This window comes from Dyella ginsengisoli LA-4 (assembly GCF_000334915.1).
In the GTDB taxonomy this organism is placed as follows: Bacteria; Pseudomonadota; Gammaproteobacteria; order Xanthomonadales; family Rhodanobacteraceae; genus Dyella_A; species Dyella_A ginsengisoli_A.
Map to the genome: position 1 here is coordinate 1 of NZ_AMSF01000040.1, position 52,953 is coordinate 52,953.

The 52,953-nt window shown below is 68.9% G+C and carries 51 protein-coding genes and 1 pseudogene; 27 read left to right on the forward strand and 25 right to left on the reverse strand.

Annotated features, from left to right (window positions below; genetic code table 11):
- The first annotated feature begins 236 nt into the window (after positions 1 to 236).
- From C693_RS0111380 to C693_RS0111395, 4 genes are all read left to right on the forward strand, one after another.
- Positions 237 to 1,187 carry an alpha/beta hydrolase gene (locus C693_RS0111380; protein WP_017462401.1) on the forward strand — a complete coding sequence of 317 codons (951 nt, stop codon included), beginning with the start codon at positions 237 to 239 and terminating at the stop codon, positions 1,185 to 1,187.
- A gap of 174 nt (positions 1,188 to 1,361) precedes the next feature.
- Positions 1,362 to 1,742: a carboxypeptidase-like regulatory domain-containing protein gene (locus C693_RS0111385; protein ID WP_017462402.1), complete on the forward strand. Its 381-nt coding sequence runs from the start codon at positions 1,362 to 1,364 to the stop codon at positions 1,740 to 1,742.
- A gap of 115 nt (positions 1,743 to 1,857) precedes the next feature.
- Positions 1,858 to 2,370, forward strand: coding sequence for a peptide-methionine (S)-S-oxide reductase MsrA (msrA, locus tag C693_RS0111390; RefSeq protein WP_017462403.1), 513 nt, complete (start codon positions 1,858 to 1,860; stop codon positions 2,368 to 2,370).
- 106 nt (positions 2,371 to 2,476) lie between these two features.
- A complete protein-coding gene (locus C693_RS0111395; RefSeq protein WP_017462404.1) occupies positions 2,477 to 2,929 on the forward strand; it encodes a hypothetical protein in 453 nt (150 codons plus the stop codon).
- A 20-nt stretch (positions 2,930 to 2,949) separates the two neighbouring features.
- Here the strand turns inward: C693_RS0111395 and C693_RS0111400 are convergent, their stop codons facing one another.
- Complete coding sequence (locus tag C693_RS0111400; protein ID WP_017462405.1) at positions 2,950 to 3,426, reverse strand: YybH family protein; 477 nt, start codon at positions 3,424 to 3,426, stop codon at positions 2,950 to 2,952.
- 64 nt (positions 3,427 to 3,490) lie between these two features.
- Positions 3,491 to 3,859, reverse strand: coding sequence for an ArsR/SmtB family transcription factor (locus C693_RS0111405; protein WP_017462406.1), 369 nt, complete (start codon positions 3,857 to 3,859; stop codon positions 3,491 to 3,493).
- 103 nt (positions 3,860 to 3,962) lie between these two features.
- Between C693_RS0111405 and C693_RS21615 the strand changes: the two are divergent.
- Positions 3,963 to 4,709: pseudogene (locus C693_RS21615) on the forward strand (glucose 1-dehydrogenase).
- Between the two features lie 86 nt (positions 4,710 to 4,795).
- Here C693_RS21615 and C693_RS0111415 read toward each other — a convergent pair.
- Complete coding sequence (locus C693_RS0111415; RefSeq protein WP_026107358.1) at positions 4,796 to 5,680, reverse strand: aldo/keto reductase family oxidoreductase; 885 nt, start codon at positions 5,678 to 5,680, stop codon at positions 4,796 to 4,798.
- Between the two features lie 135 nt (positions 5,681 to 5,815).
- Between C693_RS0111415 and C693_RS0111420 the strand changes: the two genes are divergently transcribed.
- From C693_RS0111420 to C693_RS22660, 3 genes are all read left to right on the forward strand, one after another.
- Positions 5,816 to 6,727 (forward strand): LysR family transcriptional regulator, encoded by a 912-nt coding sequence (locus C693_RS0111420; protein WP_198506867.1) that lies wholly within the window; start codon positions 5,816 to 5,818, stop codon positions 6,725 to 6,727.
- Between the two features lie 114 nt (positions 6,728 to 6,841).
- Positions 6,842 to 7,717 (forward strand): substrate-binding periplasmic protein, encoded by an 876-nt coding sequence (locus C693_RS0111425; RefSeq protein WP_017462411.1) that lies wholly within the window; start codon positions 6,842 to 6,844, stop codon positions 7,715 to 7,717.
- 56 nt (positions 7,718 to 7,773) lie between these two features.
- Positions 7,774 to 9,036 carry a sensor domain-containing diguanylate cyclase gene (locus C693_RS22660; RefSeq protein WP_198506864.1) on the forward strand — a complete coding sequence of 421 codons (1,263 nt, stop codon included), beginning with the start codon at positions 7,774 to 7,776 and terminating at the stop codon, positions 9,034 to 9,036.
- 45 nt (positions 9,037 to 9,081) lie between these two features.
- Here the strand turns inward: C693_RS22660 and C693_RS0111435 are convergent, their stop codons facing one another.
- Together C693_RS0111435 and C693_RS0111440 are read right to left on the reverse strand one after the other, a co-directional pair.
- Entirely contained in the window at positions 9,082 to 10,155 is a 1,074-nt protein-coding gene (locus tag C693_RS0111435) for a threonine aldolase family protein (RefSeq protein WP_017462413.1), read from the reverse strand.
- A gap of 86 nt (positions 10,156 to 10,241) precedes the next feature.
- On the reverse strand, positions 10,242 to 11,369 hold the full coding sequence (locus tag C693_RS0111440) for a hypothetical protein (RefSeq protein ID WP_026107360.1): 1,128 nt from the start codon (positions 11,367 to 11,369) through the stop codon (positions 10,242 to 10,244).
- A gap of 132 nt (positions 11,370 to 11,501) precedes the next feature.
- Here C693_RS0111440 and C693_RS0111445 point away from each other — a divergent pair, with 132 nt between their 5' ends.
- Together C693_RS0111445 and C693_RS0111450 are read left to right on the forward strand one after the other, a co-directional pair.
- Complete coding sequence (locus C693_RS0111445) at positions 11,502 to 12,083, forward strand: TetR/AcrR family transcriptional regulator (RefSeq protein WP_017462415.1); 582 nt, start codon at positions 11,502 to 11,504, stop codon at positions 12,081 to 12,083.
- On the forward strand, positions 12,067 to 13,488 hold the full coding sequence (locus C693_RS0111450) for a nitrilase-related carbon-nitrogen hydrolase (RefSeq protein ID WP_017462416.1): 1,422 nt from the start codon (positions 12,067 to 12,069) through the stop codon (positions 13,486 to 13,488). The genes C693_RS0111445 and C693_RS0111450 overlap by 17 nt, the downstream gene beginning before the upstream one ends.
- Position 13,489: 1 nt before the next feature.
- Here the strand turns inward: C693_RS0111450 and C693_RS0111455 are convergent, their stop codons facing one another.
- The 3 genes from C693_RS0111455 to C693_RS21630 form a co-directional block, all read right to left on the reverse strand.
- Positions 13,490 to 14,080, reverse strand: coding sequence for a type II secretion system protein GspG (locus tag C693_RS0111455; RefSeq protein WP_157798605.1), 591 nt, complete (start codon positions 14,078 to 14,080; stop codon positions 13,490 to 13,492).
- 45 nt (positions 14,081 to 14,125) lie between these two features.
- A complete protein-coding gene (locus C693_RS21625) occupies positions 14,126 to 16,771 on the reverse strand; it encodes a DUF3857 domain-containing protein (RefSeq protein WP_157798606.1) in 2,646 nt (881 codons plus the stop codon).
- A 77-nt stretch (positions 16,772 to 16,848) separates the two neighbouring features.
- A complete protein-coding gene (locus C693_RS21630; protein WP_017462419.1) occupies positions 16,849 to 18,423 on the reverse strand; it encodes an ankyrin repeat domain-containing protein in 1,575 nt (524 codons plus the stop codon).
- A 245-nt stretch (positions 18,424 to 18,668) separates the two neighbouring features.
- Between C693_RS21630 and C693_RS0111470 the strand changes: the two genes are divergently transcribed.
- The 3 genes from C693_RS0111470 (at position 18,669) to C693_RS0111480 (ending at position 21,651) form a co-directional block, all read left to right on the forward strand.
- A complete protein-coding gene (locus tag C693_RS0111470; RefSeq protein WP_017462420.1) occupies positions 18,669 to 19,460 on the forward strand; it encodes a YiiX/YebB-like N1pC/P60 family cysteine hydrolase in 792 nt (263 codons plus the stop codon).
- Positions 19,461 to 19,605: 145 nt separating this feature from the next.
- The gene (gene kch / locus C693_RS0111475; protein ID WP_017462421.1) at positions 19,606 to 20,808 is read left to right on the forward strand and encodes a voltage-gated potassium channel protein; all 1,203 of its coding nucleotides are present in this window, start codon (positions 19,606 to 19,608) and stop codon (positions 20,806 to 20,808) included.
- 102 nt (positions 20,809 to 20,910) lie between these two features.
- Positions 20,911 to 21,651: a glutathione S-transferase family protein gene (locus tag C693_RS0111480; RefSeq protein WP_017462422.1), complete on the forward strand. Its 741-nt coding sequence runs from the start codon at positions 20,911 to 20,913 to the stop codon at positions 21,649 to 21,651.
- Between the two features lie 91 nt (positions 21,652 to 21,742).
- On the opposite strand, the gene C693_RS0111485 is transcribed toward C693_RS0111480, so the two are convergent.
- On the reverse strand, positions 21,743 to 22,117 hold the full coding sequence (locus C693_RS0111485; protein WP_017462423.1) for a carboxypeptidase-like regulatory domain-containing protein: 375 nt from the start codon (positions 22,115 to 22,117) through the stop codon (positions 21,743 to 21,745).
- 200 nt (positions 22,118 to 22,317) lie between these two features.
- A complete protein-coding gene (locus C693_RS0111490) occupies positions 22,318 to 22,815 on the reverse strand; it encodes a hypothetical protein (RefSeq protein ID WP_083868288.1) in 498 nt (165 codons plus the stop codon).
- Between the two features lie 16 nt (positions 22,816 to 22,831).
- Between C693_RS0111490 and C693_RS0111495 the strand changes: the two genes are divergently transcribed.
- From C693_RS0111495 to C693_RS23040, 4 genes are all read left to right on the forward strand, one after another.
- Positions 22,832 to 23,257, forward strand: a complete 426-nt coding sequence (locus C693_RS0111495; RefSeq protein WP_198506865.1) for a hypothetical protein — start codon at positions 22,832 to 22,834, stop codon at positions 23,255 to 23,257.
- Positions 23,258 to 23,358: 101 nt separating this feature from the next.
- Positions 23,359 to 25,038, forward strand: a complete 1,680-nt coding sequence (locus C693_RS21635) for a GspE/PulE family protein (RefSeq protein ID WP_017462426.1) — start codon at positions 23,359 to 23,361, stop codon at positions 25,036 to 25,038.
- 93 nt (positions 25,039 to 25,131) lie between these two features.
- Positions 25,132 to 25,491 carry a DUF1428 domain-containing protein gene (locus tag C693_RS0111505; RefSeq protein WP_017462427.1) on the forward strand — a complete coding sequence of 120 codons (360 nt, stop codon included), beginning with the start codon at positions 25,132 to 25,134 and terminating at the stop codon, positions 25,489 to 25,491.
- Between the two features lie 118 nt (positions 25,492 to 25,609).
- Entirely contained in the window at positions 25,610 to 26,539 is a 930-nt protein-coding gene (locus tag C693_RS23040; RefSeq protein WP_017462428.1) for a diguanylate cyclase, read from the forward strand.
- A gap of 75 nt (positions 26,540 to 26,614) precedes the next feature.
- Here C693_RS23040 and C693_RS0111515 read toward each other — a convergent pair whose 3' ends face one another.
- Positions 26,615 to 26,962: a hypothetical protein gene (locus tag C693_RS0111515; protein ID WP_157798609.1), complete on the reverse strand. Its 348-nt coding sequence runs from the start codon at positions 26,960 to 26,962 to the stop codon at positions 26,615 to 26,617.
- 32 nt (positions 26,963 to 26,994) lie between these two features.
- A complete protein-coding gene (locus C693_RS0111520) occupies positions 26,995 to 28,275 on the reverse strand; it encodes a glutamate carboxypeptidase (protein WP_017462430.1) in 1,281 nt (426 codons plus the stop codon).
- A gap of 491 nt (positions 28,276 to 28,766) precedes the next feature.
- Between C693_RS0111520 and C693_RS0111525 the strand changes: the two genes are divergently transcribed.
- Entirely contained in the window at positions 28,767 to 28,976 is a 210-nt protein-coding gene (locus tag C693_RS0111525; protein ID WP_017462431.1) for a cold-shock protein, read from the forward strand.
- Positions 28,977 to 29,077: 101 nt separating this feature from the next.
- Positions 29,078 to 30,457, forward strand: coding sequence for an ATP-dependent RNA helicase DbpA (gene dbpA, locus C693_RS0111530; protein ID WP_017462432.1), 1,380 nt, complete (start codon positions 29,078 to 29,080; stop codon positions 30,455 to 30,457).
- Positions 30,458 to 30,551: 94 nt separating this feature from the next.
- Here the strand turns inward: dbpA and C693_RS0111535 are convergent, their stop codons facing one another.
- The 5 genes from C693_RS0111535 to C693_RS0111555 form a co-directional block, all read right to left on the reverse strand.
- Positions 30,552 to 30,773 carry a hypothetical protein gene (locus C693_RS0111535; protein ID WP_017462433.1) on the reverse strand — a complete coding sequence of 74 codons (222 nt, stop codon included), beginning with the start codon at positions 30,771 to 30,773 and terminating at the stop codon, positions 30,552 to 30,554.
- 255 nt (positions 30,774 to 31,028) lie between these two features.
- Positions 31,029 to 32,138, reverse strand: a complete 1,110-nt coding sequence (locus C693_RS21645; RefSeq protein WP_017462434.1) for a hypothetical protein — start codon at positions 32,136 to 32,138, stop codon at positions 31,029 to 31,031.
- A 109-nt stretch (positions 32,139 to 32,247) separates the two neighbouring features.
- A complete protein-coding gene (locus C693_RS0111545; protein WP_026107364.1) occupies positions 32,248 to 34,464 on the reverse strand; it encodes an MGH1-like glycoside hydrolase domain-containing protein in 2,217 nt (738 codons plus the stop codon).
- 117 nt (positions 34,465 to 34,581) lie between these two features.
- A complete protein-coding gene (locus C693_RS0111550; protein ID WP_198506866.1) occupies positions 34,582 to 36,045 on the reverse strand; it encodes a hypothetical protein in 1,464 nt (487 codons plus the stop codon).
- Complete coding sequence (locus C693_RS0111555) at positions 36,042 to 37,217, reverse strand: prohibitin family protein (protein ID WP_017462436.1); 1,176 nt, start codon at positions 37,215 to 37,217, stop codon at positions 36,042 to 36,044. The genes C693_RS0111550 and C693_RS0111555 overlap by 4 nt, the downstream gene beginning before the upstream one ends.
- 328 nt (positions 37,218 to 37,545) lie before the next feature.
- On the opposite strand from C693_RS0111555, the gene C693_RS0111560 reads away from it, so the two are divergent.
- Complete coding sequence (locus tag C693_RS0111560; RefSeq protein ID WP_017462437.1) at positions 37,546 to 38,025, forward strand: VOC family protein; 480 nt, start codon at positions 37,546 to 37,548, stop codon at positions 38,023 to 38,025.
- A 156-nt stretch (positions 38,026 to 38,181) separates the two neighbouring features.
- On the opposite strand, the gene C693_RS0111565 is transcribed toward C693_RS0111560, so the two are convergent.
- On the reverse strand, positions 38,182 to 38,619 hold the full coding sequence (locus tag C693_RS0111565; protein WP_017462438.1) for a DUF2846 domain-containing protein: 438 nt from the start codon (positions 38,617 to 38,619) through the stop codon (positions 38,182 to 38,184).
- A gap of 333 nt (positions 38,620 to 38,952) precedes the next feature.
- Here C693_RS0111565 and C693_RS21650 point away from each other — a divergent pair, with 333 nt between their 5' ends.
- Positions 38,953 to 39,846 carry a hypothetical protein gene (locus C693_RS21650; protein WP_017462439.1) on the forward strand — a complete coding sequence of 298 codons (894 nt, stop codon included), beginning with the start codon at positions 38,953 to 38,955 and terminating at the stop codon, positions 39,844 to 39,846.
- Here the strand turns inward: C693_RS21650 and C693_RS0111575 are convergent.
- The 6 genes from C693_RS0111575 to C693_RS0111600 all read right to left on the reverse strand — a co-directional run bounded on the left by C693_RS0111575 (position 39,825) and on the right by C693_RS0111600 (position 44,873).
- Complete coding sequence (locus tag C693_RS0111575; RefSeq protein WP_017462440.1) at positions 39,825 to 41,585, reverse strand: hypothetical protein; 1,761 nt, start codon at positions 41,583 to 41,585, stop codon at positions 39,825 to 39,827. The genes C693_RS21650 and C693_RS0111575 overlap by 22 nt on opposite strands.
- Before the next feature lie 333 nt (positions 41,586 to 41,918).
- Positions 41,919 to 42,062, reverse strand: coding sequence for a hypothetical protein (locus C693_RS24020; protein WP_020379886.1), 144 nt, complete (start codon positions 42,060 to 42,062; stop codon positions 41,919 to 41,921).
- An 82-nt stretch (positions 42,063 to 42,144) separates the two neighbouring features.
- Complete coding sequence (locus C693_RS0111585) at positions 42,145 to 42,795, reverse strand: class I SAM-dependent methyltransferase (protein ID WP_017462442.1); 651 nt, start codon at positions 42,793 to 42,795, stop codon at positions 42,145 to 42,147.
- Between the two features lie 340 nt (positions 42,796 to 43,135).
- Positions 43,136 to 43,339 carry a hypothetical protein gene (locus C693_RS0111590; RefSeq protein ID WP_017462443.1) on the reverse strand — a complete coding sequence of 68 codons (204 nt, stop codon included), beginning with the start codon at positions 43,337 to 43,339 and terminating at the stop codon, positions 43,136 to 43,138.
- 87 nt (positions 43,340 to 43,426) lie between these two features.
- Complete coding sequence (locus C693_RS0111595; RefSeq protein WP_017462444.1) at positions 43,427 to 43,732, reverse strand: hypothetical protein; 306 nt, start codon at positions 43,730 to 43,732, stop codon at positions 43,427 to 43,429.
- 253 nt (positions 43,733 to 43,985) lie between these two features.
- Positions 43,986 to 44,873 (reverse strand): LysR substrate-binding domain-containing protein, encoded by an 888-nt coding sequence (locus C693_RS0111600; protein ID WP_017462445.1) that lies wholly within the window; start codon positions 44,871 to 44,873, stop codon positions 43,986 to 43,988.
- 108 nt (positions 44,874 to 44,981) lie between these two features.
- Between C693_RS0111600 and C693_RS0111605 the strand changes: the two genes are divergently transcribed.
- The 4 genes from C693_RS0111605 (at position 44,982) to C693_RS0111620 (ending at position 48,085) form a co-directional block, all read left to right on the forward strand.
- The gene (locus tag C693_RS0111605; RefSeq protein WP_017462446.1) at positions 44,982 to 45,302 is read left to right on the forward strand and encodes a carboxymuconolactone decarboxylase family protein; all 321 of its coding nucleotides are present in this window, start codon (positions 44,982 to 44,984) and stop codon (positions 45,300 to 45,302) included.
- 10 nt (positions 45,303 to 45,312) lie between these two features.
- Entirely contained in the window at positions 45,313 to 45,885 is a 573-nt protein-coding gene (locus C693_RS0111610) for a DUF4865 family protein (protein ID WP_017462447.1), read from the forward strand.
- A 23-nt stretch (positions 45,886 to 45,908) separates the two neighbouring features.
- Positions 45,909 to 46,289 carry a tautomerase family protein gene (locus tag C693_RS0111615; RefSeq protein ID WP_017462448.1) on the forward strand — a complete coding sequence of 127 codons (381 nt, stop codon included), beginning with the start codon at positions 45,909 to 45,911 and terminating at the stop codon, positions 46,287 to 46,289.
- Positions 46,290 to 46,528: 239 nt separating this feature from the next.
- Positions 46,529 to 48,085, forward strand: a complete 1,557-nt coding sequence (locus C693_RS0111620) for a hypothetical protein (RefSeq protein WP_017462449.1) — start codon at positions 46,529 to 46,531, stop codon at positions 48,083 to 48,085.
- Positions 48,086 to 48,521: 436 nt separating this feature from the next.
- On the opposite strand, the gene C693_RS21655 is transcribed toward C693_RS0111620, so the two are convergent.
- Positions 48,522 to 50,051, reverse strand: a complete 1,530-nt coding sequence (locus C693_RS21655; protein WP_241762664.1) for a PLP-dependent aminotransferase family protein — start codon at positions 50,049 to 50,051, stop codon at positions 48,522 to 48,524.
- A gap of 278 nt (positions 50,052 to 50,329) precedes the next feature.
- On the opposite strand from C693_RS21655, the gene C693_RS0111630 reads away from it, so the two are divergent.
- Positions 50,330 to 51,979, forward strand: coding sequence for an alpha/beta fold hydrolase (locus C693_RS0111630; protein WP_100243700.1), 1,650 nt, complete (start codon positions 50,330 to 50,332; stop codon positions 51,977 to 51,979).
- Between the two features lie 178 nt (positions 51,980 to 52,157).
- Positions 52,158 to 52,700: a DUF2058 domain-containing protein gene (locus C693_RS0111635; protein WP_017462452.1), complete on the forward strand. Its 543-nt coding sequence runs from the start codon at positions 52,158 to 52,160 to the stop codon at positions 52,698 to 52,700.
- Positions 52,701 to 52,953 lie beyond the last annotated feature (253 nt).

Sequence of the window (52,953 nt, forward strand, 5' to 3'; positions counted from 1 at the left end):
GCCCGGGCGGCGGCCCGCCTCGCCGTGGTGGCGACAGGCACATGCAGACAAGGCTGCCGTCACCGGCGCGACACCCTCGCCACCGGTCGACGATGGCCATGACGCCGGGCTGCCCTGGCCGCTGGACTGAGCGCGACACCCGGCCGGCTGCAAACGTATGCAGCCGGCCAGGCGCTTCCGGCGGTGCCGGCTTGCTGCTATCCGTGGCGCTTCGTACCTCGCCCGCCACCCGCCCGATGCCTACGTCGCCCGCCCGCCTGATCGCCCGCCTCGCCCTGCTGTTCGCCGTCGTCGCCGTGCCGGCGATGGCCGCCGGGGCGTCGCTGCCGCTGCCGCACGTGGCCAGCGGCCGTGTCGTGCGGATGCAGGAAAAGTCGCGCTTCGTGCCGCCGCACACGGTGGACGTGTGGCTGCCGCCGGGCTATCCGGCGCAGGCGCCGTACGCGGTGCTCTACATGTTCGACGGCCAGATGCTGTTCGACGCCACGCAGACCTGGAACCACCAGTCCTGGCGCGCCGCCGACACCGCCACCAAGCTGATCCGCGAGGGCCGCACGCGACCGTTCATCATCGTCGGCATCTGGAACGCCGGCGACCGGCGCGAGAGCGAGTACTACCCGCAGAAGGTCTGGCGCTCGCTCGCCCGCGTGCAGCGCGAACGCGCCCGCGCGATGGACCTGAAGCTGCCGACCGAACCCTATTCCGATGCCTACCTGCGGTTCCTGGTGAAGGAGCTGAAGCCACGCATCGACGAGCGCTTCCGCGTGGCTGGCGATGCGGCCGACACCGCAGTGATGGGCTCGAGCATGGGCGGCCTGATGGCGATGTATGCGATCAGCGAATACCCACGGGTGTTCGGTGCGGCCGGCTGCCTGTCCACGCACTGGCCAGGTACCGCGCTCAAACCGCGGGCGGGCAATCCGAGCCCGGACGCCTTCGTCGCCTACCTGCGGGCGCATGCCCCTGCGCCGGCCAGCCACCGCGTCTACTTCGACCACGGCACGGCCACGCTGGATGCGATGTACGCACCGACCCAGCAGCGGGTGGACTCACTGTTCCGCGCACGCGGCTACACCGAGGCGGACTTCCACAGCCTGGTGTTCCCCGGCGCCGCACACACCGAGGCCGCCTGGGCCGCGCGGCTGGATCGGCCGATGACGTTCCTGCTTCCGCCACGGGTGCACTGAACCGCGGCGCGATGGATCGCCCTGTCGGCGGACGGATGCTCCGCCGCCGCAGGACGGTGGCGCGGAGCAACTCCGGCAGGCACACTCAAGGCATCGGCATGATGCCTGGCGCGGCCAGCGTGCCAGCGATGAACACCACGGACCAATCCAACCACGACAGGGAGAGTCAGACCCATGATGTTCCGTCGCCTTGCGCGCCTTTGCGATAGCTCCAGCCGCCGGATCGCCCGTGCCGCCCTTGCCGCGGCGGTGGCGCTGCCGGCCACCGCCGCCATCGCGCAGTCCACCACTACCCATATCTTCGGCCAGGGCCCGGCCGGAGCGAAGGTCGACGCGCGCAGTGACACCGGCGCGCATCGCTCGACCACCATCCGCGACAACGGTCGCTACGATCTTCGTACATTGCCGATGGGCACCTACACGGTGACCCTGACCGCGGCAGGCGTGGTCACCGACACACGCAGGAACATCCCGCTGATGGTCGGGCGTGGCGCCGAAGTCGATTTCGCCTGCCCGCACGACCAGTGCAGCGCAAGCGCGCCGAAATCGCCCTGATCGGTCCCGGCCGGGGGCCGGAAGGCCGTCGGCCCCGATCACCGGTACGCTGGCGTTGATTCCCCGTTGTGCCGCCCCAGATCGGGAAGTCCCGCCCCATCGAGGAGTCGAACCCGTGACCGCATCCACCGAACGCGCCATCCTCGCCGGCGGCTGTTTCTGGGGCGTGCAGGAACTGATCCGCCAGCAACCCGGAGTCGTCGCCACGCGCGTAGGCTATTCCGGTGGCGACGTGGCGCACGCCACCTATCGCAACCACGGTACCCATGCCGAGGCGGTGGAGATCGTTTTCGACCCGGCAGCCACCAGCTATCGCGCGCTGCTGGAGTTCTTTTTCCAGATCCACGATCCGACCACGCGCGATCGCCAGGGCAACGACGTCGGCATGAGCTACCGCTCGGCGATCTACTACACCAGCCCGGAACAGAAGGCGGTCGCCGAGGACACCATCGCCGACGTCGAGGCGTCCGGCCTGTGGCCGGGCAAGGTGGTCACCGAGGTCGCCCCGGCCGGCGATTTCTGGGAAGCCGAGCCCGAGCACCAGGACTACCTGCAACGGTATCCGAACGGATACACCTGCCACTTCGTGCGGCCGGGCTGGAAGCTGCCCCGGCGCGACCGCGCCTGAGCAAGGATCGCCGGGGCGCTGTGCGCCGCGGCTCCGGCGGTGTCAAAATCCCGCGCCGCGCCCAGCGGTTGCGGGCAACCCCGACGCGCCAAAGGATCCAGGCACCGTGGAACTCGTATTCACCAAGGGAACCGGCAAGTACGACCGTATGGACGTGCTCAGGAACGGCGTGCCGACCGAGGCGATCGACTGCCCCAGGCAGCGGATCATTCCGCACGACATGGTCCACTACGCGGTGGAAAGCACCCTGCACCGACGGGGCTTCATCGGCCGGGTGCATGACGGCGAGGCGGCATCGTTCCAGATGCGGGGCGATGCGGAGAGCGACGGTGTCGAGCGGCTGGTGGAGGTCTTCCAGGCCGACGGCTGGTCCGGCTGGAATACCCCGCCCGCCGACATGCTGGATCTCTACCAGGTCACCTGCCGGGCCCGCGCGTGCGAGCCCCTGCCGGTACGGGTGGACGACGTGGACGCGATCCGAAGCTGCCTGCTCGACCTGACCGCGCGCTGGGAGCCCCTCGCCGCCGGCGAGTCGCTGACGTTGCGGTTCGAGCGGTAACCGTCACCGCGCCGTCGGACTCAGCTGGAGTGGTCCAGGATGATCTTCCAGCCATCCGGCGTCTTTTCCCACAGCAGCGAATAGACGCCGTCGTCCTGCGCGACGCTGCCGTGCGCCTTGCGATCGAGATGGAAGCGGCCGGTCACCGCGGCGTAACGCACCGCGCCGGACGCACCGGGCAACAGGCGGACATCCAGATCGGAAAAGGTGAGCTGCCCCATCTGCTCTCTCGTCGCGTAGTGCTCGCGGTAGCTGGCGAGGATTTCCCGATAGCCCTTGCGCACCGAGCTGCCGACGAAGGTGGTGTCCGGGGCGTCTTTGTAGCCGCGCATGAAGCCATCGACGTCGCCCCGGTTCCAGGCCGCCTGCTGGTCGGCCATGACCCGGCGGATCGCCGATGCGTCATCGCCCGGCGCGGTCGACGCAGCTGCGTGGGCCACAGCGGACATGCCGGCGAGCAACAGGATCACGACAACATGGCGAAACAGGCGGTGCATGGCGATTCCCCGTGGTGGCCAAGGCATCGATGCTAGCGCGTGCGCTGCGCCGTGTGCGTTTCGCTCAGCGGGCCGCGGTCCTGCGCCGGGCCGTCTTGGCGCGCTCGGCGGACTGCACCCGATGGGCGTTCATGATCGCGCCGATCAGCCCCGGGAAGCGCTGCTCGATCTCCGGGCAGCGCGAGGTGTTGCGCATCTCCACGCCATGGCGCTCGCTGCGGATCAGCCCGGCCTCGCGCAGCACGCGAAAATGCTGGGACAGGGTCGACTTGGGGATGTCGCGGTCGCGGATGGTCAGGAAGGTGGAACAGGTCTGGGGACAGCCGGCGTTGGCCAGCTCGGCGTAGATCGCCACCCGCACGGGATCGGACAGCGCATGGAGGATCGCCTCCACGCTGACGTCGTCGATCGAGGGGTGGGTCAGGGGTCGCATGGCGGCGATTCTAGCAGCCCTTGATTCTTTGTTCTTAAGTTCATAAGTTACGAACTACGGCATTTAAGAACCCATCCATCAACCCCACGCAAGGAATCCCGACATGAGCAAGCTCACCGGAAAAGTCGCCCTGGTCACCGGTGCCTCCAAGGGTATTGGTGCCGCCATTGCGCGCACCCTGGCCGCCGAAGGCGCCGCCGTCATCGTGAACTACGCCTCCAGCAAGGCCGGCGCCGACGCCGTGGTCGCCGACATCGCCAAGGCGGGCGGCAAGGCCGTCGCCGTACGCGGCGACGTGTCCAGCGCGGCCGATGCCCAGGCCCTGGCCGATGCCGCCGTCGAGCACTTCGGCCGGCTCGACATCCTCGTCAACAACTCCGGCGTCTACGAGTTCGGTGCGCTGGAGGAGATCACCGAGGAGCACTATCACAAGCAGTTCAACGTCAACGTGCTCGGTCTGCTGCTGGTGACCCAGGCTGCGGCGAAGCGGATGGGATAAGGCGGCAGCATCGTCAACGTCAGTTCGCTGGTCACCCGCATCGTGCCACCGGCCAGCGCCGTCTACAGCGGCACCAAGGGCGCGGTGGACGCGATCACCGGCGTGCTGTCGCAGGAGCTGGGCCCGCGCAGGATCCGCGTCAACGCGGTGAATCCCGGCGTGGTGTCGACCGAGGGTACGCAGTCGGCCGGCATCATCGGCTCGGAGTTCGAGACGGGCGCCGCGGCGAAGACTCCGCTGGGCCGTATCGGCCAGCCGCAGGACATCGCCTCGATCGTCGCGTTCCTGGCCTCCGACGATTCGTACTGGCTCAACGGCGAGATCCTGTTCGCCTCCGGCGGCATGCGTTGATGCATTGAGCGTCGTCGCGGGCACCTTGCCGTGGATGCCCGCACGGGAGACGGCCCGCCCCTCGCCGGGGCGGGCCGTTCCGCTTTTCAGTGCGCCGCCACGGCGGTGGCGCCGATCGCGGTGAGTTCGTCGATCACCGCCGCATCCAGCGACAGCGCGGCGGCCGCGAGGTTCTCGCGCAGGTGGCCCAGCGACGAGGTGCCGGGAATCAGCAGGATGTTCGGCGCGCGCGCCAACAACCATGCCAGTGCCACCTGCATCGGCGTGGCGCCCAGGCGGCGGGCGACGGACGACAGCGCGTCCGACTGCAACGGCGTGAAACCACCCAGCGGGAAGAACGGCACGTAGGCGATCCCCAGCGCAGCCAGTTCGTCGATCAGCGCATCGTCGGCGCGGTGAACCAGGTTGTAGTGGTTCTGCACGCAGACCACCTCGGCGATGCCACGCGCCTGATGCACCTGGTTCGACGTGGCGTTGCTCAGTCCCAGATGGCGGATCAGTCCGCGCTGCTGCAGCTCGGCCAGCGCCGTGAACTGCGGTTCGATCGAGCCCTCGGTGGGCGCGTGGACGTCGCCCATCACCCGCAGGTTGACCGCGTCCAGCACGTCCACGCCCAGGTTGCGCAGGTTGTCGTGCACGGCCGAGACGAGTTCTGCCGGACGCTGCGCCGGGTTCCACGAGGCATCCGCCCCGCGCACGGCGCCGACCTTGGTGACGATGGTGAGGTGGTCGACATACGGATGCAGCGCTTCGCGGATCAACCGGTTGGTGACGTGGGGGCCGTAGAAGTCGCTGGTGTCGATGTGGTCGACGCCGCTGGCCACCGCCTCGCGCAACACGGCGAGCGCGCCTGCGGGGTCTTTCGGGGGACCGAACACACCCGGCCCGGCCAGCTGCATGGCGCCGTAGCCCATGCGGGTGACGGGGCGATTCCCGAGAACGAAGGTTCCGGCGTGCGTGGCGAGACTCATGAGGGACTCCTGGGGATATCGCGGCGGGGTTGCCGCTGGGATCGACACTCTAGGCTCCAGGCACCGTGTCGATAATCCGGCACAATCGGCACGGGCCGTACGGATTTCAGGACAATGGATACCGAGCTGCGCGATCTGTTCGCTTTTCTCGCCGTGGTGCGTGCCGGCGGTTTCCGCGAGGGCGCGCGGGCCAGCGGCAGCTCGGCCTCGCGCCTGAGCGACAGCGTGCGGCGGCTGGAGTCGCGCATGGGCGTCAGGCTGCTCCATCGCACGACCCGCAGCGTCGTGCCGACCGAGGCGGGCGCGCGGTTGGCCGAGCGGCTGGTCCCGGCACTGGGCGAGGTCGAGGCCGCGCTGGACGTGGTCAACCACTACCGCAACCGCCCCGCCGGCACGCTGCGACTGAACGTCCCGGCCACGGTGGCGCGGCTGGTGCTGCCGTCCATCGTGACGCCGTTCCTGCAGACCTACCCGGAGATCCGGCTGGAAGTGATCGTCGAGGACGGCTTCGTCGACCTGGTCGCCGCCGGCTGCGATGCCGGCGTGCGCTACGACGAGCGGCTGGAAAAGGACATGGTGGCGATCCCGATCGGCCCGCGCACCCAGCGCATGGCCACCGCCGCGGCGCCCGCCTACCTCGACCGGCGCGGCCGGCCGGAGCACCCGCGCGACCTGCTCGGGCACACCTGCATCCGCGGCCAGTTCGCCAGCGGGCACATCCCCACCTGGGAGTTCGAGCGCGACGGCGAGATCGTGCGCGTCGACCCGGATGGTCCGCTGCTGGTACGGCTGGGTGCCGCCGCCGACCTGGCCCTGCGCACGGCGATCGACGGGCTGGGCGTCATCCACCTGTTCGAGGCATGGCTGCAGCCGCATCTGGAGCGCGGCGAGCTCGAACCGGTGCTGCAGCCCTGGTGGCAGACTTTCAGCGGTCCGTATCTCTACTATCCCGGCCGCCGACACCTGCCCGCGCCGCTGCGGGCATTCGTGGATTTCGTGAAGGATCGTGGCGTCGCCTCGACCGTAACCCGATCCGGACCGGGCTGAAGCGTGCCCCGTCGAGCGTGCTAGTCTGCGGCGTGTGAAAAGCCTCGCGCATCGACCGGTGAGCCTGGGCCACGCGGAGATCGCCAAGGCTTGATTACCGGGAGATCCAGCGGTTTGAGTTTCGCACGCCACCTCTGCGCTGCTGCCCTGATCTCCCTGGCCCTGGTCGCCGTCACGGCCCGTGCGGCGACACCGCTGCGAGTGATCTATCCGGTTCCTGGGACCGCGAACGATCCACGTGAGAGCTATCCCCTGAAGGTGCTGCACCTGGCGCTCGAGCGCAGCGGCGAGCCCTACATGCTGAAGTCAGCCGACGTGCCGACGCAGCAGGCCCGCAGCCTGCGGCTGCTGGAGGAAGGCGAGGGACTGGACATCGTCTGGTCGGTTACCAGCCGCGAGCGCGAACACAGGCTCCTGCCGATCCGTATCCCCATCGACCGCGGCCTGTTCGGCTGGCGTGTGCTGCTGATCCGCCCCAGCGAACAAGCCCGCATGGACGGCATCCGCTCAGTGGCCGGACTGGCAAGGTTGTGGGGCGGCCAGGGCCACGACTGGCCGGATCTCGCCGTGCTCCAGGCAAATGGGCTCCGGGTCGTCGCGAGTCCCACCTATGAGGGCCTTTTCGCCATGCTGCGCCTGGGGCGGATCGACTATTTCCCCCGCGCGATTTCCGAGGCGCAGCCGGAGCTGGCGCAGCAGAATGGGCGGCAACTGACGATCGAAAAGCACCTACTGCTGCACTACCCGTCGGCCCAGTATTTCTTCGTCAATCCACGCAACCATGCGCTGGCAGAGGCGTTGACCCGGGGCCTGGAACGTGCCATCGCCGACGGCAGCATGCGCCGACTTTTCGAGAGCACCTACGGATCGCTCACCCGCGATCTCGGACTGAGCGGCCGCGTACGCCTCGAGCTTGCCAATCCGGATTTCCCCGCCGATGCTCCACTGGACCGTCCCGAACTGTGGTTCAGCCCCTCGGAGGCCAAGTGAAGAATCCGATCCCGAGGGTCCGGTCGATCAGCTTCAGGCTCGCGATGGCGACGCTGATGATCAGCCTGCTCGTGTCGGTACTGGTCTCGGGCGTGCAACTGCTGCTGGTTTATCGACAGCAGGTCTTCAACGCCGAGCAGCAACTGGACGATATCGGGAGCGGTATCGTACCCAGCCTGTCAGCCAGTCTCTGGCTGGTCGATTCGGATCGTGTCGACCTGCTGCTGGACGGGCTGATCAAATATCCCGGCGTGGTCTATGTCGAGCTGGATTCGGAGGGGCGGCGAGAGACCCGGGGCAAGCCGATCGCCACGCCGGCGTTGCAACGCACCTACCCACTGTCTTACGAGCAGACGGGTCGCTTCCCGCTTGGAAGGCTCTACATCGCCGTGGACAAGGGCTTCATCATCACGCGCCTGTGGAATGAGTCGCTGCGCGTCGCGCTTTCCACGTTGGCCGGTCTGGGCACCGCCTCGCTGATGCTGTTGCTGCTGTTTCGGGGTTGGGTCACCCGGCACCTCGAGCACATGGCCAGCTATGCCAGAAACATCGGCATTGACCAGTTGGAAAAGCAGCTGACGCTGGAGCGACCGCCTCGGCGGTGGCCGGATGAGATCGACCAGATGGCCGCGGCGTTCAACCAGTTGCGCGAACGGATCGTCGAGGACATGGCCAAGCGTGATCGCCAGGAGCATGAGCTTCAGGCCTACCGCGACCATCTCGAGTCACTGGTGCGCCTGCGCACCATGACCCTGCAGGAGCAGGCGATCCAGCTGGAGAGCCAGAAACTGGAGCTGCAGCGGCTGGCGCATACCGACAGCCTTACCGGACTCAGCAACCGCCGTGACTTCCTCGAACACCTGGAGAACGCGATCCGGTGCAGCCGCGAGGAAGACCCGCCGCTGTGCGTGCTGATGCTGGACATCGACCATTTCAAGGCCATCAACGACGATCACGGCCACGCCGTCGGCGACCGGGCGCTGGTCGCCCTTGCCGACACCTGCCGACAGCAACTGCGTGACGGCGACAACATTGGCCGGCTTGGCGGAGAGGAGTTCGGCATCGTCCTGCCGCAGACCCGGATCGACAGCGCCGAGCCGGTGGCCGACCGTCTGCGCGAGGCGCTCTCGGGCGTGCGCGTTCCAGACGCCAACGGCGGCACCCTGGGCTTCACCGTATCGATCGGCCTGGCGCAACGCTCGGGCCCATGGGAGAGCGCTTCGGAACTGCTGCTGCGCGCCGACCGCGCGCTTTACCAGGCCAAACGCGAAGGCCGGAATCGCGTGATCGTCGCCCCCCTCGCCCATCCTCACGATTGATGCGCTGAACCGGCCGCACGGCACCACTGCTCGCTGCGGCACGCCTCACCCGTTCGCGGCGAAGCGCCCGATGGCCTGCGCGGCCCGCTCCACGTCCCACTGGTCGCTGGTCGGCCCGATCTGGACTTCCGCCATCGTCCAGCCGTCCAGCGGCGCGTCGGCGAACCCGTCGAACAGCCACCATTCACCGGCGGCGGCCATCTCTCGATGATGCGCGGCAAGGACGTCCGGCCGGCCCGGCAGCCATACCTGGAAGGCGTTGGTGTGCGGGCGCGCCGGATGCACCCGCACCTGCGGCACGGCCACCAGCGCGGCGGCCAGGGCGCGGGCCCGCTCGACGAATTCGCCCATGCGCGGCGCCAGCCGGTCCAGTCCGTCGAGCGCGCTGATCGCGTAGGGCCAGGCGGTGACAAGGTTGCCGCCGTAGCGGCTCTTCCACGGCGCCAGCGCGGCGATGAACGCCTCGCTGCCGGCCACCAGCGCGCCACCCAGTCCACCCAGTCCCTTGTAGTAGGAGACGTAGACGCTATCGGCCAGCGCCGCCAGTTCGGCCTCGGCCACACCATAGCCGGCCGCCGCCTCCCACAGGCGCGCGCCGTCGAAGTGCAGCGGGATCGCACGCCCGCGACACCACGCCGAGATCGCGCGCAGCTCGTCCAGCGGCGGCAGCAGGAAGCCGGCCCGTCGCAACGGCAGCTCCACCACCACCGCCGCCAGCGGTTCGGTCACCGCCTGCAGCGCGTCCAGCGAAAACGGCCGGTGGCGACCCAGCCGGATCGCGTTCAGGCCTGCCGCCCGCTCCAGTGCGCCGGCCTCGTCCATGTCCATGTGGCCCATGGGATGAATCGCCACGTTGCGGCAGCCGCGCGCGTCGGCGTAGGCCTGCAGCACGCACAGCTGGGCGGTGACGCCCTTGATGAAAAAGCGCCCGGCCGGCTTGCCCAGCCGTACCGCAGTCACCTGCTCCAGCGTCGCCACGGCACCGCCGGCGCCATATTCGTCCACCGCATCGCGTGCCGCCGGATGCGCCGCCAGGCGGGTCATCGTCTCGGCCACGGGTGGCGCGGGCGGGCGGGACAGGAAAAGCCGGCAGGCCTGCTTGAGGGTGTGGTCGGTCATGGGGCGACAGCTCGATCGGAAACAGCCGTGCATTGTGCCCCGGCACAGGCACGAGGACGCGGGCCGTTCGGCATGGCAGGTCCGGACTAGTGCCGCAGCAGCGACAACACGACCTCCAGCACGATCAACAGCACGATGGCGATCTCCAGCCACTCCGAACGCCGGCTCGAGGCCTCCTCGTACAGCGCGGCGTAGGTGTCGCGGATGATCGCCAGCTTGCGGTCGACCGACGCGCTGAGCGCAGGCACGCGGAACAGGCCGAGTGCAGCGCTGTAGACGCGCGCCAGGTAGACGTCCTCGGTCACCTGCAGCGCGTTGTCGACCTTTTCGGTGAGCTCGGTCGCCTCGGCCACGAGCATGTACAGCCCGCGCGCGAGATGCGCGAAGCGCCGCGCCGCCAGCAGCGACCCGGTACCGCGCGCCTCCTGCACGCGGGCGTACATGCGCGGCAGCTCGTTGTCGAGCAGCGTGTCGTAGTAGCGGAACTCGACCAACTGCGCGTTTGCCACCTCGATCACGTCGGCCACGTCGGAGTCGCCGCGCGGTTCGTAGACGAAGGCGCGATCCCAGGTGAGCAGCACCAGGTCGTCCGCATAGTAGGAATAGCCGTGCGCCAGCAATTCCCGGCGGGCGCCCTCGGACAGCGGACGCGACTCGCCCGACAGCAGCGCGGCCAGGTCGACCCGCTCGCGCAGCGTGGCTGCATCCAGCGGCGTGTCGAAGGCCTGCACCACGCCGAGCAGGTAGTCCTCCTGCAACGAGGCGTCGATGGCCGGCCGGTCCAGCGCCGGAGCGACCGCCTCGACCACGCGCTGGCGCAGCGTGGTCCACAGTGCATCCGGTGCCGAAGGGCCGACCGCCCGGTCCAGCGCATTGAAGCGGGCGGCGAAGGCCGCCCACGGGGCGTCGGCCACCGCGACATGCACAGCGAAGGCCGCCACGCCGAAGTCGTACAGCCGCACGCGGACGCGGGCGGTCACCTGGAGGCCATCCAGCTCCAGGCTCAGCGGCTCGAGCGGCAGCTCCAGCGGCGGCACGTCGAACGCCACCGCCTTGGCCGGTGCCGTGATCAGGCGGCTGCGCCGTCCCTCCGCACCGGCACGGGCCAGCCAGGCCGCCTCGGCCCGGCTCAGGTCGATCGCATACGCGATGTCGAACAGCCGCAGCGCCACCAGCTCGCCGGCCCGCACCGTCACGGAAGATTCCTGCGTCATCACGCCGTCTCCGACCAAGCTTCAGAGCCAAGTGTAGGTGGACGCTCGCGAAAGCCGCCTGACCGTCGTCAGCCCGGACCGATCCCCGGGTGGCCCTTGCTGCCGCGGCACGACAATGTATACATTGTATACATGACCCGCCGAAATACCGCCCAGGCCATCCTCCTGGCCGCCCACGAACTGTTCGACCGGGAGGGCCCGACGGCCGTCACCATGCGCCGCGTGGCCGAAGCGGTCGGCATCACGCCCATGGCCCTGTACCGGCATTTCCCGAATCGCGACGCCCTGCTCAAGCGGATCTCCGACGACAGCTTCCAGACGGCGGCAAGCACCTGGCGCAGCCATCGCCGCCGCCGCGACCCGGTCGCCAGGCTGCTGGCAACCCAGGAGGACTACCTCGACTACGCGCTGCAGCACCCGCATCTGTTCGACCACGCGTTCTCGGTGCAGCGCGACGATGCACGACGCTTTCCCGAAGACTTCCGTGCCCGTCGCTCGCCGACCCTCAACGTGGTGGCGGACCTGCTGGCCGAAGGCATGCGCGACGGCGTGTGGCGCGATGACGATCCCTGGGACGTGGCGATGACGCTGTGGGCGCATGCGCACGGCCTGATCGCGCTGTACCGGGCGGGCCGCTTCAGCTACGACGCGACCCGGTTCCGCACCTTCTACCTCGCATCGATCCGGAGACTGCTCGATGGCCTCAAGGCCTGATTCCCGCAAAGCCGCCACGATCGTCATCGCCACCGCGACAGCGGCCCTGCTGTGGTGGTTCGGCAGTGGCCTGCACCCGCTGTGGTGGCTGACCTGGCTGGCGCCCCTGCCGCTGCTCTGGCTCGCACCGCGCACCGGGCGCTGGCGTGCCGCCCTGGCGGCGCTGGTCGCGTTTGCCGTCGGCGGACTCAACCAGTGGCGCTATCTGCATGGCTACATCGGCCTGCCGTTGCCGGTGGTGGTCTACGTCATCGTGCTGCCGGGGCTGCTGTTCGCCCTCGTGCTTCTGCTGCACCGGCGACTGCTGCTGCGCGGCCTGCCGCTGGCCGCCGCGCTCGCCGTGCCGGTTGCCTGGACGGCGGTGGAATACCTCAACAGCCTGCTGTCGCCGCACGGCACGTTCGGCGCGATCGGCTATGCCCAGATGAACGCGCTGCCGGTGATCCAGGTAGCGGCGCTGGCGGGCGTGTGGGGCATCGGCTTCCTCGTGCTGCTGCTGCCGGCCACGCTGGCGGTGCTGGCTTCGGATGTCCCGCGCCGCGGGCGCCTGCAGGCGGCGATGCTGTGCGCCGCCATCCTGCTGCCCGCGCTCGGTTACGGCGCGTACCGGCTGCAGGCGCCGGCCAACGCATCCTTGCGGATCGGACTGGCCTCGCTGGAGACACCGATCCGGCCACCGCTGGACAGCCCCCAGGGGCAGGACCTGCTCGCCCGCTACCAGGCCGTGATCGCCCGACTGGCCGGACAAGGCGCACGGACGATCGTGATCCCGGAGACTTCGTTCGCCACCGCCGACGCCGGCATCCCGGCATTCGCGCAACTGGCCCGGCAGTATCGGCTTCAGCTCGACGTGGGCGTGGAATACCAGGGCGAGGCCGGCGGCGAGCGCAACATGGCCATGGTGTTCCAGCCGGACAATGCCTCCCCGGCCACCTACAGCAAGCACCACCTGATTCCCGGCTTCGAAGCCCGCTATCGCCCGGGCAGCACCTATCGGATGCTCGATGGTTCGCCGCGCATCGGTCTGGCGATCTGCAAGGACATGGATTTCCATGACATCGGCCAGGCCTATGCCGCGCGTGGTGCGCAACTGCTGCTGGTGCCGGCATGGGACTTCAGCGTCGACGGCTGGTTGCACGGGCGCATGGCGATCCTGCGCGGCGTGGAGGGCGGCTTCGCGGTGGCCCGTGCCGCCCGTTCGGGCCGGCTCACGCTCAGCGACGATCGCGGCCGCGTCGTCGCCGAGGCATCCAGCGAGCATCACGACGCCGAACTGGTCGGCGACCTGCCCCTGCGCCATACGCGCACCCCCTATAGCCGCTGCGGCGACCTGTTCGCCTGGCTGAACCTGGCGGGCCTGCTCGCGCTGCTCTGGCGGGCGCTGCGGCCTGTCCGCGGCGCCTGAGTCACCGTGGCCGGGGCGGATCGGGCAGCAGGCCGATCCTTGACCCGCCGGCCGGCGCCACGGTCGGCACGATATCGTCCGCGGTAAACGGTTCGCCGTCCGGCCCCAGCCCGCGCAGGTAGTAGTGCCCGTCGCCGACGCGGCGGTAGAAGAACGCACGCGGCGACACGGTCGAGGGATCCATGATCATCACCGGATTCAGCCCGCCGCCCTCACCCCGCAAGGCATCCAGGCCTTCCGGATAGCGGCCATGCTGCAGCCGGTAGAACTCGATCCGGGGCACCAGGTCGTTCAGCTGCTCCTGCGCCAACCGCGCGCGCAGATGATCGTAGACCCCGCCGCGCTGCACGAAACCGAAATAGAACAGTCCGCCATACAGCAACACGCTGAACGCGATCCCCGCCGCGCCGGTCCACGCCACCCGGCGTCCGCCCGGACGGCGGGTGGCCAGCCCGACCACGATGGCCGCAAGGCCCATCGGCACGCCCAGCAAGGGGATGAACGAGGCGCCGGCCAGCACGTACCAACCTCCGGCCAGTGGTGCCGATGGCCGTGATGGCAGCGGCGGTGGCGTCCCGTGATCAGGAGGCATGGGCGACTCCGGCAGAGGTCTGTCTCGCGAGCGGGTCGGAGCCACTCACCCTGCCGCCGCCGGGTCGGCCATCACCGGCAGCTCGGGAGGTTCCACCGTACGGTGGCGAACGACGAAGGTTGCCTTCACGCGCCGCGAGCGGACCAGGTAGGCACTCCACAAACCCACGCCGATCACCGCGCGCACGATCGTGGTGATGTCCTTCCCGGTCGCCCGCAGCGTCGGCATCTGGGCGGACAGCGCCAGGTCCACGCACTGCAGCAGGACACCCGACATCAGCACCAGCATGGCGACCCGGGGGAAGCTGCTTCGCCGCTTCAGGAACAGCGCCAGTACCAGCAGCGTGAACACCCATCCACCGAGATTGCCCGCCAGTTCGAACAGCAGCAGCGGCGCCCACAGCGCGTTGTACGTGGGAGCGCCGAAGGTGGTCAGCGCCGTCCAGCGCTCGATCGCCAGCGCGCCGCCCATATGCCACAACGCCGCGGTGGCCATCACCAGGCGGAACCCGAGTACCAGCCCCAGCACCACCAGCCAGCCGGCAAAGCCGGCCAGGCGATGCTCGCTCGCCGGTGCCGGTTCGGGGTCGTAGCGATACACCCGCGCCGCCAGCCAGGCCCAGCCGGCAACCATGCCGACGGCCAGCAGGGCCATCAGCCAGTTCATGTGGTCGATCCACGAGCCGCGCGCAGCGCCGGGCTGGAGCGCCGGATTCCACCAGAAGCGGAACGCCAGCACCTTGCGCGCACGCGCCAGGTCATCGAGGTAACGCGGCATCTGCGCGGCCGGCACCTCGTCCGTCAGCGACTGGAAGTGATCGGTGATCAGCAGCCGCAGCCCGTCGCGGCGGATCGAGCGCTCGAAGCGGAACGCCGGGTCGTCAACCCGGGTGGTCATGGTCTTCACCGGCCACGCATTGGGCAGCAGCACCTCGGTCTGCTGGCTGAGGTCCAGCGGATAGGAGACCTGCAGGGGAGCCGTGCGGATCGGCGTGTCGGGCGCGTTCATCGCCCGTGCGAGCTCGGGAAAATGCAGCAGGGCCACGCGTCCCCTGCCGTCATCGGCCGGTGCGGACATCGCGTGGATCACGTAGTGCTCGTCGAGGGTCACGCGGTTGGCCGTGGGGTCGTCGCGCAACGCCAACGCCCCCGCCTCCCCGATGTGCGGGTAGTAGCCGGCGTAGAAGTTCAGGAAATTCTTCTGCAGCTCGGCCCGACTGTTGCTCGCGAAGGCGTTGCGCAAGGCCTCGCCGACCTCACCGCTGGCCACCGTCTGCATGGTGAAGGGCACCGGCGCGTCGAAGCCGTGGCTGGCGTCGTAGGTGGCATGCAGCTCGCGCCGGGAGGCGTCCGGCGCCGCCCGCTTCATCGCGGTGAGCGCCCGCCCGCCGGGGGCGACCACCAGGGCCAGGTCGAAGTGATCCTGCGACAGGTGGGCCAGGTCGGCCATCTGGGTGTTGCGGGTCGGATCGATCCACCAGTCCCTGCCGTCGACGCGTGCCAGCACCAGCACGTGGTCGAACACGCCGGGACTGGGCAACTGCTCCGCCACGCTCCGCCGCAGGTCGGTGTTGACCAGGGCGGGCCAGGCATCGATGCCCAGGTGACGCAGCAGCGTCACGGTCAGCAGGGTCTTGTCCTTGCAGTCGCCGAAACGGCGCGCGTACACCTGCGCCGGCGGATTGGGCGCGTGCGAGTTCGGACCGATCTCCACGCCGAGGTAGCGCACCTCGCCCTGCACCAGCCGCAAGGCGGCGAGCATGCGCCCGGCCGGCGTCGACTCGGTGCGGGCGATGCGATCGACCTGCGCCTGCAGCGCGGCGTCGAGCGTATCCGGCGTGCGATACAAAGGCAGCGCCCAGTCCACCACCTGTCCCCAGTCGTCGAACTGGCTCCATGACACCTGGGCGAACGGGGAATACCACGCCGGTGCGCCGGCCTCGACGGTCAGCACCGGCGGATCGAGCGCGTCCCAGGTGTAGTCGCGCAGGCCATCGCGCACCGTCACGCGCGGCTTCATCGCGGTGTGCCGGCTCGCCAGTTTCAGCGATGCACCGACCGGCACCAGCAGGCGCGCGTGGACGCGGGCCACGGGCAGGCCGAACTGCAGTTCGTAGGTGCCGAAGTCGCGCCCGCCGAACACGGGATTGCGACCGCTCATGACGTAGGAGTAGTCGACCACGTCGCCGGGACGGACGTCGTCGAGAAAGATCGCCAGCGTGCGCGTACCGTCGTAGATGCGCTCCTCCAGCCCCGCCTCGCGCTGGATCACCCGCATCTTCGCCGTATGCAGCTGGGAGATCGCCCGGCCATGGCGGATCACCTCCAGCGAATGCAGCACCAGCTTCTGGTACGACGGATCGAACGGGATCTGGATGTTGGCGATCGCCTCCACCCCGTGCGCATCGAGCGCCTCGCTGACCACCCGGTGATAGCGCTCACGATCCTGCCGGTCGGCCAGGATCTGCGTATCGGTGAGCAGGAAGGCCACGCCATCGCTGCCCTGCCCCAACTTCGCCGCATCGGCCTTGCCCGGAGCGACCGGCACCACCCATCCGGGCAGCGGGCCGATCGTGTAGTCCGCGGCGCGGCCGATCATCGGCAGGCAGGCCGCCAGCACCAGCAACCACCGCGCGAGCTTGTGGCCCGCTGCGCCTGCGCCCCGTCCGGAGCGCACGTCTTCCCTATTCAATGCCCTGCTCCTGGTCCCCCAACCGTCCGGCCGATGCTACCCGGATTCGCACCGGCCGGAACGCCCCCGCGGCACCGTTACCGGCGCATCCGCTGCCACTGGTCGAGAATCTCCACAATGGCATCGCCCGGCTGCTCGTCCGACTGCCAGTCCACCGGCGAACCGGCGTCGAGCAGCAGCCGCCCGACCGCAAGATGCCCACCGTCATGCCCCTCGGCCATGCGGCTGCCCTCCGCTGCCCAGACCAGCGGCTGGGCGTGGAATTCGCGGTCGCGCACCGCGGTCGAGGCCCCATGGGCGAGCAGGGTGCGCGTGGCATCGGGCTGTCCGCGCATCGCCGCGCAGTGCAGCGCGGTCTTGCCGATCTCCTCGTCGCCATGATCGACGTCCAGGCCGCACGCCAGCAAGGCTTCGATCGCCGCGACGTGCCCCTCCTCGGCAGCCCGGTAGAGCGCGGCGTAGTGATCGGCACGGATCGCTCCGCGCAGCGCCGGATCTTCCGCGAGCATGGCATCGACGCTGGCCCGGTCGCCGCGGGCTGCGCTGGCCACCAGCCGATCCACCGGCGCCAGCGCGTCGCCGGCCCCGTGTGCGGCAAGCCAGTCGGCCACCGCGTCGTTGCCGTTCAATGCAGCGATCGCGTAAGGCGTGCGGCCATCGGCGCGACGGCGCGTGAGGTCCGCACCATGCGCCGCCAGCAACGCGACCAGCGCGGTATCGCCGCGGCGTGCCGCCACATGCAGCGGGCTCTCGCCATTGGCCGCGAACACCGGGTCGGCATCGGCACCGTGTTCGAGCAGCCAGCGCACGCCGTCGATGGCGTTCGACCACTGCAGGATCGCGTACAGCGTCGCCGAGCCATCGGTGGCCCAGGGCTGGTTGGCCGAGGCGCCATGCGCATGCAGGAAGTCCAGCCTGGCGAGGTCGCCGCCGCTGGCGAGGATGGGCAGGGTGACACCGTCGTTCGGATCGGCCCCGGCGGCAAGCAGCACCTCGGCCAGCGCCAGCGAGTCGGTCACCAGCATCGCGCCCCACAGCACGGCCCGGTGGACGCCGTGGTGCATCCAGGGAAAACGCAGCCGGGCGTCGGCACCCATCGCCAGCAGCTGCCGGGCGATGGCGACCAGCCCGGCGGTATCGGCCAGTCCGCTGCGACCCAGCGAGGCATGGCAGACGTAGTGCAGGGGCTGCCAGCCGCGCGGGCCACCGGCCTGCGTGGCGAGCTCCGGCTGCTCCGCAAGGCGCGCCAGCACCCGCGGCGCATCGCCCATGACGAGCGCGGCATGAAAGCTCGCCGCGGGCAGTTGCCGGTGGCGTTCCAGCAGTCGCCGCGCGCGATCGGTGCGCCCGTCGGTAGCGGCCTCGACGAAGGCCGCGGGAATGTCATCGTGGCGCAGGCCCGCTTCCTCCACGTGTTCAGCCAGGGCCTTCCACGAAGGGAAGCCGTGCTCGCGCGCGAGCACCGATTGCGCGTCGTGCAGGGCGAGGGGTTCGTTGCGCAGGGCGTCGTCGGGCCAGCCGGCGTAGGCGGGCAGCTGCCGGAAACGCGCCAGGGCCGCGACATCGCCGCCGCCGGCGGCGCGCTTCAATTCCTTCGCCTGACGCTTGAGCTGGCCGATGTCGGGATGTTGCAGAAGGGTGCGGTGGGGCATTGCGGAATCCTCCATGCAGAGGCCGGCGGTCCGCAGGCTGGCCAGCACGGAGACGAGATGCCGTCACCGGTATTGGACCAGGGTGGACTCCGTCCTTCGCGCGGACCCGCGGGCGCCCCGAAGCGCCCGGCGATCATCGGCGCGGTGCCGGACGAGGTCAAGACGAGAACGGGAAGCCGGGGCAAGCACCGGATCCCGGGGGAACCGGCTAAGCTGCCGACGCCCCACAGCTGGAGGACGACGGCGTGTTCCATCCCCTGGACTGGCTCGGCCGCCGCCTGGCGGATTTCCTCGCCAAGCCGCGCCCGGTGGAAATGCACTTCAGCACGTCCCGCTTCCGGCTGCTCCAGTTCTCGCTGCGCAAGGGCGATGTGCTGCTGGTGGAAGGCAGCAGCCGCTTCAGCACGGCGGTGAAATACCTCACCCAGTCGAGCTGGTCGCATGCGGCACTGTACGTCGGCGACACGCTGCTGGCGGAGCGACCCGAACTGGGGCCGCATGTGCTGATCGAGGCCGACGTGACCGACGGCGTGCGCGCCGTCGCGCTGCACGGCTACAAGGGCATGCACACCCGCATCTGCCGCCCGGTCGGTCTCTCCCGGGAGGAACTGGCGAGCGTGATCGACCACGCCCGCCGGCGACTCGGCCAGCAGTACGACGTGAAGAACATCATCGACCTGCTGCGCTACCTGATGCCCACCCCGCCGATTCCCGGCCACCTGCGCCGACGCCTGCTGGCGCTGGGTAGCGGCGACCCGACGCGGGCGATCTGCTCGTCGCTGATCGCCGATGCCTTCCAGAGCGTGCGCTATCCGATCCTGCCCCTGATCGAACCGGCCGACCGCCGACGCAAGGGTGCCAGGCAGGCGCGTCGCGAGATCCTGCACATCCGCAACTCGCGGCTGTTCGCCCCGCGCGACTTCGACATCTCGCCCTATTTCCTGATCGTCAAGCCGCTGCTGGAGCAGCAGTTCGACATCCACCAGCTGCGCTGGGACGAGCCGGAACGGCTGCCCCGGGACGACGGCGAGGATTGAGCCGCCCTCGCCTCGGCGGGTGCCGACGCCGGCCGGAAGCGGGCGTCGGGCAGCGGAGTCGACACTTCAGGGGACCCGCCGGAGTTTTATTCGGCGGGCGCAGGCCGTAACGTTCGTCCACCCCGCTCCGCGACTGCCGGCCCCGATGCTGCGACCTTCCACCACGCAACGCCTTCGCCAGCGCCTGCTCGCCTGGGCGGCGGTCGCCCGGGCCGACCGCTGGTTTCCGCAGTGGCCGCTGGCTGTACTGCTTGCATTGGGCAGCCGATGGCTGTTGCAGGCGCTGCCCGCGGGCTCGATGCACACCGTGCTCGGCGACCTCGTGCAGGGGCGACACGATCTGCCGCCCGGATCGCTGCCGCCGCTGCTGATCGGCGCGGGCATGCTGCTGTCGGCACTGGGGCTGCTGATGCGCTCGCGGCTGGCCTGGACCCTGGCGCTGCTGCTCAGCCTGACCGCGCTGACCAGCGTGGCGATCGGGCAGGCGCCGCACGGGCTCCACGCCCTCATCTACTTCGCGGTGTTGCCGCTGCTGCTGCTGTCGGCATGGAGGCGCTTCGATCACTCCAGCCTCACCTCGGGCACGCTGTTCGCCCTGACCTCGGTGGCGATGCTGCTGCTCTACGCCACCTTCGGCGCCTACTACCAGGGCAGCACCTTCCGGCCGCAGATCGCCGACCTGCCTACCGCGCTGTACTTCGCCGTGGTCACCATGAGCACGGTGGGCTACGGCGACATCACCCCGCAGACCGCCGACGCGCGCCTGTTCACGGTGTCGATCATCGTGCTCGGCGTGGCAGTGTTCGCCACCTCGCTGACCGCGGTGGTGGCGCCGATGGTCAGCCGCAGCCTGCAACGCATCGTCAATCACAAGGGACGCCGCATGAAACGCGAGAGCCATTTCGTCGTGGTCGGCGACACGCCGCTGGCGGTCAACACCTGGCGCGAACTCCGCCGCCGCGGCCAGCCCGTCACGCGCCTGCTGCGACGCGCGCCGGATAACGCCCTGCCGGCCGACGTGGATGCCGTGTACGGCGATCCCAGCGATGGCGACGTACTGCGCCAGGCCGGTGCGGACAAGGCACAGGCGGTGATGGCGATGCTGGACAACGATTCGGACAACGCCTTCGTGGTGCTTGCCGTACGCGAGATCGCCAAGGGGGTACGCACGGTGGCGGCAGTCAACAACGCCAGCTACCTCGGCCGCGTCAAGCTGGCCCAGCCGGATGTGCTGATCGCCCCGCAGATCCTCGGTGGCGAACTGGTGGCGATGCTGATGACCGGCGAGGAGATCAACGCCGACTTCGTACTGCACAGCGTGTTCCAGACGCCGGAGGCGTCGGCCTGAGGCCCTGCCGCCTGCGCGAACGCCGGAGATGACGGCTGCTGACACGACGCTGGCAGCAGCACTCCCTGAAGATGGCCGCCTCTTCCGCCACGGAGCCAGGCCATGCCCTCCCTCATCCTCTACGCCACCCGCCCCGCCTTCGGCCTGCCCGACTCCAGCCCGTTCGTGATGAAGGCCGAGGTGCAGCTGCAGATGGCCGGACTCGCCTACGACAAGGTCGCGTCGATCCCTCCGCAGGCACCGAACGGCAAGCTGCCCTATCTGGTGGACGGCGAGGAGACGATCAGCGACTCCACCTTCATCCGCGCGCACATCGAGCGCAGCTACGGCATCGACCTCGACGCCGGACTGGATGCGCGCCAGCGTGCGGAAGCCTGGGCGATCGAGCGGCTGCTGGAAGACCACCTCTACTTCGCCATGGTCTGGTTCCGCTGGATCGATCCGGACAACTTCGCCAAGGGCCCCTCGCAGTTCGCCAGCGGTGCGACCGAGATCGAGCGCGGACAGATGCGCCGCATGCTGCAGGATCGAAAGCAGGCAGACCTGCGCGCCCAGGGTATCGGCCGACACACCCCGGACCAGATCGCCACGCTCGGCGAGCGTTCGATCGATGCGCTGGCGCGGCTGCTCGGCGATCGCAGGCACCTGATGGGCGAGGCGTCATCCGGCGTCGACGCCACCGCATTCGCGATGCTGGCCGGCGTTTCCACGCCGTTCTTCGACACGCCCCTGCGCCGCGCCGTGGAGGCCCGCCCCAACCTGGTGGACTATGTCGAGCGGATGATGCGGCGGCACTTCCCGGGGCATGCATGGGTGGACAGCACGCAGCCGACACCGGCCTGACAAGCCACAAAAAAACCCGACGCCAGTGGCGTCGGGCTGTCGGCAACGCCGTGATCCGGCGACGCTCTTCCGGCGCCTGGTGCCGGGCGGATCAGGAGCGGTCGGCTGCCTTCGCGCAGTGGCCCTGCGTGCAGTCGAAGTCGACCTTGCTGCCGCGGCCGACCACGACCGGAACCTTCAGGTGGGTCAGTACGGCCTTGCCGTTCTCTTCCAGCGTCACGTTGTAGACGCCGGCCGGGAGCGAGCGCAGCGCATAGCGGCCATCGGCTTCGACATGCACCTTGCGCTGATTGCCATTGGTGGTGCTGTGTGCGGCCACCACGTCGCCCGCCGGTGCATGACCGAACACCGAGCCGGTGGTGGATTGCCCGAAAGCGGCAGTGGAAGCGACGAGACCGAGGGCAGCGACCACGACGAGGCGCGCGCCGCGAGGGAGGCGCGGACGACGGACGGAAGTCTTGTTCATGGGAGACCTGTTTCCTTGTGGCATCGGGGGGATGGATGCGCACGGGCCGCCAGGGGTTTGGCGATGTGCCCGTGATGCCGTCCGTCCGCGCGAGGACGGACGACCCGGCGCAGGCTAACCGCACCCCGGCCCGTACCCGATGCGCCAAAGGTCACGAAAAGGGCCACAGGTCATGGCCCTCGCCCGCCGGCGCGCGAAGCTCAGCGTGCGGAATCGCTGCAGCGGAAGCGCTCGCGGAAACGGTTGGCCTGCGGCAGGCCGTCGCCGAGATCGAGGTAGGTGGCCGGTCCGTGGCAGACCTGCCGGGCCACCCGCTGGCAGATCGCCTGCGGATCGTCGCTCGCCGTGCCCGGCGCCTGCGCCGCGAGGGTGCCGCGACAGGCGACCCAGGCGATCCCGTCGGGCCCGGGCGGGATCGAGCGGAACGACTCCGCCCCGGCCAGGTCGCCGGCCAGCCAGTGGCCGCCGAACACCGCGCCGCCGCCCACCAGCAGCACGCCGGCCAGCAGCAGGCTCCATCGGATCTTGTTTCGACGTTCCATCCTTCCGTCCTCCTCGAGCCGCCTTCGACCGATGCCGGGCGGCATCGTTCCCTGAAGTCCGCGCCCGGCCCAGACCCGCCGGCCGCTGAGCCGCAGCACCGGCCCCACGGCGTCCAGCAGGGTCTCGCGGACGGTGACGGGGAGATCTTCCATCATCCGGGCGATCTTTCCCGTGACGCAGGCATGCAACTCGCTGCCGTCGAGGCGACGGGCCGCCCCGCGTGCCCGGCAGCGCACGTCGACCACCAGCGCCGGCACCGCCTCGTTGTCACTGACCAAGGCCGGCCGGGCGCTCTACGAAAAGGCCTGCGACATCCTCGATACGTTGGGGGACGCCCGGGGCTCCGTGCAGCAGGCGCAGGGCGAGCGCACCGGGATGCTGCGGCGCACCTGCGGCCCGGAGTCGGGGTTGATCGGAGCTGGCAACTGGATCCACCGTTACCCGCGACACCGCCGGCAGCTGCGCGCGGTGCTGGCGGACCGGTCGCTGCCGGAGGTGCCGGTGCACGCGGTGTTCGCCAGCCGCCGCTTCCTCAACCACAAGGTGCGCGCCTTCATCGACCTGGCGGCCGAGGCGATGGGCGGGAGCGAGGCATGAGCACGGCATCCGCGGGTGGCGACTCCGCTCCGGATTGACGACGGTCACGTTGCATGTGAGGCGGCGTGCTATCACTGGGCAGGAACGCGACAGGGGTCCAGATGATCAGCGACAAGAACCACGGCCTCGTGCCGGTCATCCGCCAGCCGGAACAACTGGTGGCCTATCTCCTCGCCTATGCCACCGGCGAACCGAATCGGGCCCTGCAGGAGCTGCGCATGACGCAGGAAGCCTGGACCGGGCTGGCCGGCGACGACGGTGGCGCCGCCTGGGCCCGGGCGGAAGCGTTCGGCCTGCCGCTGATCGATCTGACCGCAGTGCAGGCCGACCCGGCAGCCCTGGCCCTGCTGCCTGCGGCCAGCGCGCGCAAGCTGCACGCGCTGCCCCTGCTGAGCGCACGCGGTTGCGTGGCCGTGGCGGTGGACGCCAGCACCGAACCCTCGCTGCTGACCGCGGTGGACTTCGTCTCGCGCGAGCGGGCGGTGCTGCTGGTCGCCCACGAGCGGGCCATGCGTGAGGCCATCGGCCAGCACTACGACCTCATCGAAGATGCCGAACTGGCCCGCCGCCTGGGCCTGGACCACAACGGTGCCGAGCATGGCGCAGACGAATGGAAGCGCCTGGCCGGCGAGATGCCGGTGGTGAAGATCATCCAGTCGGTGATCGCCGAGGCGGTCGCCCGCCGCGCCTCGGACATTCATTTCCGTCCAGGCGAGCACTCGGTGGAACTGCTCTACCGCATCGACGACGACATGGTGCCGATCCGGCACTTCCTGCGCTCGCTGGCGCCGGCGCTGGTCAGCCGCATCAAGGTGATCGCCTCGATGAACCTGGCCGAGCACCGCATGCCGCAGGACGGCCGCGCCACCTTCACCACCGAACAGGGCAAGCAGGTGGACCTGCGCGTGTCGGTGCTGCCTACGGTGTTCGGCGAGAGCGTGGTGGTGCGCCTGCTCGATGTCGCCGAGAGCCTCAAGACGCTCGACGAGATCGGCCTGAGTCCGGACGATCGACTGGCGCTGGACGACCTGATGAACTCCAGCCACGGCGTGTTTCTCACCACCGGACCGACCGGCTGCGGCAAGTCCACCACGCTCTACGCGATGCTGCTGGAGATGCGCCGGCAGCGCATCAACATCCTCACCATCGAGGAGCCGGTGGAATTCCACATCGCCGGCATCCAGCAGATGCAGGTGAACCGCCCGGCGGGCTTCACCTTTGCCAGCGCGCTGCGCAACTTCCTCCGGCACGACCCGGACACGATCATGGTCGGCGAAATCCGCGACCGCGAGACCGCGGACATCGCGATCGAGAGCGCGCTCACCGGCCACCTGGTGCTGAGCACGCTGCATACCAATACCGCGGCCACCACCATTACCCGGCTGCTCGATCTCGGCATGGAACCGTTCCTGGTGCGCGCATCGCTGCTGGCCGTGATGGCGCAGCGACTGGTGCGCCTGACCTGCGAACACTGCCGCGAACCGGAGCAGCCGCCCGAGCATGTCCGGGCACTGCTCGGAGCGGCACCGGACGAGGCCTTTTTCATCGGTCGCGGCTGCCACCGCTGCAACGGCTCGGGGGTGTTCCGGCGTGCCGCGGTGTACGAGCTGCTGCGGATCTCGCCGGCGATCCGGCGGCTGATCGTGCCCGGCGCCGAGGCCGACCGCATCCACGAAACGGCACTGGCCGAGGGCATGGTGCCGATCACCCAGGCCGCGCTGGCCATGGCCCGGCGCGGGCTCATCTCGCTGACCGAGGCCTACCGGGTGCGCGCCGAATAACCGCGGCTTCACCGGCGCTGGTGTCGAATCCGGGGTCGCCCGCCCGTCGTGCCCGGGCAGGCCCCCAGTCACCGCGCTACCGAGGAGAGCACCATGTCCTACATCGATGGATTCCTGATTGCCGTTCCGGTCGCCCAGCGCGATGCGTTCATCCAGCACGCGGGGACGTTCGACGCGATCATCCTGGAGTACGGCGCCGTGCGCGTCATGGAATGCTGGGCCGACGATGTTCCGCACGGCAAGCTCACCGACTTCCATCGCGCAGTGCAGGCCAGGGACGACGAGGCCGTGGTGTTCTCCTGGATCGAGTGGCCCGACAAGGCGACGCGTGACTCCGGCATGGCGAAGTTCATGAACGATCCCCGGGTGACCGCCGGCGGCGACATGCCGTTCGACGGCAAGCGCATGATCTTCGGAGGCTTCGCGCCGGTGGTGAGCCTGCCTGGAGGATGACCGGCTCCGGCGCCGGATGCGCCGCAACGGGAGGACGCCCAACGACCGGGGCTTCAGCTCCGCCAGGAAGGTGCCGATAACATCCTCCGGATACCGCCGGCCTGCGGGGCGGTCATAGTTGCGGAGACGAACCATCAACGCCGAGCGCGCCTCCATCCAGTCCGCCCTGCAGCAGCTCGACCTGGCCCTGCAGCGTCACAACCAGTGGTATGACGCCGTCATCCGTACCCTTGTGTGCGACCTGCCGGGGGAGCCCGACGACGTCGCTCCGGACGCGCATCACCGTTGCCCGTTCGGACGCTGGTACTACGAGGATGCGCCGGCCGTGCTGCATCGGCATCCCGGATTCGCGGCGATCGAGGAACAGCACGAGCGCATGCACAGGCTGGCGGCGAAGCTGCTGGGCTCGCTCGGCAACGGGCAATCCGTGTCGGTCACCGACTTCGATGCGTTCGCCCGCGAGCTGGAGAACCTGCGGCTGGAGATCTTCACGCTGCGACGCGACCTGGAGAACGCGCTGTACAGCCTCGACGAGCTCACTGGCGCCGGCAACCGGATCGGCATGCTCGGCGTTCTGCGCGAGCAGCAGGCGCGGGTGGACCGGGCGGTGCAGTCGTGCTGCGTGGTGATGATCGACATCGACCACTTCAAGCGCGTCAACGATACCTGGGGACATCCGGCCGGCGACCGCGTGCTGGCCGCCTCCGCCCGGCAACTGATGAAGCAGCTGCGCCCCTACGACAAGCTGTTCCGCTATGGCGGCGAGGAGTTCCTGCTGAGCCTGCCGGACACCGACCTGGCCACCGGCCATGCACTGGCCGAGCGCCTGCGCGAAAGCGTGGCCGCACTACCGATCCCCCTGGATGGGCACGCCTCGATCCACGCCACCATGTCGTTCGGCATCGCCCGGATGGAGCCGGGCCTGGTCGTGGAGCAGGCCATCGCCCACGCGGACAAGGCCATGTACGAAGCCAAGCGGGCGGGACGCAACTGCACCCGCGTGTGGGTCGAGCACAAGGCTACGGCAGACGGCACGCCGTCGACTTGAGCGCGCGGATCGTTGTCGCCGGCCCGCGAGGATTCTCCCGGCACCGGCAATCCATCCGGCACGTACCTGCCGCCATCACTCCTGCGCGCGCGGCCGACGCGGCCATTTGGCTCGTGCCTCGACCAGGAACGACAGCGCCACCAGCAGACTGCCGATCGAGCCAAGCACCTGGAACGCGGGGTTCGCCAATACACGGTCGGAGAAATCATGCTCCCGCAACTGCAGGCGCAGCAGGCGAAGCTCCAGCGCCACCGATTCGTCCGGACCGTTCTCGGCAGCCGCCTGCGCCACCGCATCGGCATGCGCCCGCAACCGGGCCAAGCGCGCGCGCGTGTCGAGGTTGGAACGATGCTCCATCGTGCCGGCCACCGCGCTGGCTACCAGGATCAACAGGAAGCCCAGCCCGCGCAGCAACGGAGGCACGTGGTCACGCGGGCGGGCGGGCGACGCCCCGCTCATGACGCCGGCGAGTCTGCGCGCCGCCCCAGTTCGATGAGCATCCGCGCAGTGAGGTACAGCCGCGGGGGAATCGAGTCGATCTCGATGTACTCCCGCTTCGCATGGTAGCCCCACCCGGCCAGTCCCAGCCCCTCCAGCACGGCCGCATGGCCGGACCGGCCGGCGAATCCCGCGTCGGTACCGCCATTGGTGGCCGGATGCATCAGCAGTCGACGCCCGTCGAGTTCGGCGTAGATGCCGCGCGCCATGTCCGCCAGCGCACGCCCCCTCGGACCGGCCACGTACATCGGACGCAGCTGTTGCAGGGTGACGGTGGTGGCAGTGTCGGGCACCAGGTGGCCGGCACGAACCCTGGCCTGCAGCGCCGCCCGCAACTGGTCGGCAGCATCCGGCTCGGTCGTCCGCACATCGCCTCCGGCCTCCGCGGTCTGCGGTATCTGGTTGCGCGCGGCACCCGCACTGGCGGTGGTCCAGTTCAGCTGGGCACCTTTCACGCCCGCCGCGACGTCGCGGGTCTGCACAAGCTGATAGGCCAGCTCGAGCAGCGCATTGCGCCCCTGCTCCGGTGCCGCCCCGGCATGCGCCGCACGGCCGTGGACGGACATCGTCACCTCGGCGGTGCCCGCCGCACTGAGCAACACGCCTTCGTCCCCCGCCACCGCCCTGGACGGCGATGGTTCGTACGACAGCACCACGTCGCTCTCCGCTCCGAGCCTGGCGATGGTTTCGCCCGAGCCGGTCGAACCGACTTCCTCGTCGGGATTGAACAGCACGGTGATGCGGTCGAAATCGTTCCAGCCGCGCGCGCGCAGCAGCGCCAGCGCATGCAGGATCACCGCCACGCCGCCCTTGTCGTCGGCGATGCCGGGACCGTACAGGACGTCGCCGTCGCGGTGGTACGGCTCGCTGGCAAGGATGCCGCGGTCGTACACGGTGTCCATGTGCGCGATCAGCAAAGCCTTGAGCCGCCCCTTGCCCCGGAACACGCCGCGCACCATGTCCGCACCGCCGGGGGTGGTCGGCATGCGGTCCACCTGCGCGCCAAGCCGGTGCAATCGCTGCGCCAGATAGCCGGCGATCCGGTCCAGCCCGGCGCGGTCGGCCGAGCCTGATTCGATCGAGACCAGATCGTGCAGCGTGGCGATGACCGCCGGCTGCTCGGTGCGGGCCGCGGCACGCAGTCTTGCATCGGCCTCGGCCGCGCGGGCCGCGCTCCCCGTGATTCCGGCGACCAGCGCCGTTCCGATCACCCAGGTCCACCTGCCGAACACGTCCATGACCGACCTCCCTGATTCCCCGAGCCGGATCATCCGATCCGGCGACAGTCGAAGCGCCGCCCCTCGACGCTTCCCGACTCGCCTACGGTGCCACCCCGCCTGCGGATGCCAGCGCGCAGCAGCCGGCACGCGCCAGCATCGCACTGAAGCCCCCCGGAGATAAGCACCCCCTAGAATCCGGCGCCATCACCGGTGGAGTCTGCCCCGCTGGGGGCTCGCACCGGAAAGCCGGCCGGTCACGCGGGAACCCGGCCCGGGCCGGGACGCCTTTTCCGGCGGGTACATCGGGAAGGTTGAACGCCGTGTTCACAAAACATTTGCCAAGCGGCCCGGCAACGACTACTGTGCACTGGCTGAGTTTCAAGGGTCACGCGAACTGTGGCCCGATGCTGTAGTGAGCAGTTACACCTACACCGTTGTACCCGTTTCCTCCTTGTGACCAGCTCCTCGCCGCGCCATGCGGCTTTCATCCGTTCCAAGGAGATACAACGATGTCCCAGTCTGAAACCGGTACCGTCAAGTGGTTCAACGACGCCAAGGGCTTTGGCTTCATCAGCCGCGAGAGCGGCGATGACGTGTTCGTGCACTTCCGCTCGATCGTGTCCTCGGGCTTCAAGAGCCTGCAGGAAGGTCAGAAGGTGCAGTTCGTCGTGACCCAGGGCCCGAAGGGCCTGCAGGCCGACCAGGTGCAGCCGCTCTAACGGCATCCGCCGTCCGAGAAGAAAGGCCCGGCCTCGCGCCGGGCTTTTTTTTGTTCATCGCCCGGCCACAGCGCCCGGCACCCCGACTCCCTAGGTGGCCCATGACCGACTTCAGCACGCTCCCGCTCAAGCCCGCCCTGCTCGCCAGCCTGGACACGCACGGCTATGCCGCGATGACCCCGGTGCAGGCGCAGAGCCTGCCGCCGATCCTGGCCGGCCGCGACGTGATCGCCCAGGCACGCACCGGCAGCGGCAAGACCGCCGCGTTCGGTCTCGGCCTGCTGCAGGCGCTGGACACCGACACCATCCGGCTGCAGGCGCTGGTGCTGTGCCCCACCCGCGAACTGGCCGACCAGGTCAGCAAGGCGATCCGCCGGCTCGCCGCGGCCATGCCCAACGTGAAGCTGCTGACCCTGTGCGGTGGCATGCCGCTCGGGCCCCAACTGGCCTCGCTCACCCACGACCCGCACATCGTCGTCGGCACGCCGGGTCGCGTGCAGGAACACCTCAAGCGCGGCAGCCTGCACGGCGGTGGTATCAAGGTGCTGGTGCTGGACGAGGCCGACCGCATGCTCGACATGGGCTTCGGCGACGCCATCGACGATATCGTCGGGCGCATCGCCAGGCATCATCAGACCCTGCTGTTCTCCGCCACCTACCCCGAGTCGATCCGCGCCGCCAGCCGACGGCTGCAGACCGAACCGGTAGAGGTCACCGTGGAAACGCCGGTCGAAGCCGTGCCCACCATCGAGCAGCAGTTCATCGAGGTGGAGCCGGCGCACAAGATCGACGCGCTGGCCCAGCTGCTGGCCGCCGACCGCGGCCAGCACGCGCTGGTGTTCTGCAACATGCGCAAGGACGTCGACGCAGTGGCGCAGGAGCTGGACCGCCGCGGCTTTTCCGCCCTCGCCCTGCATGGCGACATGGAACAGCGCGACCGCGACGAAGTGCTCGTTCGCTTCGCCAACCGCAGCTGCGGCGTGCTGGTGGCCACCGACGTTGCCGCGCGCGGGCTGGACATCGCCGCCCTGCCGCTGGTGGTCAGCTACGACATCGCCCACGACCCGGACACGCATACCCACCGCATCGGTCGCACCGGACGCGCCGGACAGAGCGGTCTGGCCATGACGCTATGCACGCCGCGCGAACGCCCGAAGGCGGAGAACATCGAGCAAACGCTGGGCGGGCCGCTGCCCTGGCGGTCGCTCAAGCTGGCTCCGCCGCGAGGCAAGACCCTGCACCTTGCACCCATGAAGACCCTGGTGATCGACGCGGGCCGCCAGGACAAACTGCGCCCCGGCGACATCCTCGGTGCGCTGACCGGCCACGCCGGCCTGACCGCCGCCGACATCGGCAAGATCGATGTGTTCGCCACCCGCGCCTATGTGGCCATCACCCGCGCCCTGGCAAACCAGGCGCTGGAGCGCCTGCGCAACGGCCGCATCAAGGGACGCAACTTCCGGGTACGCGCGCTGGGCTGAACGCCCTAGCAGGCGAGCGGCGTCAGCACGCTCGCCGATGTTGACCCGCCCTCGGCGCCAACGCCGATGGCCGCGCCGGGCTCGCCCGGGCCGCTCAACGCTTGCGTGACGCCGAGCCTTTGCCTGCCGGTTCGGGCTTCTCCGGCTGCATGCCGGGGTGGCCCGGATCGCGTTTGAAATGGTCCGAGCGCGAGTAGCTGAGCGTCGCGGGGCCCGCGGCCGTCTTGTCGCGCCTGGCCTTCGGCTTGGCAACGGGCGAGCTGGCGTAAACGGAATGGACGTCCGCGAGGGACAGTGGTTTGACGGGTGACTTCATCCTGGCGTCCGGTTCGGCGAGTGGATGGGAGATCCCGAGAGGAACGCTCGAGGGCGGGTGCGCGATCGGCTGTCGCCAGGCACGCGGGGGTTGCCGTGGGTGCGGACAACCGGTGATGCACTTTCGGCGCATCGGGACCGTATCGGAGCGACACGGCGACCTGACGACTATACACGCCCGGCTATCGGTCCCGGATCAGCGGCCGAAACGCCCTCGCGCCATCGACGACACGGGAGACCGCGCAGCCACCCCGGCTTACGAAGACTTCCTCTCCCGCGGCGACCAGGGCGCTGCACTCCAGCACGCGTGGTAGAACACCTTGAGCTTGGCGTAGACGCCCCAGGGATGAATCGCGAAGCCGTCACGGAATGCGGCGCTGCGGCCGTCGACCCAGGCCCCGATGGAACCGGCGAACAGCAGATCGACCAACCCCGACGGCGGATAGTCGCGGCGGATCACCAGCGTGTCGCCCTCTGCACTGACACCGTCGTTCGACGGCAACACGGTACGACCGTCCAGTTGCAGGTACGAACGCGCGCCCCGCGCCACGATCTGTCGCGCGCGCCGTGCACCCACTCTCTCGTATGCGGCCACTTCGGTGCGACCGGGGCGGCAGGTGACGGTGAGCCGGTGCTCGCCCTTGCGGTCCACCTGGCGAAGATCGATCGAGGGCGTCGGCGAGGCGATGTCATATGTCGCCGTTGGCGGCAAACGACCGTTATTCACCGCGCCGGTCTTCTCCAGCGCCGCCGCGTCGAGCCACCCCGGCGCGACGGAGGCGGCGCCCATCGCAGCCAGGAGGTCGGCAGGATCGATCTGCATGGACTGCAGGTACGCATGCGATCGCGTGCTGTCCAACAGCGGGCGGGCGATTCCGAGCCGGTCCTTGCCGCTCGGCGCCCAGCGGTACAGGCCGCCGAAGAACGCATAGGCGCAGGCATCGACGCAGCTCGCCGCACGACTGTGCCCTGCGCCGGGCCAGTTCTTGCGCGGGGCGCCAAGATGGGTGGCCATGCCGCCGCTGCGGATCATCCGGCCCAACGCCATGCCGGTGGCCACGTCGCCCTCGCTCGAGCTCAGATAGACGTCCGAACCGGGGGAAATGCGCCCGGCGCGCACCAGTTGCCCGAAGCGTCGGGATGCGCCGGTGTCGATGCGGCCATACAGATAGACCTGTGGATGCCCGGCCACGGCGAGCGTCAGTCGATCGCGGACCACGCGGATGCGCAGCTCGCCACCCTTCGCCTGGGCGACGCCGGCTCCCAGGCCAAACAGCGCGAGCAGCAAGGCCGGCAGGCAACAGCAGCGCTTGTCGCCCCCACGCAGGCGGATGACCGCCGCCGGCTTCGTCGCACCCTGGACCATGATCCATCCGCTCGTTGCAAACCCCGCAATGTGGTCGATCGCGCGTGTCCCGCGGATGAACACTCCCGTACGAGCTCCGCTCGCTTCAGCCCCGACCGCTCGGCCCTGCTCAGCGGATCGGGAGCTCCCAGCGGCTTCGTCCCGACGGAACCATGCGTGGCGGCGGGCTGGCGCCACCGGCGCCCGCCTGGCGCCAGTCGAGCTCGACCGGTGCGCCATGGTTGTCCACCTCGAGCACGGCCGCTGCACCTTCCCGTCGCCAGGCCAGGTCGACCCGACTGTCGCCCACGCGCACGCCCTGCACGGAAAGCTTCTGCCACGTCGCCGGGGGTTGCGGAGCGAACACCAGCCGGTGCGAGGACGCATCGACCTCGAGCCCGAGCATGCCGCGGATGGCAGCGGAGAGGAAGGCCGCGGACGACCAGGTCTGCTCCGGCACCGACTCTCGCTGCGGCACGAAGCGCTCGCCCGACTGCACCTCGTGCATGTGCCCCGGGGCGTCCTGCGCCGCCCACGGCACCAGCCGCAGCCACAATGCATTCGCCTGCGCGGCCCGACCGGCCCGCCACATCTGCTCGGCCGCCACGGCGGTGCCGAGACCCCATACGCTGCCGCGAGAGTAGGCCTGCGGGTCGAAGTCAGGCGCACTCGAGGGCTTGCTGCGCAGCCCCCATCCGGTCAGGTAATCGGGCGACGCCAGCCGATCGAACGTCGCGGAAGCCTCGGTTCGGGTGGCCGCGCCGCTGGCGATCGCAGCGAGGTCCGCACCGCTGAAAGATTCGCCTGGCTCGCCGTCGCGGCGGAAGCCACTGATCCAGCGCTGGCGCACAGTGTCCCGGTAGCGTGCGCGAATCGAGGTGCGCGCGCGGTCGCGGCCTGCTTCGGCCTGACTAGCCAGCGCCGGGTCACCCATCGAGCGAGCCATCGACGCCATCGCTTCGGCCGCCTCGCCCCAGGACGCCGAGAGGGTGAGCTCGTCGGTCAGGCGGTCCTGCTCGTTCGCGCTCATCTTGTCGGCCGGCACACGCGGCAGGCCGTCGTCCGCGTCCAGGGTCGAGAGGCAGTAGCGCCACACGGCCATCACCTGCGGCCAATGCATGCGCAGGAACGCCTGGTCGCCACTGGCGCGAACGTATCCAGCCAATTCCGGAAGGAAGTCGAACGCGATATCCACATGCGCGTACATGAAGTGGTAATCGCGCGTCCAATGCAGGAACCCGGCGCTCTGCGACAGCTCATGCCACAGCATGCCGTTGTCCGGATCCTGGTAGCGCAGGATGAAAGCGAGCTCGGCCGACGCCCGCTCGAAGTCGCCCTCCTGCACCAGCGCACGCGTGGCCACCAGCCCGTCGCCGGCGAAATACCAGGCGTACTGCGGCCTGCGTGCGCCGTGTGAAGGACCATATCCGGCCACCACGCCGCAACCCAGCCGGACGTTGCAGGTCCACGCCTGTTCCAGCGCGACCTGAGCCCAACGCAGGGCGCGGTTGGCGTCCGCATCCGGTGTGGTGATGCGCATGTGCAACGCGTCCTCGAAGCGAGCCACGTCCGAGACCATTGGCGTATCCGGGGCCGCCAGCAGCGCGCGGGCGGTGGCATGCACCGCCTCGCCCGTTTCGCTCTGCCCGGCGAACACCAGCGTCGCGCAACGCCCGCCGCCACAGTCTGCCGGATCCATCTCCAGGAACAACGGCCGGCCGAACGTGCTGCCGCGGCGGTCATTGTTCGGCTCGCTGTGGGCCGTGGCCTCGGGCGACGCCACCAGTGCGGCGAAATGTCCGCTCGGCTCCCGGAACAGCAACCCGTGGGCGCCGGCATCCCAGCCGGATTCCTGCCCACCGATGCCTGCCGGCCACATCAGGTTGAGCGACGGCACGAATCGCGCGCGCACGCGCAGCGTCGGATCCCCTTCCACGCGCAGGCGCACCCGCACCCCAGACAGCATGCCGCGCGTCTCGATCCGCTCGGACACATCGAATCCCTTGCCGCGATAGTCGCGCTCGAACCCCAGTGGATCGATCCGGACGGACACCAGCACATCGATACCGGGAACCACGCTGCCATCGCCACGCACGAACTCCAGCGCGTAGCCGGAAGCGATCTGCAGCGGGAAACTCCACATCTCCAGCCCGTCCTCGCTGTAGCCGCCGGCGAATGCGCGCAGGCCATGCGCAGCCAGGTAGCGGTCGTGGCGGGGCTGCTGCACCGTCCATGCAGGAAGGTCGCGCTCGGCCGCGGCGTCAGCCTCGCGGGCGAGGGCCGGCATCGGCGATCCGGACCAACCGATCATGGCGAGCAGGAGCGCGGCATGGCAGCGGTTCGGCATCGTCCCCTCCGGTGGGTGCAGGGGCTCATTCTGCCTGCTCGCGGCGCGTCCGGGATGCGGCTCGCCCGGGCCGAGGGCGGATCGCCCCGCGACACCGACGCTGGCGCGGGGCGCCGCTCATTCCCGCAGGCTCACCGTCTGGCTCTTCCACACCGCGTCCTCGTGGCGATAGAAAAGGCTCAGCGAGGAAGGCTTGTCCGCTTGCCGGGTGGCCATCAGGGTCGCCATGTCGAGCACCTCGAAGCGATGGATGAAGCGACCGTCGACCCTCGCCTCACGCGCGGCGAGCATCAGATGGCTGTGCGGCACCCAGCCGGCGAACTCGATGTAGCCCAGGCGAGGATCGTCGTCCGCAGGCGGAACCACATCCACCACCCACTGCTGCCCGACCCGGTGGAACAACCAGAGCTCGCGCCAGCTGGGCATCGGCTGCACCGCCAGCGCCAGCGCGGTGCCCTGCGGATTGGCCCGCGCCGAGCTCACCCAGACCGTCCCGTACGTGCAGCGCTGCAGCAGCGGCGAGCTGTCGGCGTGCTTGCGATCGACCAGCTTGATGCAGGTCTCGCCTGGGCGCCCCGCCGCCGTGACGATGTGCAGCCCCGCGCCCGGCTTGAGTTCCGCCTCGGCCGCCCATCTCGATGCACCCACGCGCATGGCCGCATCGTTGTAGGCGGCGCGGTCGCGCTCGACCAGCGTGTGGGTATCGACCGCCGCCAGCTCATCGAGCGCGCGGGCGGCCGCCTGCCTGGCCGGCTGCTGGCGACGCGAGTGCTCGAAGGCAATCTGCGCCCACACCGACGCCATCCGCATGTGCAGACGGTTCTGTACGTAGCGCGGCAAGTCTCCACTCGGCACACGCTCAAGCAGGTCGGCGCGCCATGTGTCGAAGGCATCCCGTTGCACCGGCGTGAGCGCCGGATCGACACAACCCGGATCGGTCAGCGCCAGCGCAGCAGTCGCCTTCTGGATGGCCGTGGCCGGCAAGGCCATGACGCGACGGAACGCCTCGCCGTCGTAGCACAGGGTCATGCGGCCATCGCGATCGATGCTGCGAATCACCACCCCATAGTCGGCCACCACTTCCAGTTGTCCGGACAGGCGCTGCTCGGCCGACTTGTCATGATTGGCCGACGCCCGCCGGGCCAGGCGGGCGGCCATCACACCCAGCGCATCGAATGGCTCGGCATCGATCGCATGGCCCGGCGCGGCCTTCAGGTAGGCCGCCGTGTAGGCGATGCCCAGCGCCTCGCTGCCCGGCATGTCGCGCAGAAACCGCACGACCGACAGCAGCGCCGGCGCATCCTCGGTGTGGGTGGGAAGCAGGTGCACCTGGCCGACACGCACGAAGCCCGCGCGCTCGATGCGGTGGTCGTACACCTGCAGATAGTCCAGCGAACGCCCCCGCACCTCCAGACTCTCGCCCTGCCACAGCAGCGCATGCCGGGCGGACGAGTCACTGGCCCGAGCGCGCAAGGCAACGCTGTCCTGGGTGACGACCGCCAGTGGATATCCGGCCGGTGCGGACTGCGCGTGGACCAGACCCACGCACAGGAGCGGCAATATCCAGCGACGCGCCCTCATGGTGCGTTGCCGGCAGCCACGGCCTTGCGCGGCGCGCCATCGATCAGGGCCTGGCCGATGAACCCACCGGTCGCCGGCGGCGGCGCGATGATCACCGAGATCTTGTCCGACAGCTTGTCGGCCAGGGTCTTCTGGATCAGCAGCGGATGCTTGTCGATCAGGCCGCCGTCGCGCTCGAGCTGCTCGCTGTTGACCTTGCCGATCTGCTCCAGGCGGTAGGCATCGGCATCGGCCAGCTTGCGCCGCGAATCGGCTTCGCCGGCCGCCTCGATCCGCCGTGCCTCGGCCTCGCCCCTGGCGGCGCGGATACGCGCGGCGCTCTCCGCTTCGGCTTCCAGCTCGCGCTGCTCGATCTGCTTGCGCTTGAAAGGCAGCACGTGCTTCATCGCCTCTTCCTGGCCCTTGGCGGCAATCACCTGCTCGTCGGCCGCCGCCTCGGCGGCGGTCTCCCGCTGCGCCTTCTCGGCCTCCGCCTGCAGCCTGGACTCCTGCACCTGCTTGGCCTTCAGCTGCAGCGTGTACTGCATCTGCTCGGTTTCCAGTTCGGTGGCCAGCACCTTGTTCATGCCGTCGCGGTAGTCCGGCGGCAGGTCGACATTGCCCATCATCACGTTGCGCAGGACGATCCCGTCGGCCGCCAGCATCGGCTTGAGCTCGCTCTCGATCACGCCCTGGATCTCCTGACGCTTGGTCGAGAAGATCTCGCGCACGGTGTAGCGCGTGAACACCTTGTAGATCACCCCCTGCACCAGCGGCTCGACCAGGTCGTGGCCGATGTGGTCCGGCAGGGATTTCGCCACCTTCGGCAGCGTGGCCGGATCCACCGCGTAGCGGATCGCCAGTTCGACCCCGATCGACAGCCCCTCCGATGACTGGAACGGTGCCGAACCGTTCGCCTTGGCGCTGCGCTCGGGACGATAGATCTGGTCCTGCAACGGGAAGGTGCGCAGGCTGTGGATGCCCGGAATCATCAGGCACACGCCCTCGCCCACCTCGGTCACTGATCCGGTCCAGGCATTCAGGCGGACGCCGACCTGCTGCGGTCCGACCGTCGCGATCGGTGGATGCCGGTACAGCTCGTATCCGCCCACTGCGATCAAGGCCAGCACCAGCACCTTGCGATTGAGCACGCGCGCCGCCGCTGCCCTGAGCTTGTTCGAATGGTCCGCCATGCTGCTCCCTCCCTGTGTCGTGTCGGTCGAATCGCTCCGCTCACGGTCCCGGCATGCGCCCTGCGCCGGAATCACGATGCCGGACGCCTGTGCGCCGCGAGCTCGTGCCAAGTAGGCGGCCAGGCGCGGTGGCGGGCCGGTCCGGAATACGGCAAGGCAGGGACCAGATATGGCGGCCTGCGGGCGGAGCACGGACCCGGCGGGGGCCTCGAACGCGGGCCAGTCGGTCCCGCGTGTCTGCAAGCAACCCCGGCAGCTTGTCGATCCGCCAGGATGTCATCCGTCGAAAGGATGAAACGCCCATCGCCCCTCGAACAGGAGATACGACATGACCGCCAAGAACACGATCTGTCTGTGGTACGACGGCACCGCGCTGGAAGCGGCGACCTTCTACGCCGAAACGTTTCCGGACAGTACGGTGCATGCGGTGCACCGCGCGCCCGGCGACTACCCTGCCGGCAGGCAGGGCGACGTGCTGACGGTGGAGTTCACGGTGATGGGCATCCCGTGCCTGGGGCTCAACGGCGGCCCGGCGTTCCGCCACAGCGAGGCGTTCTCGTTCCAGGTGGCGACCGACGATCAGGCCGAAACCGACCGTCTCTGGGCCGCCATCATCGGCCATGGCGGCCAGCCGAGCGATTGCGGCTGGTGCAGGGACCGGTGGGGCCTTTCATGGCAGATCACCCCGCGCGCCCTCACCGAAGCGATCACCGACCCCGATCCCGCCGCGGCCAGGCGCGCGTTCGAGGCGATGATGACGATGGGCAAGATCGACATAGCGGCGATCGAGGCAGCACGGCGAGGATGATGCCCGCGTCACCGCATCGGCGAGCACCGAGGGCAGCCATGCGGGCTCCCCGTCCGGCGCACCCGCCATCCGTTGAAGCGGTCGATCGGTTACGGATGCCATGCCGGCAAAAAGAAAGGGCGGCCAGGCCGCCCTCCCCTCGTCCAGCCGGCGCGATCAGTTGATCAGCTTGGACTCGTCTACGCCTTTCTGTCCTTGCTGGGCATCCACCTGATGCAGGGCCGAGCGGGCAGAAAACATGCCCATCTTCACTTCCTGCCACACGTAGTAGATCTTGCCCGCAAGCATGTCGATGGAAAGCGTGGCGTCCTTTTCGGTCTTCGACGTGATGGTGTGCTGACCGGGCGGCAGCTCCTTGCGGACGTAAGTGTGGGCGGCGGTATCGCCCACGCTCACGCCGTCAACCAGCAGCGGCATCTTGATGGCTGCCCCCATGGTCTCGTTGCGGTAGATGTAGAGGACTGCGTTGTCGGGCGACGGCGTAAACGTCTTGGCCTGGGCATCGGCAGACGTACTGGCCATGGGCACACTGGCGCAGCCGCCCATCATCAGAGCCATCGACATCACGCCAAAAGCGATCAATTTGCGAAACATGAATTTCCCCCTGTGTGGATGCATCCCACCCACCGGGAATCATGGTTCCAGAGCGCAATGAGCACGCTGCCTCCATGCAAAGCCCGCCGGGCGAGAACGATACCGTCCCGATTTCCCCTGACGGCCGCACGATCCTACTCAAGCGGCCACGCGACCACCAGACTCCCGGGAGCACCTCGACGGCGCCCCCGGTCTCCGAGGAAGAACCGCCGCCCCGTGGCACGCCCGCCCCCGCCAGCCACCCCGAACCGACACCCGCCAGTGATGGCGGACGACGGGTACACTCCGGCCTGAAGGCTGCCTTCGGCCACGATTCACGCGTGCCATACGCCCATGCACCTGGACATCATCGACCACCCCGAAGATCCCGCCCTGGGCACGTTCTACGCAGCCTATCGCCGTGCCTTCGTGCTGCCCAACGAGACCGAGGAGCTGACCGGTTTCCAGACCTGCCTGGCACTCAACCACGGCGACGCACACGCACGGCTTCGGGCCGAATACGGGCCGTTCCGGGAAGCCTGCATCATTGCCCGCGATACTCCCGGCGGCACGATGGTGGGAGGCGCCAACCTCATCGCCCTGCGCCACGACCTCGCAGGACAGACCATGCTCACCGCCAACCTCAACTACATCTTCGTGCCCGCGCCGGCGCGAGGCCGGGGATGGTTCCCGCAATTGCTGCAGGCGGTGACCGCGGCAGTGCCCGACTTGCTTCGGATTCCATCGATCGACGCGGCGGCACTGGTCTTCATCGAGCAGAACGACCCCTTGCGCATGGATCCGGACGACTACGCCAGCGAGAGCGCGCATTCCGGCATCGACCAGTTCGACCGACTTCGCATATGGGCAGCACGCAAGGCGCGCGTGGTCGATTTCCCGTACGTGCAGCCAGCGCTGTCGCGCGACCAGTCCCCGGACGACGGACTGGTGTATTCGGTGATCGGTGCATCCGGTCCGATGCTCGACAGCTGCCTGCTCGCCAGCCATCTTCGGGGGTTCTTTGGCATCTCCGTGCTCAAGGGTGCCTCCCTCGCGGACGATGCCAGCGCCGCGACCCAGTTGGGCGCGCTCGCACAGGCCTGTCGGCAACGTGTGCCGATTCCGCTACTCGATCCGAGCCACGCCCTGAAGACGCTGGATGCCGATGCCGAACGCGCGCTGGTGCAGGCCGGTCCGGGCTCGCTCCGGGACTGGCTCCGTGCGCGTCAGTCGCCGAACGTCGCGTAGTGGGCGGCCACCAGCGTGGGCAGTTGGCATGCGGCGTAATCGTGGTGGCCGGGCCGGCCGTCGAAATGATCGAACTGCAGAATATTTTCCTCCAGCAGCCGGCGGCCGTTCGGGTCGCCGCGCTCCGCGGACTGCCGCAGCGCCTGCTTGATCAGTTCACGCATGCTCGGCCCGCCGCCCCATTCGGGATGGGCCAGCGGATAGCCGCAGCCCGGTTCGTCGATGGCACAGGCAAATGCGAAGCGGTGGCGGAACTCTCCCGGCGGATGACGTTCCACCAGCCGCGAGAATGCGGCGACGGTCTTGGCGGCGAGCTGCCGCTTGCCGAAGGCGCAACTCTCGCGATCGGCCAGGTTGCCGTGCTCGAAGAACGGCACGAAATCCTTCCAGCGCTGCGAGGACTTGCCGAGGATTTCGCTGAGCGGGCGCCAGGCATCGCCGGCACGACCGAGCAACACGAAACCGACCCACAGGTACGCCGAGTAGTAGCGTGACGGCATGGCGGCATCGTCCAGGGCGATGCGCCCGTAACGGCGTTCCTCGCGCTTCAGGCTACCCTTGATGGAGGCCTCGGACTCGATGCCCGAGATGAACAGCACCGGCCGCTCGTCCTGCCCACCACCCCAACTCGCGCGGGCAGCCTTGGGCAAGGCGTTCACGCGACGACCGTCTTCGCTGTGCAGGCTGCCGGACAGACGCAGCTGCCCCAGCACGTTGGCGGGAACGGCCATCGCCTCCAGCGGCCGCGATTGTGCATCGTTCTCGCCGTTGCTTCGACAGGCTCGGTCGTAGTCGACCTCGGCATGCGCCAGCTTATGCAGTTGTGCGGCGATGGCAGCGGCCTCGCCCACCACCTCGATACTGTTGTTCTCGTCGCCGAAGCCGTACTGCAGTACGCGGTAGCGGGCATCCCACTGGCGGCATCCACAGATCGGAATACTCGGACCCCAGAGCAGCCAGCAGTTGTAGATGAACATCTGGATCTGGCGCAGGTCCAGCGATGCCGCGCCCATCGCGATCCCCTCGTAATCCATCGCATCGCGATCGAACGCACGCAGGATCGGCCCCCACTTGTCGTTGAACTCCACCAGTAGCCCGGTCAAGAGATGCAGCGGCGCGATGAAGCCGGACGACACCTCGATGGCGCACAGGAAATGGTCGCGATACCCCTCCTCGATACCTTCGCCGCGCAGGATATCGAAGTAGCGCTGGACTTCCGCCATGCGCGCGTTGATCTGCGCCGGGTTGTCGAGATAGATCGTCCAGTCACCCTCCTTGGCGACAAACCGGCGCATCTGCGCGCGCCACTGTCGCAGGCGCGCATGATGGGCGCGCCTGGCCAGCCGACGGCCGCGCCGGCCTCTCTCCGGGGCGAACTCCGGAACGCCGCGGTCGGGATGATCGTCGGGCAGCGGCCAACGAAAGTCCGGCATGGGATCGAACAACTCGTGCTCCATGCGCAGGCGCGTCCGGCGAACCAGTGTGCGCCGGTCACGCTTGGTCAGCGCCCCGTCCGTGAAAGCCAACAGCAGCAGCGTCGCCAGCACCGAACGCATCCCGGCTCCGGCACCTCCACGGCGCAAATCGCGCACCAGCCGGTAGCAGTGACCAAAATCGAGTATCGACAGGCGGGCGATCACCAGCAGTGAAAACACCGCCAATGCAAGGCTGAGCAGCCCCGGCCACTTCGCGGCCTCACCAGAAATCGCGTCCAGGACGACGAGCAAGTCTTCGCGCATGGCTCCCCCCTTGCGCCGGATCTAGCGGGCTAGTGGCTATCGCACCCCGACTGACCCGCCCAGCCCGCTGCGCGGTCTGCTTCCGGTACTCGTCCGCGCTCGCTCTCGATGTCGATCCGATCAAGCGAACTCAGCGGACAGCGTGCACTGTCCGAGATGTGTGGCCAGACTGCAACATCGGCCATGGCGTCAGTGAGCAGGCCAGATCGCGCGACCCGGGGAAGCGCCGCCCATGCCCGCAGACCCGCTAACCATTCTGCGGATCCGCTCCGGTGGGCGGTCCAACCCGGCAGGTGGCCACTTTTCGGACCACCATCCGACGGCAGGGTCCGACTAACCCCTCATGACTTTCCCGGACTGGTCGGCGGACTTGTCGCCCTCGCGCCCGGATTGCTTCTTCGACTGTTTCTGGTCTTTCTGCTTCTTCTTGGCGATTTCGCGCTGCCGCTTTTCGAACGCATAGTTGATCTTGGCCAATGTGTCTTTCCTTTGGTTTGGGGGGAGAAAACGGTCGACAACGATGCAACGCAGGGCCTGCACGGCCATGCGTGGCGATGGGCTAGCGTTGGTATCGGAGCAGGCGACCGCGGTAGGGAGGGACGTCGTTGTCGTCCATCGGGCAACGCACTTCGTCCAGGGCGAAGCCCTGTGCTGCCAGCATGCGGTTGAAGTCCGCGCAGTGCCCGCTTCCGGGATCGGTCACCAGCACTTCCGCCTTTCGGTCGGCATGCCGTTCCACCACCCCGGCCAGCAGCCATGCCTGGTCGCGCTCGTACAGCACGTCGCTGGCGATGATCAGGTCGAAATGGCCAAGCGACGGCGTCGGCACGTCCCAGCGCAGCGCGCGATAACGCACGACAGGCAGCGCATTCAGTGCCGCGTTGTAGGCGAGAAACGACTCGGTCAAAGGGTGCATGTCCGAAGCCACGACATTGGCGCCACGCCGCTGCAGCACCAGGCTGGCCAATCCGATACCGCAGCCGAGCTCGAGAATCCGCCGGCCAGCGATGTCGACCCGGAGCATGGCCTGGGCAAGCAGACGTCCGGACGGCCAGATCTGGCCGAACAGGCTCCACTGCGCGGGGGAGATGCCCAGCCGCCGGGCGTGGCCATCGGGGTCCGTGAACTGTTGTTTGTCGCTGAGTACACGCAGCCGGTAGGTGAGTCCTCCGACATACACCTTTTCGCTGCGGGTGGAATAACCTGGCATCGACTCTCCGGGAGCGTCATCCCGCAGGCCGCGGGCCACACATGAGGAAGAAGCGTGGCGTGCGGGCGCGAGGCGGCCGGGCGGAACGCGCGGGAAGATGCAGGTTGCAGGAATGCATCGTACACCCTCCGGGCAACCCGATGGCCGCAGCCTGCGCTGTCGCGGGGGAACCGCACGGGCACCAGACTCCTGGCGGGCGCGCCCAGCCACGCGGCCGACGCCAACAGAGCGCTTCCGGCATCCGGCGCTGGACCATGCACCGACCTCGGCCCGAGGCAGAGACGGGACGCCTCCGACGGAGGCGCACCCGGCACACGAGCCGATGGGATGCCTATCGGGGTCAGCGCTTGCCGAACCTCGACAGCTTGCCCAAGGGATCCAGCTTCGCCGGCTGCATTCCCGAATGCCCGGCGTCCCGCTTGAAATGCTCCGATCGCTTGTAGCTGGCCAGCGGGGACTTGGCGGCTTCGCCCTGTTTCGTGGGCGAACTTCCGTAGATCTCGTGGATGTCGGTCAGTGACAACGGCTTCAACGGTGACTTCATGGTGGTGTCCCGGTCGGAAAGGTGGAAAGGCGATCCCGAGAGGAACACTCGAGGACAAGAATCACACCCGGCCGCGCCGGATATGCGTTACGACGTCCGCGGCGCAAGAGCGTCCACGAGTTTCTTCAGCGCACCGGAGCCGTGGCTCAGTGCGACGACAAAGCTTCCGTATGCCTCGGGATGCTCGTCGAGGGCCCGGCAAAGACGGCACCATTGCGTGGCATCGATGCCCTCCCCCCTGTCGGCAGCACTCATGTCGCCAGACAGCAGTACGTCGAGGCGACGAATGGCCTGCTTCGCGGAAAAAGACACCGGCTGGCCAAACGCGGCCGCTTCGAGCACGGGCCGCGCAGTGAGATTGCACCAGTCGACCAGAGAACTGTGTTGGAGCATCGATGCCTCCACCCATGTACGGGATTGCGGCCGGCACCTGCCGGTGATGCTGACGGCTCCACCATACATCCCCCGGCGTTAATCAACTATCGGAATCGCCAAAGGGTGACCTGGACGACGTGCAACGCCCGCGCCGTCCGCGGGACGGGGGCGGCACGCCCCACCAGCCGTACCGTCCGCGACAGTGAAGGGCCGCGAACTCCGACGCGCCCTGCTCCGGCCATCGCGTCCTGCTGCCTGGGTGTCCAAAAACTCAGACCGACAGCGATGGCGACAGCGTGCCGACCAGGATCTCCGCCAGCCGGGCCACGGCCGCAGGCGGCTCGGCCTCGGCGCGATGCAGCGCCAGTCCCAGCATCGGCAATGCGGGCAGGCCCGCCTCCTTCGCGGTCAGCGCGCGCACGCCCGCCGGCAGGCCCAGCGGCGTGCGTACGCTCACCCCCAGCCCCGCCGTGACCGCCGCCCATGTGCCGGCAAGGCTGGCGCTGGTGAACGCTATACGCCAGGCGATGCCGGCGCGGTCCAGGGCGTCGATGGCGGCACGCCGCACCAGGCAGGGTGCATCCAGCACCACCAGCGGCAGCGCCTCTCCGCGCCGGCACAACCTTGGGGTGCGCGCGCCGGCCGAGCCGATCCAGCGCATCGGCAGCCGCGCCATGCGCTCGACATGCGGACTGCTCTCCTCGCCCTCCCAGGCCAGCACCAGGTCGAGCTTTCCGTGGTTCACCCCGTGAAGCAGCTCGGCATTGCGCGCGATGCGCGCCTCGATGCGCAGCTTCGGATGCGCGCGCGCGAAGCGACCCAGCACGGCGGGCAGCAGGGTCTCGCCGAAATCCTCCTGCAGGCCGAGCCGCACGCGGCCTTCCAGCTCCACCCCTCGCACCGCGGCGGCGGCCTCGTCGTTGAGCTCCAGCAGTCGCCGCGCATAGCCGAGCATCACCTCGCCCGTCTCGGTGAGCGCCATGCCACGCCCCGCCTTGCGCAACAACGGTCGCCCCGCCTGTTCCTCCAGCCGCTTCAGCTGCGCGCTGACCGCCGAGGTGGATCGACTGAGCCGCTCCGCGGCCTTGGCGAAGCTGCCCAGTTCCACGCCCTGCACGAAGCTGCGCAGGACGTCCGGATCGAAGGAGACGCGGCTCATCTGATCATCCCGCTTTTGTGGATTTAATGTTCAATAAATTCCGATTTTGGGGATCATCCTGCGGCGGTACGTTACGCGGCGTCAACCCACATCCGACGAGGCCGCACGATGCCGCACGATCCCCACCACGCCCGCAAGGCCATCGGCGACATCGCCCCCAAGCTGGCCGAGCTCACCGACGAGGTGCTGTTCGGCGATATCTGGGCACGCCCCGGGCTCGCCCCACGCGAACGCAGCATCGCCACGGTCGCCGCGCTGATCGCGCTCAACCGCGCGGAGCAGCTGGCGTTCCACCTGCGCCGCGCGCGGGACAACGGCCTGACCGATGAAGAGCTCGTCGAGCTGACCACCCACCTGGCCTTCTACGGCGGCTGGCCGGTGGCCATGTCCGCCCTCGCCGTGCTGCGCCAGCTCGACGACAGCCACTGAGGACGCCGCCATGCTCGCGATGCAGTACGAGATCACCCTGCCCGCCGACTACGACATGGCGGTCATCCGCCGCCGGATCGCCGAGAAGGGCCACCTGCTCGACGGCTTTCCCGGCCTCGGATTCAAGGCCTGGCTCTACTCGACGTCCGACGATCCGGTGCTGCCGGGCGGCACCAACCGCTACGCCCCCTTCTACCTGTGGCACGACGGCGAAGGCATGAACGCCTTCCTGGGCGGAGCCGGCTTTGCCGCGCTGGCACGGGACTTCGGACGTCCCGTCGTGCAGGCGTGGTCGGTCTGGCAGGCGCTGTCGTCGGGCGATCTGTCCACGGCGGTCTGCGCCAGCCGCGAGATCGTCCCCATCCCAGAGGACGCATGCATGGAACGTTGGCGGGAGCACGAGAGCGACATGGCCCATGCGGCCGTTACCGAAGGAGCACTGGCCGCCGTGACCGCATTCGAGCCCACCAGCTGGACGCTGGTGCGCTTCCGCCTGTGGCCCGACTTCCGCGCCGGGCTCACCGACAACGCATGCCGCCTCTACCGCGTAGGCCACGTCTCGCAAGCCGCGATCGCGCACTGACAACCACTCGAAGGAGAACCCCCATGCCCCTCGTCCGCATCTCGTTGCGTCGCGGCAAGCCCGCCGCCCATCTCGCCGCCCTGCGCAACGGCGTCTACGAAGCCATGCGCGAGACCTTCGGCGTGCCGGAGGACGACCGCTTCATCCTGGTCCACCAGCACGATCCCTCGGAGTTCGACTGCGATCCGCACTACCTCGGCATCGAGCGCAGCGACGACCTGGTCATCGTGCAGATCGTCTGCAACAACAGCCGCACGGTGGTGCAGAAGCAGGCTTTCTACCGCCGCGTCGCTGAGAAGCTCGCCGCCGACCCCGGGCTGCGTCCGGAAGACGTGTTCATCAACCTGGTGGAAACCGCGCGGGAGAACTGGTCCTTCGGCAACGGCATCGCGCAGTACGCATGAGGTGCCTGCCCGCGCCCGCGCCCGACGCGACGCGGCGCGGCGCGGCGATCGAGGATGCGCCGCCGGCGGCGCGACCGATGAACCGGCCGCCTGGATACCTGGCGTAGCGCGGCACCGTTGGCGATGGCAGGAGCCTCCGCAGCAGCGCAGCCCTGCCATCGGTCACGGCATGACTGACGCTACAGGCGGGCCTGCAGGCCGATCGCTAGGGTCTCCCCTTCCCCACTGCCGGAACGACCATGCCCGCCTTGTCCCGACGCACGTCCGCCCTCGTCATCGCCCTGGCTCCCCTGGTCGCCGTGCCCGCTGCCGCCGCCGGCAGCGCAACGGGCTGCGAAACGCTCGCGCCGCGTGCCTGTCTGGATACCGCCATCGACGCGATGGGCGGGCGTGCCCGGCTCGAGTCCGTGTCGCACATCGAATGGCAGGGCATGGGCCACACGCTGCTGATGGAGCAGTCCTATCGACAGGAACCGTTCCTGGCCTCCTACCAGCGCTACCACGAATGGCTGGACTTCACCGGCGCGCGCGTGCGCAGCGAGCAGACGCTGACCTGGCCGCAGGCCGGCGGCACCAGTCCCACCGACATCACCTCCACCCTGGTGATGACACCCCAGGGGGGCGATTACCGCAGCGGCGAGCGCAGCCAGCCACTGCCGGGCAGTGCCCGGGTCGTCCTGGACGAGCGGCTGCAGCTGGAGCCGATGCGCCTGCTGCTCACTGCCGATCACGCCACTCACCTGCGCTACGGAAAGCCGCAGATGCTGCACGGTGTCCTGCACACGAGCCTGGCGTTCGACGTGGACGGCCGCACCTGGCAGGTCCTGCTCGATCCGGTGACCCACCTGCCGGATGCGCTGCAGCGGACACGCACCTTCGACGACTTCTGGTACGCCTGGGGCGACGTCAGCGAGCAGATCGACTATGACAACTGGATCCTGGTCGACGGCATCCACTATCCGAGCACGCGCATCGAGGAGCGCAACGGCAAGGTCTGGCGCTCGACCCAGGTGCTCACGGTAACCATCGATGGAGCCACGCCAGCGGGCACCTTCGACACCACCCACGCGCGGCCGGCCGATGGGCCCATCGCCAGTCGCTGGGAGCAGCCGTTCGATGGCAAGCATCCGGTCGCACTGGCGCCGGGCGTGGACCTGTACCCCGGCGCCTGGAACACCGCACTGATCAGGCAGGACGACGGCGTGGTGGTGCTCGAGTCGCCGATCTCGCCGGTCTATACCGCGGGCCTGCTCGACCTGGCCAGGCAGCGCTATCCCGATCTTCCGATCAAGGCGGTGCTGACCACCTCCGATTCGTGGCCGCACGCCGGTGGCGTGCGCGAAGCGGTGGCCCGGCACCTGCCGATCTACGCGCTCGACCTCAACCTGCCCCTGCTGCAACGCCTGGTGGATGCGCCCCACCGGATCCACCCGGACCACCTTCAGCAACAGCCGGCCGCTCCCGAGTGGCGCAACGTGTCCGGCCGCACCGTGATCGGCAGCGGCACGCAACGGATCGAGCTTTACCCGCTGCGCGGCGCGGATACGGGCCGCCAGTACATGGTCTATTTCCCGGCATCCAGACTGCTGTACGCGAGCGACACGCTGGTGCTCGATCCGAAGTCCGGCGCGCTGTACCAGCCGGAGCTGATGGCCGAGGTGGCGCAGGCCGTCGACCGCGCGCACCTGGACGTGCGCACGGTGTTCGCCATGCATCAGGGGCCGACGCCCTGGAAGCAGGTGCTTGCCCTGCTCCAGGCTGCCAACCAGGGGCCCGGGGAAGGCGCCACGGATTGAACCGAACAACCGGGCGGGGGCGGGTTCACCTCCCTGCGCGAAACAGGTGAACCCGGCCCCGTCATCTTATTTTTCCTGGAGTTGCTGTGATCAAGACCGTCCCTCCGCTCCTGCTCCTCGCCTCCTTCGGTGACGTCCCTGCCGCCTGTGCGGCCGAAGCGCCGCCGCAACGAGGAAGATCTGATGCACAAGACCGATCCTGCGTTCACCGAGGACGCTCACAACATGTACCTGACGACCTGGGGTGAAGGGGCAGTTACGAGGAAATACAAGAAATTGACCGGCGCCCCGATTTCCGTGGTGGAACGTTGCGAGCCCTGCCCGCGCTTCCCTTTGCGTGATGCGAAGGGCACGGAAGCCTCCGCAAAGGAGCCACCATCGTCGTGGCAGACACTCCCGGCATCCAACCTCGCCCGGGTTGATGGCGGCGACGGGTTCAGCGCTCCGCCATCGCCAGACAGGCTTCCGCGAGCCGGGCCCCCGCTCGCCTCAGGTTTGCCTCGGAAATTCCGGCATAGCTGAGCACCAGCGTCACATGATCGGGCGGCATCCGGTGGAAGCGCTCGGCGGAACGAATACGCACGCCGCGCTCGAGGGCTCCGGCCATCAAGGCCCCGGTAGCACTGCGCGGCAACCGCGGCAGGTGCACGAAGAGCGATCCGCCCGCCACCGAGCCGGTCACCCTCATGGTGTCGCCCAGCCGGGCCTGCAGCGCGTCGTGCAAGGCGCGATGGCGAGGCGCCAGACGGTGGGCGGTACGCCGCAGATCACGCAGGTACTGGCCGCTGGTGATGCATGCGGCAAGCACGTGCTGCTGCATCGATATGCTGCCGCGGTCCGCCAGCCACTTCACCGCCAGGAACCGCTCGCGCAGCGAACGCGGCAACAACATGTAGCCCAGTTGCAGCGCAGGAAACAGGGAGCGCGCAAAGCTGCTCACGTGGATCACCCGGCCGTGGCGATCCAGCGACCACAACGACGGGGAGGTGCGCACGCCGAAGCGGTGCTCGCAGTCGAAATCGTCCTCCACCAGGCATGCGTCGTGGGCGTATGCCCATTGCAGCAAGGTGCGGCGCCGCTGCTCGGGCATGACCACGCCGGTGGGAAACTGGAATGACGGCGCGACGTTGACCAGCCGCACGCCGTCCAGGGCCGAGGCATGGCCCTCGATGTCCAGGCCGTGCGCGTCCACCCGGCACGGCACGACGCGCGCCCCCATCGCTTCGAACGTGTGCCGCACGCTCCAGTGGCAGGGTTCCTCCACGCCCACGCCTTCGCCTTCGCCTTCGTCGAGCAGGACGCGGGCGATGAGGTCGCGTGCCTGCTGGGCGCCGCTGACGATCAGGATGTCGTCCGGATCGACCTCGATCGCCCGCTCGATGCCCAGATAGCCGGCCACGGCCTTGCGCAGCGCGAGCGCGCCCTGCAGCTCGGGAAAGTCGGGGACATCGCGACGGCGCAGCAGGGCCATCAGGTTCTGCTTCCACGCCTTGAGGCTGCGCGGGTCGGACTTCACCCGGGGCTGCGCCAGATCGATCACCTCCCCCGAGAGTACCGGCGGACCTGCATCGGCCAAGGCGGGCAGCACGGCGCGCCGGGCCAGGCGCGACAGACGCGGCTCCCCGGGCACCGCGACGCACTCCGCCGCCGGCGCCCCGCCAGCGAACACGCTGACCGGGCGCGCGCTCACATAGGTACCGCTGCCGGAGCGCGAATCCAGATAGCCCTCGCTTTCCAGCTGGTCGTAAGCCATCAGCACCACGGTGCGGGAAACCCCCAGGGAGACAGCCATCGAACGGCTTCCCGGCAGGCACTCGCCCACCCGAAAGCGGCCCGAATCGATATCGCAACGGATCGACTCGGCGATCCGCACATACATCGGCTCGTCGTCCCGCCGCCTGCCTGCCATCCGCACTCCCCGGACCGACGCAAAGTGGTTACATCGAAAAAGCCCGCGACCGGTCATTTACGGTCCCGCCCGCACGGGTGAATGATGATGCCACGGCTGGCAGCGCCCCCACCCAGGCAAGGCCCGCCGCGGCAGACGCCCGCTCCGGGCAGTCCCGCCAGGGGAGAAGCGAATCGATCGTTCCAGAACAGACCAGGCGTCGCCCCGGCACCTCCGTGCGCCCGCCTTCGCCCGGTTCCGGGTCATGGCAACCCGCAACGCCATGGCGGTACGCACCGAGGGACCGGCGAGACCCGGATGTTTCGCGTGCCACCACTGACCAAGGAAACATGAAGATGAAGCTCTTTACGTTATCTGCGCGCACGCTGGCGTTGTTGATCGGCTGCGCGGGGTTCCCGTGGCTTGCCGGCGCGCATGGCGCGGGCATCGACGATCACAGCAGCGATCCGGCCTACGCCCGGTACTACCAGCAACCGGTGAACTGGGGCGACTGCCCGCCATCGCTGTTCACCGACGGCAGCACCATCCAGTGCGCCCTGGTCACGGTACCCGTCGACTGGGCCGATCCGGGCCAGGGAGACATCACCATCGGCATTTCCCGGCCACGCAATCCGCCGCCGCACTCCCGCCTGCTGCTCGTCAACGCGGGTGGTCCGGACAACTCCAGCGCGTCGATGGCGGAGATGCTCGAGCAATTGCAGCCGCAGATTCAGGCCGATCACCTGGTGGTCGGTGTCGACCTGCGCGGCATCAGCGACGGCCTGGGCACCCAGGTGAGCTGCAACTATGCGCAACGCAGCGGTGCCGAGAACTTCATGGACGGCGACAGCCGGAATCCCACGGCCGAGAGCGTGCAGGCGCAGCAGGACTGGTGGAACCGAACCATCAGTGCCTGCCTGCGGGAGCAGGCGACTTTCCTCAAGGGCATCAGCACACCCAGCCACGCGCGCGACCTGAATCTGGTGCGTGCCATCCTGGGGTTCCGGCATGCCGACCTGTTTGGCGTCTCCAGCGGCAGCAGCCTCATGGCCTACGCCAACCGCATGTTCCCCGGGCAGTTCGAGCGCGTGGTGCTCGACAGCAACATGAACTGGCTGCACCTGGACTGGCAGCAGCAGGCAGTTCACCGCGTGGCGATGGACCAGCTGAACCTGCAGCAGGCGTTCATCCCGTTCATCGCGCGGCACAACGACCAGTTCCACATGGGCACCACGCCGCAACAGGTAATGACCACCTTCCAGCGGATCTACCAGGCCGCGTCGGAGCACCGCATGGGCACCGTCACGCCGGACCAGGCGCTGGCTTCGCTGGACGGCACCGGCATGTGGGTGTTCTGGGATCTGCTGGTGTCGCCCTCGCTGAGTGCGATGTCCACGGCGCTGGACGGCAACCCGGCCGACATCGCCAACGCCGAACAGATGGCTGCGGTGACCTTTGCCGACCTGCGCACCCGGACCAGCTTCAACCCCATGGCCGACGTGCTCCAGTGCAACGACTCCGGCTCCACTGACAAGCGCAGCATCGCGCAGAAGATCGCCGACGTGCACCGCTACTGGGCCATCGGTGCATCCACGCTGGTGGACAAGTGCCAGCACTGGCCGTGGCGGCCGGCGCTCGACCGCCGGCTGGAGTCGCGCACCCGCGTGCGTGCGCTGATGGTGCAGAACGAGTTCGACCCGTCCACGCCTTACTCCCTGGCGTTCAAGGATCGACTCGAGAACGGACCGGTCTCCAGGATGGTGCTGGTCGACAATGCCACCACGCACGGCGTGATGTTCGATGACAACGCCTGCACCGCCAACGTCGAATTCGGCTATCTCAACTCCGGCGTCATGCCGGCACGGGACGTAGTCTGCCAGGCCGGGCCGATGCACTCGTTCGCCATGCACGATACCGTGACTTACGAATACGGCTACCGGGCCGCTGGCTGGTGGCTGCCGCCGCCGCCGAACATCCACAAGGTGAGCTGGCCGCTGGTTCCCTGAGCCTTCTGGACCGGACCGGCTTGAATCGGTGAAACGGGGGCAGAGTCGATTCGTCACCACGCTCGCTTCGAGAACGTGCACTCTGCCCCCCGTTTCCTGCTCGGATCAGGCGAACCGGACTCCGCTCCGTTCGACCACGGCACTACAATGGCCTGCCCATTCACGACGTGGCCCTACCGTGCGCAACCCCCTGCAGGATCAACTTCTCAAGGCAGGCCTGGTCAACAAGGCCAAGGTCAACCAGGTGGCGCGCGAGCAGGCCAAGCAGAAGCAGGGCAAGCAGGGCGCGGCGGTACCACGCGAGCAGAGCGTCGACGTCGAGCGCCTCAAGGCCGATCGCGCCGAACGCGACCGCGCGCTGGCCGCCGAGCGCAATGCCCAGGCCCGCGCCGCCGAGTTGCGTGCCCAGGTGCGGCAGATCATCGACACGCACAAGGTCAGGCGCAGCGGCGAGATCGACTACCGCTTCACCGACGGCAAGGCGATCCGCAGCGTGCTGGTGAACGAAGCCCTGCGCAGCCAGCTCGCCAGCGGCACGCTGGTGATCGCGCGGCTCGACCAGGGCTACGAACTGATCCCCCGCGCCGCAGCCGAGAAGATCTACGAGCGCGAAGCCGACGCCATCGTCCTCGATCACGGTCGCCATGCGCCTGACGCACCGGCCGGTGAGGACGACGCCTACTACGCCCGGTTCCAGGTGCCGGACGACCTGATCTGGTAGGTCAACACGCCGGCAGCGGAAAGCCGGTGTCGGACTCGACGCTTCAGCGCGGGGCGATGGCAAAGCGAGCCGCCTGATGCCTTTCCCTCCCACACGCGCGGCGTGTCACCCTGTTTCCTGCGACGGTCCCGACACGCGGCGCCGCGGAGGCTGACTGACGTGCACCGAGCCCCTCGTCCTGGAGGGACCGGACAGGCCCGGGGCCGCCCGCCTCGTCCTTCGAGCAGCCCCCCCCCCCCCGGGGGGCCCCCGG

What these genes read in the sequence shown, in the direction of transcription:
- C693_RS0111380 (WP_017462401.1), top strand. Translation starts at nt 237, where the DNA reads ATGCCTACGTCGCCCGCCCGCCTGATCGCCCGCCTCGCCCTGCTGTTC.
- C693_RS0111385 (WP_017462402.1), top strand. Translation starts at nt 1,362, where the DNA reads ATGATGTTCCGTCGCCTTGCGCGCCTTTGCGATAGCTCCAGCCGCCGG.
- C693_RS0111400 (WP_017462405.1), bottom strand. Translation starts at nt 3,426, where the DNA reads ATGCACCGCCTGTTTCGCCATGTTGTCGTGATCCTGTTGCTCGCCGGC.
- C693_RS0111405 (WP_017462406.1), bottom strand. Translation starts at nt 3,859, where the DNA reads ATGCGACCCCTGACCCACCCCTCGATCGACGACGTCAGCGTGGAGGCG.
- C693_RS0111415 (WP_026107358.1), bottom strand. Translation starts at nt 5,680, where the DNA reads ATGAGTCTCGCCACGCACGCCGGAACCTTCGTTCTCGGGAATCGCCCC.
- C693_RS22660 (WP_198506864.1), top strand. Translation starts at nt 7,774, where the DNA reads ATGATCAGCCTGCTCGTGTCGGTACTGGTCTCGGGCGTGCAACTGCTG.
- C693_RS0111435 (WP_017462413.1), bottom strand. Translation starts at nt 10,155, where the DNA reads ATGACCGACCACACCCTCAAGCAGGCCTGCCGGCTTTTCCTGTCCCGC.
- C693_RS0111440 (WP_026107360.1), bottom strand. Translation starts at nt 11,369, where the DNA reads ATGACGCAGGAATCTTCCGTGACGGTGCGGGCCGGCGAGCTGGTGGCG.
- C693_RS0111445 (WP_017462415.1), top strand. Translation starts at nt 11,502, where the DNA reads ATGACCCGCCGAAATACCGCCCAGGCCATCCTCCTGGCCGCCCACGAA.
- C693_RS0111450 (WP_017462416.1), top strand. Translation starts at nt 12,067, where the DNA reads ATGGCCTCAAGGCCTGATTCCCGCAAAGCCGCCACGATCGTCATCGCC.
- C693_RS0111455 (WP_157798605.1), bottom strand. Translation starts at nt 14,080, where the DNA reads ATGCCTCCTGATCACGGGACGCCACCGCCGCTGCCATCACGGCCATCG.
- C693_RS21630 (WP_017462419.1), bottom strand. Translation starts at nt 18,423, where the DNA reads ATGCCCCACCGCACCCTTCTGCAACATCCCGACATCGGCCAGCTCAAG.
- kch (WP_017462421.1), top strand. Translation starts at nt 19,606, where the DNA reads ATGCTGCGACCTTCCACCACGCAACGCCTTCGCCAGCGCCTGCTCGCC.
- C693_RS0111480 (WP_017462422.1), top strand. Translation starts at nt 20,911, where the DNA reads ATGCCCTCCCTCATCCTCTACGCCACCCGCCCCGCCTTCGGCCTGCCC.
- C693_RS0111485 (WP_017462423.1), bottom strand. Translation starts at nt 22,117, where the DNA reads ATGAACAAGACTTCCGTCCGTCGTCCGCGCCTCCCTCGCGGCGCGCGC.
- C693_RS0111490 (WP_083868288.1), bottom strand. Translation starts at nt 22,815, where the DNA reads ATGATGGAAGATCTCCCCGTCACCGTCCGCGAGACCCTGCTGGACGCC.
- C693_RS21635 (WP_017462426.1), top strand. Translation starts at nt 23,359, where the DNA reads ATGATCAGCGACAAGAACCACGGCCTCGTGCCGGTCATCCGCCAGCCG.
- C693_RS0111505 (WP_017462427.1), top strand. Translation starts at nt 25,132, where the DNA reads ATGTCCTACATCGATGGATTCCTGATTGCCGTTCCGGTCGCCCAGCGC.
- C693_RS0111520 (WP_017462430.1), bottom strand. Translation starts at nt 28,275, where the DNA reads ATGGACGTGTTCGGCAGGTGGACCTGGGTGATCGGAACGGCGCTGGTC.
- C693_RS0111525 (WP_017462431.1), top strand. Translation starts at nt 28,767, where the DNA reads ATGTCCCAGTCTGAAACCGGTACCGTCAAGTGGTTCAACGACGCCAAG.
- dbpA (WP_017462432.1), top strand. Translation starts at nt 29,078, where the DNA reads ATGACCGACTTCAGCACGCTCCCGCTCAAGCCCGCCCTGCTCGCCAGC.
- C693_RS0111535 (WP_017462433.1), bottom strand. Translation starts at nt 30,773, where the DNA reads ATGAAGTCACCCGTCAAACCACTGTCCCTCGCGGACGTCCATTCCGTT.
- C693_RS21645 (WP_017462434.1), bottom strand. Translation starts at nt 32,138, where the DNA reads ATGGTCCAGGGTGCGACGAAGCCGGCGGCGGTCATCCGCCTGCGTGGG.
- C693_RS0111545 (WP_026107364.1), bottom strand. Translation starts at nt 34,464, where the DNA reads ATGCCGAACCGCTGCCATGCCGCGCTCCTGCTCGCCATGATCGGTTGG.
- C693_RS0111550 (WP_198506866.1), bottom strand. Translation starts at nt 36,045, where the DNA reads ATGAGGGCGCGTCGCTGGATATTGCCGCTCCTGTGCGTGGGTCTGGTC.
- C693_RS0111555 (WP_017462436.1), bottom strand. Translation starts at nt 37,217, where the DNA reads ATGGCGGACCATTCGAACAAGCTCAGGGCAGCGGCGGCGCGCGTGCTC.
- C693_RS0111560 (WP_017462437.1), top strand. Translation starts at nt 37,546, where the DNA reads ATGACCGCCAAGAACACGATCTGTCTGTGGTACGACGGCACCGCGCTG.
- C693_RS0111565 (WP_017462438.1), bottom strand. Translation starts at nt 38,619, where the DNA reads ATGTTTCGCAAATTGATCGCTTTTGGCGTGATGTCGATGGCTCTGATG.
- C693_RS21650 (WP_017462439.1), top strand. Translation starts at nt 38,953, where the DNA reads ATGCACCTGGACATCATCGACCACCCCGAAGATCCCGCCCTGGGCACG.
- C693_RS0111575 (WP_017462440.1), bottom strand. Translation starts at nt 41,585, where the DNA reads ATGCGCGAAGACTTGCTCGTCGTCCTGGACGCGATTTCTGGTGAGGCC.
- C693_RS0111585 (WP_017462442.1), bottom strand. Translation starts at nt 42,795, where the DNA reads ATGCCAGGTTATTCCACCCGCAGCGAAAAGGTGTATGTCGGAGGACTC.
- C693_RS0111590 (WP_017462443.1), bottom strand. Translation starts at nt 43,339, where the DNA reads ATGAAGTCACCGTTGAAGCCGTTGTCACTGACCGACATCCACGAGATC.
- C693_RS0111595 (WP_017462444.1), bottom strand. Translation starts at nt 43,732, where the DNA reads ATGCTCCAACACAGTTCTCTGGTCGACTGGTGCAATCTCACTGCGCGG.
- C693_RS0111600 (WP_017462445.1), bottom strand. Translation starts at nt 44,873, where the DNA reads ATGAGCCGCGTCTCCTTCGATCCGGACGTCCTGCGCAGCTTCGTGCAG.
- C693_RS0111605 (WP_017462446.1), top strand. Translation starts at nt 44,982, where the DNA reads ATGCCGCACGATCCCCACCACGCCCGCAAGGCCATCGGCGACATCGCC.
- C693_RS0111610 (WP_017462447.1), top strand. Translation starts at nt 45,313, where the DNA reads ATGCTCGCGATGCAGTACGAGATCACCCTGCCCGCCGACTACGACATG.
- C693_RS0111615 (WP_017462448.1), top strand. Translation starts at nt 45,909, where the DNA reads ATGCCCCTCGTCCGCATCTCGTTGCGTCGCGGCAAGCCCGCCGCCCAT.
- C693_RS0111620 (WP_017462449.1), top strand. Translation starts at nt 46,529, where the DNA reads ATGCCCGCCTTGTCCCGACGCACGTCCGCCCTCGTCATCGCCCTGGCT.
- C693_RS21655 (WP_241762664.1), bottom strand. Translation starts at nt 50,051, where the DNA reads ATGACCGGTCGCGGGCTTTTTCGATGTAACCACTTTGCGTCGGTCCGG.
- C693_RS0111630 (WP_100243700.1), top strand. Translation starts at nt 50,330, where the DNA reads ATGAAGCTCTTTACGTTATCTGCGCGCACGCTGGCGTTGTTGATCGGC.